Origin of the sequence: Burkholderia sp. Se-20373 (assembly GCF_017104705.1) — a bacterium.
In the GTDB taxonomy this organism is placed as follows: Bacteria; Pseudomonadota; Gammaproteobacteria; order Burkholderiales; family Burkholderiaceae; genus Burkholderia.
In genome coordinates this window covers 1-56,948 of sequence record NZ_JAAGPH010000021.1, presented here as the reverse complement: position 1 = coordinate 56,948, position 56,948 = coordinate 1, and the positions used below count along the sequence as shown (strand labels likewise).

Annotated in this window: 53 protein-coding genes, 1 other RNA gene and 1 pseudogene; 25 read left to right on the top strand and 30 right to left on the bottom strand. The window is 66.7% G+C overall.

Translation table 11 applies throughout. From position 1 onward, the window contains the following. Positions 1–55: 55 nt before the first annotated feature. Both rlmN and ndk read right to left on the bottom strand, forming a co-directional pair. Positions 56–1,195 carry a 23S rRNA (adenine(2503)-C(2))-methyltransferase RlmN gene (rlmN, locus tag G3N96_RS10420; RefSeq protein ID WP_011352264.1) on the bottom strand — a complete coding sequence of 380 codons (1,140 nt, stop codon included), beginning with the start codon at positions 1,193–1,195 and terminating at the stop codon, positions 56–58. A 55-nt stretch (positions 1,196–1,250) separates the two neighbouring features. Continuing rightward, positions 1,251–1,676: a nucleoside-diphosphate kinase gene (gene ndk, locus G3N96_RS10415; protein WP_011352265.1), complete on the bottom strand. Its 426-nt coding sequence runs from the start codon at positions 1,674–1,676 to the stop codon at positions 1,251–1,253. Positions 1,677–1,925: 249 nt separating this feature from the next. Here ndk and G3N96_RS10410 point away from each other — a divergent pair, with 249 nt between their 5' ends. Then, positions 1,926–2,624 (top strand): Bax inhibitor-1/YccA family protein, encoded by a 699-nt coding sequence (locus G3N96_RS10410; protein WP_006761414.1) that lies wholly within the window; start codon positions 1,926–1,928, stop codon positions 2,622–2,624. Positions 2,625–2,687: 63 nt separating this feature from the next. Here the strand turns inward: G3N96_RS10410 and rlmD are convergent, their stop codons facing one another. Then, positions 2,688–4,085, bottom strand: a complete 1,398-nt coding sequence (gene rlmD / locus G3N96_RS10405; protein ID WP_083265946.1) for a 23S rRNA (uracil(1939)-C(5))-methyltransferase RlmD — start codon at positions 4,083–4,085, stop codon at positions 2,688–2,690. 221 nt (positions 4,086–4,306) lie between these two features. Here rlmD and G3N96_RS10400 point away from each other — a divergent pair, with 221 nt between their 5' ends. Further along, positions 4,307–5,161: an endonuclease/exonuclease/phosphatase family protein gene (locus G3N96_RS10400; protein WP_206137141.1), complete on the top strand. Its 855-nt coding sequence runs from the start codon at positions 4,307–4,309 to the stop codon at positions 5,159–5,161. A 33-nt stretch (positions 5,162–5,194) separates the two neighbouring features. Here G3N96_RS10400 and G3N96_RS10395 read toward each other — a convergent pair whose 3' ends face one another. From G3N96_RS10395 to ffs, 10 genes are all read right to left on the bottom strand, one after another. Then, on the bottom strand, positions 5,195–5,971 hold the full coding sequence (locus G3N96_RS10395; protein ID WP_206137136.1) for a 3'-5' exonuclease: 777 nt from the start codon (positions 5,969–5,971) through the stop codon (positions 5,195–5,197). Between the two features lie 3 nt (positions 5,972–5,974). Continuing rightward, positions 5,975–7,063: an RNA polymerase sigma factor RpoS gene (gene rpoS, locus G3N96_RS10390; RefSeq protein ID WP_089494987.1), complete on the bottom strand. Its 1,089-nt coding sequence runs from the start codon at positions 7,061–7,063 to the stop codon at positions 5,975–5,977. Between the two features lie 11 nt (positions 7,064–7,074). Further along, positions 7,075–7,959, bottom strand: coding sequence for a peptidoglycan DD-metalloendopeptidase family protein (locus tag G3N96_RS10385; RefSeq protein ID WP_206137135.1), 885 nt, complete (start codon positions 7,957–7,959; stop codon positions 7,075–7,077). Positions 7,960–7,964: 5 nt separating this feature from the next. Next, positions 7,965–8,897, bottom strand: coding sequence for a protein-L-isoaspartate(D-aspartate) O-methyltransferase (locus G3N96_RS10380; RefSeq protein WP_206137134.1), 933 nt, complete (start codon positions 8,895–8,897; stop codon positions 7,965–7,967). Beyond that, positions 8,894–9,655, bottom strand: coding sequence for a 5'/3'-nucleotidase SurE (gene surE, locus G3N96_RS10375; protein WP_206137133.1), 762 nt, complete (start codon positions 9,653–9,655; stop codon positions 8,894–8,896). Before surE ends, G3N96_RS10380 begins: the two co-directional genes overlap by 4 nt. Before the next feature lie 222 nt (positions 9,656–9,877). After that, positions 9,878–11,083, bottom strand: a complete 1,206-nt coding sequence (locus tag G3N96_RS10370; RefSeq protein WP_206137132.1) for a CaiB/BaiF CoA-transferase family protein — start codon at positions 11,081–11,083, stop codon at positions 9,878–9,880. Between the two features lie 48 nt (positions 11,084–11,131). After that, the gene (gene recR / locus G3N96_RS10365) at positions 11,132–11,728 is read right to left on the bottom strand and encodes a recombination mediator RecR (RefSeq protein WP_006478665.1); all 597 of its coding nucleotides are present in this window, start codon (positions 11,726–11,728) and stop codon (positions 11,132–11,134) included. 31 nt (positions 11,729–11,759) lie between these two features. After that, a complete protein-coding gene (locus tag G3N96_RS10360) occupies positions 11,760–12,086 on the bottom strand; it encodes a YbaB/EbfC family nucleoid-associated protein (protein WP_006482124.1) in 327 nt (108 codons plus the stop codon). 91 nt (positions 12,087–12,177) lie between these two features. Beyond that, entirely contained in the window at positions 12,178–14,544 is a 2,367-nt protein-coding gene (locus G3N96_RS10355; protein ID WP_206137131.1) for a DNA polymerase III subunit gamma/tau, read from the bottom strand. Positions 14,545–14,672: 128 nt separating this feature from the next. Continuing rightward, an RNA gene (ffs, locus tag G3N96_RS10350) (signal recognition particle sRNA small type) lies at positions 14,673–14,771 on the bottom strand. A 402-nt stretch (positions 14,772–15,173) separates the two neighbouring features. On the opposite strand from ffs, the gene trxA reads away from it, so the two are divergent. The 8 genes from trxA to G3N96_RS10310 all read left to right on the top strand — a co-directional run bounded on the left by trxA (position 15,174) and on the right by G3N96_RS10310 (position 23,772). Beyond that, a complete protein-coding gene (gene trxA / locus G3N96_RS10345) occupies positions 15,174–15,500 on the top strand; it encodes a thioredoxin TrxA (RefSeq protein WP_006402348.1) in 327 nt (108 codons plus the stop codon). Positions 15,501–15,693: 193 nt separating this feature from the next. Beyond that, positions 15,694–16,956 (top strand): transcription termination factor Rho, encoded by a 1,263-nt coding sequence (gene rho, locus G3N96_RS10340; protein WP_006478662.1) that lies wholly within the window; start codon positions 15,694–15,696, stop codon positions 16,954–16,956. Positions 16,957–17,089: 133 nt separating this feature from the next. Then, positions 17,090–17,590: a MerR family transcriptional regulator gene (locus G3N96_RS10335; RefSeq protein ID WP_089425565.1), complete on the top strand. Its 501-nt coding sequence runs from the start codon at positions 17,090–17,092 to the stop codon at positions 17,588–17,590. Further along, complete coding sequence (locus tag G3N96_RS10330) at positions 17,587–19,143, top strand: MFS transporter (RefSeq protein ID WP_206137130.1); 1,557 nt, start codon at positions 17,587–17,589, stop codon at positions 19,141–19,143. The genes G3N96_RS10335 and G3N96_RS10330 overlap by 4 nt, the downstream gene beginning before the upstream one ends. Before the next feature lie 38 nt (positions 19,144–19,181). Continuing rightward, positions 19,182–20,015 carry a M90 family metallopeptidase gene (locus G3N96_RS10325; protein ID WP_206137129.1) on the top strand — a complete coding sequence of 278 codons (834 nt, stop codon included), beginning with the start codon at positions 19,182–19,184 and terminating at the stop codon, positions 20,013–20,015. A 157-nt stretch (positions 20,016–20,172) separates the two neighbouring features. Next, a complete protein-coding gene (locus G3N96_RS10320; RefSeq protein WP_006753671.1) occupies positions 20,173–20,433 on the top strand; it encodes a type B 50S ribosomal protein L31 in 261 nt (86 codons plus the stop codon). 142 nt (positions 20,434–20,575) lie between these two features. Beyond that, a complete protein-coding gene (locus G3N96_RS10315) occupies positions 20,576–22,408 on the top strand; it encodes a glycosyltransferase family 39 protein (protein ID WP_206137128.1) in 1,833 nt (610 codons plus the stop codon). 2 nt (positions 22,409–22,410) lie between these two features. After that, positions 22,411–23,772, top strand: a complete 1,362-nt coding sequence (locus G3N96_RS10310) for an MATE family efflux transporter (RefSeq protein ID WP_206137127.1) — start codon at positions 22,411–22,413, stop codon at positions 23,770–23,772. A gap of 11 nt (positions 23,773–23,783) precedes the next feature. On the opposite strand, the gene lipA is transcribed toward G3N96_RS10310, so the two are convergent. From lipA to G3N96_RS10280, 6 genes are all read right to left on the bottom strand, one after another. After that, positions 23,784–24,749: a lipoyl synthase gene (lipA, locus tag G3N96_RS10305; RefSeq protein WP_206137126.1), complete on the bottom strand. Its 966-nt coding sequence runs from the start codon at positions 24,747–24,749 to the stop codon at positions 23,784–23,786. A gap of 2 nt (positions 24,750–24,751) precedes the next feature. Further along, positions 24,752–25,867, bottom strand: coding sequence for an acetoin dehydrogenase dihydrolipoyllysine-residue acetyltransferase subunit (locus G3N96_RS10300; RefSeq protein ID WP_206137125.1), 1,116 nt, complete (start codon positions 25,865–25,867; stop codon positions 24,752–24,754). A gap of 4 nt (positions 25,868–25,871) precedes the next feature. Beyond that, positions 25,872–26,876: an alpha-ketoacid dehydrogenase subunit beta gene (locus G3N96_RS10295; RefSeq protein WP_089440244.1), complete on the bottom strand. Its 1,005-nt coding sequence runs from the start codon at positions 26,874–26,876 to the stop codon at positions 25,872–25,874. Between the two features lie 54 nt (positions 26,877–26,930). Further along, positions 26,931–27,914 (bottom strand): thiamine pyrophosphate-dependent dehydrogenase E1 component subunit alpha, encoded by a 984-nt coding sequence (locus G3N96_RS10290; RefSeq protein WP_089440245.1) that lies wholly within the window; start codon positions 27,912–27,914, stop codon positions 26,931–26,933. A gap of 77 nt (positions 27,915–27,991) precedes the next feature. After that, complete coding sequence (locus tag G3N96_RS10285; protein ID WP_206137124.1) at positions 27,992–28,768, bottom strand: SDR family NAD(P)-dependent oxidoreductase; 777 nt, start codon at positions 28,766–28,768, stop codon at positions 27,992–27,994. A 59-nt stretch (positions 28,769–28,827) separates the two neighbouring features. Further along, complete coding sequence (locus G3N96_RS10280; RefSeq protein ID WP_206137123.1) at positions 28,828–29,886, bottom strand: NAD(+)/NADH kinase; 1,059 nt, start codon at positions 29,884–29,886, stop codon at positions 28,828–28,830. A gap of 529 nt (positions 29,887–30,415) precedes the next feature. Between G3N96_RS10280 and G3N96_RS10275 the strand changes: the two genes are divergently transcribed. After that, positions 30,416–32,332: a sigma-54-dependent Fis family transcriptional regulator gene (locus G3N96_RS10275; RefSeq protein WP_206137122.1), complete on the top strand. Its 1,917-nt coding sequence runs from the start codon at positions 30,416–30,418 to the stop codon at positions 32,330–32,332. Positions 32,333–32,351: 19 nt separating this feature from the next. On the opposite strand, the gene G3N96_RS10270 is transcribed toward G3N96_RS10275, so the two are convergent. Then, positions 32,352–32,786 carry a carboxymuconolactone decarboxylase family protein gene (locus G3N96_RS10270; RefSeq protein WP_206137121.1) on the bottom strand — a complete coding sequence of 145 codons (435 nt, stop codon included), beginning with the start codon at positions 32,784–32,786 and terminating at the stop codon, positions 32,352–32,354. After that, positions 32,770–33,237: a MerR family transcriptional regulator gene (locus G3N96_RS10265; RefSeq protein ID WP_206137120.1), complete on the bottom strand. Its 468-nt coding sequence runs from the start codon at positions 33,235–33,237 to the stop codon at positions 32,770–32,772. Before G3N96_RS10265 ends, G3N96_RS10270 begins: the two co-directional genes overlap by 17 nt. 286 nt (positions 33,238–33,523) lie before the next feature. On the opposite strand from G3N96_RS10265, the gene G3N96_RS10260 reads away from it, so the two are divergent. Beyond that, positions 33,524–34,129: a helix-hairpin-helix domain-containing protein gene (locus tag G3N96_RS10260; RefSeq protein ID WP_206137119.1), complete on the top strand. Its 606-nt coding sequence runs from the start codon at positions 33,524–33,526 to the stop codon at positions 34,127–34,129. An 88-nt stretch (positions 34,130–34,217) separates the two neighbouring features. Continuing rightward, positions 34,218–34,655: a YidB family protein gene (locus tag G3N96_RS10255; RefSeq protein WP_206137118.1), complete on the top strand. Its 438-nt coding sequence runs from the start codon at positions 34,218–34,220 to the stop codon at positions 34,653–34,655. Positions 34,656–34,758: 103 nt separating this feature from the next. Here the strand turns inward: G3N96_RS10255 and clpB are convergent, their stop codons facing one another. Both clpB and G3N96_RS10245 read right to left on the bottom strand, forming a co-directional pair. Further along, complete coding sequence (clpB, locus tag G3N96_RS10250; RefSeq protein ID WP_124583646.1) at positions 34,759–37,356, bottom strand: ATP-dependent chaperone ClpB; 2,598 nt, start codon at positions 37,354–37,356, stop codon at positions 34,759–34,761. Positions 37,357–37,513: 157 nt separating this feature from the next. Beyond that, positions 37,514–38,029: an Rrf2 family transcriptional regulator gene (locus G3N96_RS10245; protein ID WP_206137117.1), complete on the bottom strand. Its 516-nt coding sequence runs from the start codon at positions 38,027–38,029 to the stop codon at positions 37,514–37,516. 248 nt (positions 38,030–38,277) lie between these two features. Between G3N96_RS10245 and G3N96_RS10240 the strand changes: the two genes are divergently transcribed. Then, positions 38,278–38,838 (top strand): group III truncated hemoglobin, encoded by a 561-nt coding sequence (locus G3N96_RS10240; RefSeq protein ID WP_206137116.1) that lies wholly within the window; start codon positions 38,278–38,280, stop codon positions 38,836–38,838. 77 nt (positions 38,839–38,915) lie between these two features. Here G3N96_RS10240 and G3N96_RS10235 read toward each other — a convergent pair whose 3' ends face one another. From G3N96_RS10235 to G3N96_RS10210, 6 genes are all read right to left on the bottom strand, one after another. Continuing rightward, entirely contained in the window at positions 38,916–39,392 is a 477-nt protein-coding gene (locus tag G3N96_RS10235) for a molybdenum cofactor biosynthesis protein MoaE (protein WP_206137115.1), read from the bottom strand. Positions 39,393–39,402: 10 nt separating this feature from the next. Next, positions 39,403–39,660, bottom strand: coding sequence for a molybdopterin converting factor subunit 1 (gene moaD, locus G3N96_RS10230; protein ID WP_206137114.1), 258 nt, complete (start codon positions 39,658–39,660; stop codon positions 39,403–39,405). A 19-nt stretch (positions 39,661–39,679) separates the two neighbouring features. Further along, complete coding sequence (gene glp / locus G3N96_RS10225; protein ID WP_206137113.1) at positions 39,680–40,927, bottom strand: gephyrin-like molybdotransferase Glp; 1,248 nt, start codon at positions 40,925–40,927, stop codon at positions 39,680–39,682. A gap of 242 nt (positions 40,928–41,169) precedes the next feature. Further along, the gene (gene thrC, locus G3N96_RS10220; protein ID WP_206137112.1) at positions 41,170–42,621 is read right to left on the bottom strand and encodes a threonine synthase; all 1,452 of its coding nucleotides are present in this window, start codon (positions 42,619–42,621) and stop codon (positions 41,170–41,172) included. Positions 42,622–42,633: 12 nt separating this feature from the next. Beyond that, entirely contained in the window at positions 42,634–43,962 is a 1,329-nt protein-coding gene (locus G3N96_RS10215; RefSeq protein ID WP_206137111.1) for a homoserine dehydrogenase, read from the bottom strand. 53 nt (positions 43,963–44,015) lie between these two features. Further along, on the bottom strand, positions 44,016–45,254 hold the full coding sequence (locus G3N96_RS10210; protein WP_089425584.1) for a pyridoxal phosphate-dependent aminotransferase: 1,239 nt from the start codon (positions 45,252–45,254) through the stop codon (positions 44,016–44,018). A 315-nt stretch (positions 45,255–45,569) separates the two neighbouring features. Between G3N96_RS10210 and G3N96_RS10205 the strand changes: the two genes are divergently transcribed. The 9 genes from G3N96_RS10205 to G3N96_RS10165 all read left to right on the top strand — a co-directional run bounded on the left by G3N96_RS10205 (position 45,570) and on the right by G3N96_RS10165 (position 53,937). Further along, complete coding sequence (locus G3N96_RS10205) at positions 45,570–45,944, top strand: Mth938-like domain-containing protein (protein ID WP_041492864.1); 375 nt, start codon at positions 45,570–45,572, stop codon at positions 45,942–45,944. Positions 45,945–46,068: 124 nt separating this feature from the next. Next, positions 46,069–47,745 (top strand): glycosyltransferase family 39 protein, encoded by a 1,677-nt coding sequence (locus tag G3N96_RS10200; RefSeq protein ID WP_206137110.1) that lies wholly within the window; start codon positions 46,069–46,071, stop codon positions 47,743–47,745. A gap of 13 nt (positions 47,746–47,758) precedes the next feature. After that, positions 47,759–48,130, top strand: a complete 372-nt coding sequence (locus G3N96_RS10195; RefSeq protein WP_011352303.1) for an EamA family transporter — start codon at positions 47,759–47,761, stop codon at positions 48,128–48,130. A 133-nt stretch (positions 48,131–48,263) separates the two neighbouring features. After that, complete coding sequence (locus G3N96_RS10190) at positions 48,264–49,415, top strand: DegT/DnrJ/EryC1/StrS aminotransferase family protein (RefSeq protein WP_206137109.1); 1,152 nt, start codon at positions 48,264–48,266, stop codon at positions 49,413–49,415. A gap of 6 nt (positions 49,416–49,421) precedes the next feature. Further along, positions 49,422–50,462 carry a glycosyltransferase gene (locus G3N96_RS10185; protein WP_206137108.1) on the top strand — a complete coding sequence of 347 codons (1,041 nt, stop codon included), beginning with the start codon at positions 49,422–49,424 and terminating at the stop codon, positions 50,460–50,462. Next, the gene (locus G3N96_RS10180; protein WP_206137107.1) at positions 50,459–51,406 is read left to right on the top strand and encodes a formyltransferase; all 948 of its coding nucleotides are present in this window, start codon (positions 50,459–50,461) and stop codon (positions 51,404–51,406) included. The genes G3N96_RS10185 and G3N96_RS10180 overlap by 4 nt, the downstream gene beginning before the upstream one ends. Then, on the top strand, positions 51,403–52,458 hold the full coding sequence (locus tag G3N96_RS10175; protein WP_006482864.1) for a bifunctional UDP-4-keto-pentose/UDP-xylose synthase: 1,056 nt from the start codon (positions 51,403–51,405) through the stop codon (positions 52,456–52,458). Before G3N96_RS10180 ends, G3N96_RS10175 begins: the two co-directional genes overlap by 4 nt. Before the next feature lie 13 nt (positions 52,459–52,471). After that, entirely contained in the window at positions 52,472–53,368 is an 897-nt protein-coding gene (locus tag G3N96_RS10170) for a polysaccharide deacetylase family protein (protein WP_124583668.1), read from the top strand. Between the two features lie 107 nt (positions 53,369–53,475). Beyond that, positions 53,476–53,937 carry a peroxiredoxin gene (locus G3N96_RS10165; protein WP_124583670.1) on the top strand — a complete coding sequence of 154 codons (462 nt, stop codon included), beginning with the start codon at positions 53,476–53,478 and terminating at the stop codon, positions 53,935–53,937. A 192-nt stretch (positions 53,938–54,129) separates the two neighbouring features. Here G3N96_RS10165 and G3N96_RS39850 read toward each other — a convergent pair. Then, positions 54,130–54,374: pseudogene (locus tag G3N96_RS39850) on the bottom strand (hypothetical protein); the annotation flags it as partial. Between G3N96_RS39850 and G3N96_RS10160 the strand changes: the two are divergent. Then, on the top strand, positions 54,270–56,072 hold the full coding sequence (locus G3N96_RS10160; protein WP_206137106.1) for a PhoH family protein: 1,803 nt from the start codon (positions 54,270–54,272) through the stop codon (positions 56,070–56,072). The pseudogene G3N96_RS39850 and the gene G3N96_RS10160 sit on opposite strands and share 105 nt — an antisense overlap. 236 nt (positions 56,073–56,308) lie before the next feature. Then, on the top strand, positions 56,309–56,948 hold a 640-nt coding region (locus tag G3N96_RS10155), incomplete at its 3' end, for a C40 family peptidase (RefSeq protein WP_206137105.1).

Sequence of the window (56,948 nt, the reverse complement as noted above, 5' to 3'; positions counted from 1 at the left end):
CTATTCGCGTGTTGTACCGCTCAAAGACCCTGGCATCCCCGGCCAGACATCCCTGTCAAATCGCCCGAACTTCGATGATTTTTCCTGCTGCGCCCGTCCGTTCCGCGAGCCGCGTGCGGTCCTTCACTGCGCCGGCCAGCTGACCGCACGCGGCATCGATGTCGTCGCCGCGCGTCTTGCGCACGGTCGTGACGACACCCGCGTCGATGAGGACCTGTGCAAAGCGCTTGATCTGCTCCGGCTTCGAGCGGATGAGGCCCGATTCCGGAAACGGATTGAACGGGATCAGATTGAACTTGCACGGCACGTCGCGTGTGACGGCCAGCAGTTCACGTGCATGCGCTTCGGTGTCGTTGACGCCGTCCAGCATGCAGTATTCGAAAGTAATGAAGTCGCGCGGTGCGACTTTCAGATAACGCTGGCAAGCCGCCATCAGCTCGCGCAGCGGATACTTCTTGTTGAGCGGCACCAGCTCGTCGCGCAGCGGATCGTTCGGCGCGTGCAGCGACACGGCCAGCGCGACCGGCAGTTCGGCGCCGAGGCGGTCCATCATCGGCACCACGCCGGACGTCGACAGCGTGACGCGGCGGCGCGACAGACCATACGCGTTGTCGTCGAGCATCAGCCGCATCGCCGGCACGACCGCGCTGTAATTCAGCAGCGGCTCGCCCATGCCCATCATCACCACGTTGGTGACGACCCGTTCGGCCTTGCCGTTCGGGCCGGGCGCGCGGCCCAAGGACGCTCGCAATGCAAATTCGGCCATCCGGAGCTGGCCGATGATTTCGGCTGTCGACAGATTGCGGGAAAAGCCCTGCTTGCCCGTCGAGCAGAAGCGGCAGTTGACCGCACACCCGGCCTGCGACGACACGCACAGCGTGCCACGCGTCTCTTCCGGGATGAACACGGTTTCGACCGCATTGCCGTTTCCGACATCGATCAGCCACTTGCGCGTGCCGTCGGTGGAAACGTGATCGCTGGCGATCTCGGGCATGCCGATCGACGCGCGGCCCTTGAGTTTTTCTCTCAAGGACTTCGCCAGATCGGTCATGCCGTCGAAGTCGCCAGCGTTGTACTGGTGGATCCAGCGCTGCAACTGCTTGGCGCGGAACGGCTTCTCGCCGAGGCTGCCGCAGTACGCGACAAGACCCTCGGCATCGAAGTCGAGAAGATTGACGGTAGTTTCGCTCGTCATGATGTGCCGCCTTGCCGCGTGCGCTGAATCCTGCCTACTTGCTGCCAGCCAGGGCTTAGCGCGAGTAAACGTTCATTTCCGGGAAGAAGAACGCGACTTCGACCGCTGCCGTTTCAGCAGCGTCCGAGCCGTGCACGGCGTTCGCGTCGATGCTGTCGGCGAAGTCGGCGCGGATCGTGCCCTTTTCTGCCTTCTTCGGATCCGTTGCGCCCATCAGGTCGCGGTTCTTCAGGATCGCGCCTTCACCTTCCAGAACCTGGATCATCACCGGGCCCGAGATCATGAAATCGACGAGGTCCTTGAAGAACGGACGCGCTGCGTGAACCGCGTAGAACTTCTCTGCGTCAGCACGCGACAGGTGCGCCATGCGCGATGCGACGATCTTCAGGCCGGCGCCTTCGAAACGGCTGTAGATCTGGCCGATCACGTTCTTTGCCACCGCATCCGGCTTGATGATCGACAGGGTGCGCTCGATTGCCATAAAAACTCCAAAAAATTAAGAAGTTACAGGTTCAAATGAATCCGCTATTGTAGCACGATCCCGTGTATCATTGCGATTGAACCCTTACACACGTGAAAGGTTCCGAATCCATATGTTTTGTGCTGCCTGGCCATTGAAACCTCCCGGCACGGAACGTATCTTAGCCATAGCTGCTCCGGTTTGCTGCGCCGCACACCGCGTGTGCCGAACCGGCCCCGGACGCCCACGCGTTCAATGTTAGGAGAAACCATGAACGACTATCCGTACAATTTCGGCCGCGGCGGTTCCGTCAGCACCGCCGAGGTTCGCAACCGCGTGCTGCGGAACACGTACTGGCTGCTCGCGCTGTCGATGGTGCCGACCGTGCTGGGCGCCTGGGTCGGCGTCGCGACGGGCTTCTCGCTGTTCGCGGCCACGAGCCCGATGATGAGCCTGCTCGCGTTCTTCGCGATCGCGTTCGGCTTCATGTTCGCGATCGAGCGGACCAAAAACAGCGCGGCCGGCGTATTCGTGCTGCTCGGCTTCACGTTCTTCATGGGCCTGATGCTGTCGCGGCTGCTGAGCTTCATCCTCGGCTTCTCGAACGGCCCGTCGTTGATCATGCTCGCGTTCGGCGGCACCGGCATCATCTTCGCCGCGATGGCGACGATCGCCACCGTCAGCAAGCGTGACTTCTCGGGGCTCGGCAAGTGGCTGTTCATGGGCGTGATCGTGATCCTGCTCGCCTCGGTCGCGAACATCTTCCTTCAACTCCCGGCGCTGATGCTCACCGTGTCGGTACTCGCGATCGCGATCTTCTCCGCCTACATGCTGTTCGACGTCCAGCGCGTCGTGAATGGCGGCGAGACGAACTACATCTCGGCAACGCTCGCGATCTACCTCGACCTGTACAACGTGTTCACGAACCTGCTCGCACTGCTCGGCATCTTCGGTGGCAACCGCAACTGACGTTCGCTACACCCCATGAAAAAACCGGCCCGCGGGCCGGTTTTTTTACGTCCGCCGCCTGACTCAGTCGCGCTCGAACAGCGCGATCGATTCGACGTGCGACGTATTCGGGAACATGTTCACGACACCGGCGCCCTTCAGGCGGTAGCCGGCCTCGTGCACGAGCAGGCCCGCGTCGCGCGCCAGCGTCGACGGGTTGCACGACACGTAGACGATGCGCTTCGGCAGCGGACCTTCGCCGCTCTGCGCGATCTCGGCCAGCGCCTTCGACACCGCGAGCGCGCCTTCGCGCGGCGGATCGATCAGGAACTTGTCGAATGCGCCGAGCGCACGCATGTCGTCGCCCGTTACTTCGAACAGGTTCCGGCATGCGAACGTCGTGTGGCCGTCGACACCGTTCTCGCGCGCATTCGCCAGCGCGCGCGTCGTCAGCGTATCGCTGCCTTCGATGCCCATCACCTCGCGCGACAGGCGCGCGAGCGGCAGCGTGAAGTTGCCGATCCCGCAGAACAGGTCGAGCACACGGTCGTCGCGCGACGGCGCGAGCAGACGCAGCGCACGGCCCACCAGCACGCGGTTGATCTGATGGTTGACCTGCGTGAAGTCGGTCGGCTTGAACGGCATGCGGATGCCGAATTCCGGCAGCGTGTAGTCGAGCGACACGTCGAGCGGATAGAACGGCGTCACCGTGTCCGGCCCTTTCGGCTGCAGCCAGAACTGCACCTTGTGCTCGTCCGCGAACGCGCGCAGCAGCGCTTCGTCGTCCGCGTTGATCGGCTCCAGCACGCGCAGCACGAGCGCCGTGACTTCCGAACCGACCGCGAGTTCGATCTGCGGCATCCGATCGCGGATCGACAGCCCCTCGACCAGCCGGCGCAGCGGCACGAGCATCGCCGACACGTGCGGCGGCAGCACCTCGCAGCTCGTCATGTCGGCGACGTAGCTGCTCTTCTTCTCGTGGAACCCGACCAGCACGCCGCCCTTCTTCGCGACGTTGCGCACGGTCAGGCGCGCGCGGTAGCGATAACCCCACGACGGGCCGTGAATCGGCGCGAACATCGTTTCCGCGCGCAGCTTCGCCAGATGCCACAGGTTGTCTTCGAGCACGCGCTGCTTGACCGCCACCTGCGCACGCATGTCGAGATGCTGCATCGAGCAGCCGCCGCAGGTGCCGAAGAACGCGCATTTCGGCTTCGTGCGCATCACGCTCGGGCGCAGAATGTCGACGACCGTCGCCTGCTCGTAGCTCGGCTTGCGGCGGAAGCTCGAGTAGGTCACACGCTCGCCCGGCAGCGCGCCCTCGACGAAGATGACCTTGCCCGGCTCGCCGTCCTCGGTGATCGTGCGGCCGACACCGCGCGCTTCCATGTCGAGCGATTCGATCTCGAGGACCGGGGCGATTCCAGGCGCGACGGGCGCGTTTCTTGATTTGCGCGCAGAAGTGGGGACGGCTTCGGACACCAGCTTTTCCTGACAAACGTTGAAGAAGGCGAGATTGTAGACGACGCAGGCCCGCATCGCCCGCTTTGCATGCGGCAAGGGTCGATACTTAAGCATAGATGGCCCGGCATTGCGCCGGAACGGCCAGACAGGCGCGCCCGAGAGCACCAGCAGGCGCGTGGCCCGTGGCGCCGACTCAGGAACCGCCCTGGCCCGAGATCCGCCCCGCAGGAGATTCGACCATGCAACTGATCGACTGGAACATCCAATGGGGTCGGGACGCGGACGGCGACGTCGATCTTTCGCGCACCGTCGCAGCGATCCGCGTGCTCGGCGACTTCGACGTGCTGTGCCTGCAGGAAGTCACGCGCGGCTTTGGCGCACTGCCTGGCCGGCCCGGCGCCGACCAGTTCGCCGAACTCGCGGCGCTGCTGCCCGGATATACGATCGTCGACGCGATCGGTGCCGACTTGCCGCCCATTGAAACCGGCGCACCACGCCGCCAGTTCGGCAACGCAATCGCGACCCGGCTGCCGGTCGGACGCGTGCTCCGCCAGTTGCTGCCGTGGCCGGCCGACGCCGGCGCGCCGTCGATGCCGCGCGTCGCGCTCGACGTCGAGTTGCGGACGCCCTTCGGGCCACTGCGGGTGGTCACCACGCATCTGGAATATTATTCGGCGCGCCAGCGGCGCGCCCAGGTCGACGCATTGCGCGACCGGCACCGCGAGGCCTGCGCGCACGCGGCACGACCGGCGCCCGCCGAAACAGCCGAGGGGCCGTTCAGCGCAACCGGCCAGCCATGCGATGCGATCGTCTGCGGCGACTTCAACAGCGCGTTCGGCAGCGACGCCTATTGCCGACTCATGGAGCCGATCTCGGACGCGCCGTGCTTCATCGACGCATGGGTCGCTCGGCACCCAGGCCGCAGGCCACCGCCGACGGCGGGTGTCTACGATACGGTGCAATGGCCGGAAGGGCCGCTCGCGTGCGACTTCGTGTTCGTGACCGATACGCTGCTGCCGCGCATCACGCGCTGCGAGATCGACGGCGACGTGCGCGCGTCCGATCACCAGCCGGTGCTGCTCGAACTGGCATGATCGCGCCGCCGACCACAGCGCACCTCGCCCGCGCTATGCGCCGAAACCGGCCAGGTATTCGGCCCAGTGCGACGCAGGCTCCTGTGCAAGCGAGTTCTTCACGAGCAGGATCTCGTCCGCATACTCGCTCGGCGTGAGGCCGCCGCGCATCAACTGGAACCGGCAGTACAGCAGGTAGGTATTGACGACGTCGGTTTCGCAATAATTGCGGATTTCCTCGATTCGCCCGGCCTGGAACGCCGGCCACACCTGGCTGCCGTCCATGCCGAGCTTGCCCGGAAAGCCGCACATCTTCGCGAGCGCGTCGAGCGGCGCATTCGCGCGCGCCTGATACATCGCGAGCACATCCATCAGGTCGGTATGCCGCGAGTGGTAGCGCGAGATGTAGTTGTTCCACTTGAAATCGCGGTCGTCCTCGCCGAGATCCCAGTAGCGGCTCGCGGGGATGCCGTGCACGAGCGCGCGGTAATGGAGCACCGGCAAATCGAAGCCGCCGCCGTTCCACGACACGAGCTGCGGCGTGTATTTCTCGATCACGCGGTAGAACGACTGGATCAGCGTCGCTTCGTTGTCCTGCGGCGTGCCGAGCGAGCGCACACGAAAGCCGTTGTTGTCGCGGAACACGCAGGAAATCGCCGCGATGCGCTGCAGGTGATGCGGCAGGAAATCGCCGCCGGTCTTCTCGCGGCGGGCGGCGAATGCATGTTCGGCCACCGCGGCATCGTCGAGCGTCGCGGGCAGGTCTTCCAGACGGCGAATGCCGTCGACATCGGGAATCGTCTCGATGTCAAAAACAAGAATCGGAGTCATCAGTTACAGAACGGCGTCCTTGCGCACACCGTTGGAGGCGAAAAACCGCTTGAGGCGCACCAGCGCTTCCTGCTGGATCTGGCGCACGCGCTCGCGCGTGAGCCCCATCTCGTCGGCCAGCTCCTCGAGCGTTGCCGGTTCGATGTGGTTCAGGCCGAAGCGGCGCTCGATCACATGCCGATGCTTGTCGGACAGCCGCGACAGCCACGCGCGCGTCAGCGTCTCGAGCTCGCGGTGCTGAACCTCCGCGTCGGGCGACTGGCTCTGGTCGTCGGGCAGCAGGTCGAGCAGGCTGCTCGCGGGATCGAGGTCGAGCGGCGCGTCGAGCGACGCCGTGTGCTCGTTGAGCGCAAGGATGTCGGTGACTTCCTCGGCGGTCTTGCCGGTGAGATAGGCGATGTCGTCGATGCTGGCTTCGCGGCGCTCGGCCGCCTCGCCCGTCGACATCGAGTTCTTTTCGAGGTGGCGCTTCGCGCGCAGCACCTGGTTCAGTTCGCGGATCACGTGCACCGGCAGGCGCACCGTGCGGGCCTGGTTCATGATCGCGCGCTCAATGCTCTGCCGGATCCACCACGTCGCGTAGGTCGAGAAACGGAAACCGCGCGTCGGGTCGAATTTCTCGATGGCGTGCATCAGGCCGAGGTTGCCTTCCTCGATCAGGTCGAGCAACGGCACGCCACGGTTCAGATATCCCTTCGCGATGCTGACGACGAGACGCAGGTTGCGCTCGATCATCACCTGCCGCGCCTCGAATTCGCCGGCCTTGGCCAGACGCGAATAGCGCTGCTCCTCCTCGACGGTGAGCAGCGGCTTCACGCTGATGCGGTTCAGGTAATGCTGGATCGTGTCGGCCGTGAGCTCGGCCTGCAGCATCGTGCGGAAATCGTCGACATCGGGCGCCGCCTCGACACGGCCTTCGCGCTCGTCGTCGCCACCGTCCGCGTCGGCGTCGCGTGCCTCGAGGTCACGCTCGTTGTCCGCGACGTCGTCTTCGTCGTCCGTCGAAGCACCAGCTCGCCCCACCGATGCTTGCGTGGCTCGACTGATTTTCTCAGACTCGGCTTGCGGCTCGTGGCGCTTCGATTTCGGCATGGTCGTCTCGGTTATTGAGGCGGCAAATACTTCAGCGGATCGACAGGTTTACCCTGCCGGCGAACCTCGAAATGCAGCATCACGCGGTCGGAATCGCTGTTCCCCATCTCGGCGATCTTCTGCCCCTTCGTTACCGCGTCCCCCTCTTTTACCATCAAAGCGCGATTGTGTGCATACGCCGTGAGGTAAGTTGCATCGTGCTTGATGATAATGAGGTTGCCGTAGCCGCGCAGGCCATTGCCGGAGTAGACGACGCGACCGTCGGCCGCCGCCTTCACGGTCTCGCCGGCCGACCCGCCGATATTGACGCCCTTGTTCTTCGCGTCGTCGAAACCGTTCAGCACGGGACCGCGCGCGGGCCATGCGAACGTCACGGGGCCGCTCGGCGCGGCTGCCGTATCGCTCGATGCGGCTGCCGCGGCAGGCGGCGTCACGACCGACGACGTGCTGGCGGCCGGCGTTGCCGGGCCGCTGCTGAGCGGCGCGGTCGCAACGGCGGCGCCCGCAATCGGTGCGGCGACCTGCGTGCCCGCAACGGCGGCACCAGCCTGCGGCGAAACGCGCAGCAGCTGGTCGACTTCAATCTGATTCGGGTTCGCCAGGTTGTTCCACGCGGCGATGTCGCGATAGTTCTGCCCGTTTTCGAGTGCGATCCGGTACAGCGTGTCGCCCGGCTTCACCCGGTAGTAACCCGGCGGCGCCGGAGGAAGCGGCGCCGTGGGCTGCGCGGTGCCGGTCGTGCCGAGCGAACCGGAGCGATCGACGACGGGCGCGTTGTCGAGCCGCGTCGCACAGGCGGCCAGAAGCGTGGAGAACGCAGCTACGCAGATCGCCCGCTGGGCGAGCGTGAGCGGTTCCCTGGAACGGTTGTTTTGCATCGCGCGCAACATACTCATCGGTTTCAAATTACTCCGGATTTTAAAGGGACAAAGAAAACGCGATCAAGCCGTGACTCTCGCCATTGCGCGTGCGCAACGCGCTCGACGAGCGTGAGCACCTGGTACTGCCCACTCTGCGCGCCGACCGGCGCGACGAGCCGCCCGCCGATCGCGAGCTGCTCGAGCAGCGCCTGCGGCACGTCGAGCCCCGCCGCCGCGATCACGATCGCGTCGAACGGGGCTGCAGACGGCAAGCCGACACGCCCGTCGCCGTAGTGCAGACGGATGTTCGGCACGCGCAGCGGCCGCAGGTTCAGCTTCGCGCGCTCGTAGAGCGGCTTGATGCGTTCAATCGAATACACGTCGCGTGCCACGTGGCTCAGCACGGCGGCCTGATAGCCGCAGCCCGTGCCGATCTCGAGGACGCGCTCGAGCGTGCGGCCGGCCATCGCGAGCTCGATCATGCGCGCGACGACCGACGGCTTTGAAATGGTCTGCTGGTGGCCGATCGGCAATGCCGAATCCTCGTAGGCCTGCGTGGCGAGCCCCGGATCCACGAACATGTGTCGCGGCACCGCGGCCATCGCTTCCAGCACACGCGCGTCGGTCACACCGTTCGCGCGCAGCCGTTCGACCATCCGTTCGCGCACGCGTTCCGACGTCAGCGCGAACGCGCCGGCCGGCGCGACGCTCGGTGCAGCCGGCTTCGGCATCGCGGGCTTCAGTGCGGTCGGCTTCGGCGCGGTCGCGGGCTTCGCGGCGGTGGAGCCGGGCAAGGCAGATCGCGTCGCAGCAGGCTTCACCGCAACCGGTTTCAGCACGGCCGCAGGCTTGTCGGCGGCCTTTGATGCCGAGACCGCCGCATGGCGTTCGCCGGCCCGACCTTCCGACTTGCGTGGCGCTCGCTTGAGATCTTCGAGCGCGAGCGGGAACCGCTTCGCGCGCTCGCCGCTCATGAAGCCCGCCCTCCGGCGCGCGCCCATTCGCGCGTCGCGGGCAGCATCTGCGTGTGCGTGAGGTCCAGCTGCAGCGGCGTGATCGACACGAAACCGTTTGCCACTGCGTGAAAATCGGTGCCGTCGCTGGCGTCCAGCGCTTCGCCCGCCGCGCCGATCCAGTAGATCGGTTCGCCGCGCGGGTCGGTCTGGCGGATCACCGGCTGCGACGGATGACGCTTGCCGAGGCGCGTGACCTGCCAGCCTTTCAGTTCGTCGTACGGCAGGTTCGGAATATTGACGTTGAGCAGCGGCTGGCCCGGCAGCGGATGCGCGAGATAGTGCTCGACGATTTCCGCGGCGACGCGCGCGGCGTCCGCCAGATGGGCCCAGCCCTTGTCGACCAGCGAGAATGCGATGGCCGGCACGCCGAACATGATGCCTTCGGTGGCGGCCGCAACTGTCCCCGAATAGAGCGTGTCTTCGCCCATGTTCTGGCCGTTGTTGATCCCGGAAACGACGAGGTCCGGCCTGGCGTCGGCCATCCCCGTCAACGCGACGTGTACCGAATCGGTCGGCGTGCCGTTCACGTAGAAGAAACCCGTACTCGGCGCGCGCTGCACCGACAGCGGCCGCGACAGCGTGAGGGAATTCGACGCGCCGCTGCAGTTCTGCTCGGGCGCGATCACCGTGAGCTCGGCCAGCGGCTTCAGCGCGTCGCTGAGCGCGGCGAGACCGGGGGCGAGATAGCCGTCGTCGTTGCTGAGTAGGATTCGCATCCGGCGATTGTAACCGAGGAAAGATGGCGCGAGAGCGACAGTCCGGCGACTGCGGATCGACGGCTGCGGGCACCCGGACACGCTGCGCCGCCGCGTTGCGGCGCGGCGTTCCGCGTGCTCAGGAAAACGCCGCGCCGCCCCGGGTTCCCCCCCGCCAACGGGGCGCCCTGGCGGAATGCGCCATTCCGGGAGCCCGGCGCGAAGCGACAGGCCCGCAGGTGCTCAAATCGCGCCCGCTTCGCGCAGTGCGGCAATCGCCGGCGCGTCGTAGCCGAGGCCGCGCAGCACCTCGTCCGTATGCTCGCCGAGCTCGGGCCCGAGCCAGCGCGTTTCGCCCGGCGTGTCGGACAGCTTCGGCGTGATGTTCGGCAGCGGAATGTCGGTGCCGTCGGCCAGCTTGAAGCGCTGGATCATCTGCCGCGCGACGAACTGCGGATCGGTAAACATGTCGGCGGCGCTGTAGATGCGCCCGGCCGGCACGTCGGCCGCGTTGAGCACGACGAGTGCTTCTTCGATCGTGCGCGGCGCGAGCCACGCGGCAATCGCGTCGTCGATCTCCTGCGTGCGCGGCACGCGCCCGTCGTTTTGCGCGAGCGCGGGATCGTCCGCGAGGTCGTCGCGCTCGATCGCCTTCATCAGCCGCTTGAAGATCGGGTCGCTGTTGCCGCCGATCACGATGCTGCCGTCGCGGCACGCATACGTATTCGACGGCACGATGCCCGGCAGCGACGCGCCGGTGCGCTCGCGCACCATCCCGTACACGCCGTATTCGGGCACCACGCTTTCCATCATGTTGAAGACAGCTTCATACAGTGCAACGTCGACCACCTGCCCCGCACCGCCGTTGACCTTGCGGTGATGCAGCGCCATCAGCGCGCCGATCACGCCGTGCAGCGCGGCGATCGAATCGCCGATCGAGATGCCGATGCGCGGCGGCGGCAGGTCGGGATAGCCGGTGATGTGACGCAGCCCGCCCATCGATTCGGCGATCGCGCCGAAGCCGGGCCGGTCGCGGTACGGGCCGGTCTGCCCGTAACCGGACAGGCGCACCATCACGAGGCCCGGGTTCTCGGCCGACAGCACGTCGTAGCCGAGGCCGAGCTTTTCGAGCAGGCCCGGGCGGAAATTCTCGATCACGATGTCGGCCTCGCGCGCGAGCTGCCGCGCGATCGCCTTGCCGGCGTCAGCCTTCAGGTTGAGCGTGACCGATTTCTTGTTACGCGCCTGGACGGACCACCACAGCGACGTGCCGCCCTGCTCCGGATGGAGCTTGCGCCACTTGCGCAGCGGGTCGCCACCGTTCGGATCCTCGATCTTGATCACTTCCGCGCCGAATTCGGCGAACAGCCGTGACGCGAACGGCCCCGCGATCAGCGTTCCGAATTCGAGCACTTTGACGCCCGCGAGCGGGCCCTGGCTGGTGCTCATGTGTCTCCCTGGCATGAGGAACGGCGCCGCCGGCCGGCGGCGCCCGGATTACATCGTGCGGCGGTCGAGCATCGCGCGGGCGATGGTGCCCGCGTCGACGTATTCGAGCTCCCCGCCCACCGGCACGCCGCGCGCGAGGCGCGTGACCGCGAGCCCGCGCGCCTTCAGCGTCTGGCCGAGGTAGTGCGCGGTGGCTTCGCCTTCGTTCGTGAAATTGGTCGCGAGCACGACTTCCTTGACGACACCGTCGGACGCGCGCCGCACAAGACGGTCGAAATGGATTTCCTTCGGGCCGATCCCGTCGAGCGGGCTCAGCCGGCCCATCAGCACGAAATACAGCCCGCGGTAAGTCATCGTCTGCTCGAGCATGATCTGGTCGGCAGGCGTCTCGACGACGCACAGCAGCGTCGGATCACGCTCTTCGTCGCTGCAGACCTCGCAGATCTGCGCTTCGGTGAACGTGTTGCACTTCTCGCAGTGCTGCAAGTGCTCGGTCGCGAACAGCAGCGACCGGCCGAGCCGCTCCGCGCCCTCCCGATCGTGCTGCATCAGGTGGACCGCCATGCGCTGAGCGGATTTCGGCCCGACGCCGGGCAGCACGCGCAACGCTTCGACGAGCGCGGACAGGGCGGACGGCTGTTTCATACGGCAGCAAAAAGTGACACGGACGCTACGCTCAGAACGGCAGCTTGAAGCCCGGGGGCAACGGCAGGCCCGACGTCATGCCGCTCATCTTTTCCTGCGACGTCGCTTCGGCCTTGCGCACGGCGTCGTTGAACGCAGCCGCGACGAGATCCTCGAGCATGTCCTTGTCGTCCGCGAGCAGGCTCGGGTCGATCGACACGCGACGCACTTCGTTGCGGCACGTCATCGTCACCTTGACGAGGCCTGCGCCCGACTGCCCTTCGACTTCGATCAGCGCAAGCTGCTCCTGCATCTTCTTCATGTTTTCCTGCATTTGCTGCGCTTGCTTCATCAGTCCGGCGAGGTTGCCTTTCAACATGGGAAACTCCTTCTTGATCGTGTGAAAACCGGCACGCGGCGCGTGCCGGCCAATGTGTGGGCGTGATTGTGCCTGTCGCGGGGCGCTCAGTTCAATGCAGCGTCGGCGGCTGGCCGTCCGGCGCCGCGTCGGCGAGCGGGCGCACCGAACCCTCGACGATACGCGCACCGAAATCGCGCACGAGCTGCTGAACGAACGGATCGCCGTGAATCTCCTGCTCGGCCTCGCGCTGGCGTGCCGCGCGCGCGGCCGCATCGAGCGCCGCCGCCGTACGCCGTGCGGGCCCGACTTCGACGGCGACCTCGACCGGCTTGCCGAGCGCATCGGCCAGCGCGGCCTTCAGCTTCGCCACCTGCGCGGCGTCCGCATATTGCGGCACCGGCACGGAAAGTTTCAACGTCGTCGCATCGACCGCCGTCAGTTCACTGTTGAACGCGAGCTGGTACGCGACGCCCTTGAGCGGCAGCTGTGCGGCCAGCGCCGGCCATTCGCCGTCGAAACCGACCGGATCGAGTGCGATCGCGGGCGGCAACGGCCGAGTGTCGACCGGTGCGGACGGACGGGTTTCCGCCGGCTTCGGCGTGACGCGCACGTCGTCGGGGCCGCTATCGAACACCGGCACGAAGCCATCGTCGGGCGGGCCGCCGAACATTTCGTCGGCGCTGAGCGGCACGTAGTCGTCGGGCGGGATGTCCTCCCACGGCGGCGACGCCTGGCGCGAATCGGCCGCCTGCGGCGCACGGGCCGCAGCGCGCGGCGTCGGCACCTGGACGGCGGCGGGACGCGGCGCGGCCGGCTTCTCGGCGGCCGGCTGGGCTGCCGGTTTCACGGCGGCGGCGCCTGCGCGCCCGCGAGCGGACGACACGCGCATCCCCGCATTGCGCAGCACGTCGAGCGCGGCGGCGGCGCCTCCGGAACGTGCCGCCGGACGCTCGGCAGGCTCAGGCGGCGCAGCGCGCGGCATCGGTTCGGCCGACGCAGCCGGCTCGTCACTTCGCTGCGCAACGGCGGCAGGCGGCTCGGGTTCCTTGCGGACAGGCGTCGGGTGATCGCCGGCCGGTTCCGCCTGCGGTGCTGCAGCCGTCTGCGGCTGCGGCGTTTCGATGACTGGCGCGTCGACCGGGGCCGGCGCGGCTGCTTCGACGGCAGCCGGTTTCACGGCCGGCTGACCTGTTTCGTCGCCGGACTGCACCGGCGCCGCACGCACAACCGGTGCCGCGGGGGCTGCCGGGGCAATAGCCTGCGGCGGCCGCACTGCTTCGGCAGGTGCGGCCGATACCGGCTTCGCCGCAGCGGCCGATGCCGCCGCCACGCGCGGGCCCGGTACCGTACGCGGCGCGGACGGCTGGCCGACCGGCGCACTACCGGCGGCAACCGCCGGCTCGAACGCAAGCATCCGCAGCAGCGTCATCGTGAAACCGGCGTACTCATCCGGCGCCAGGCCGAGCTCGGCGCGACCGACCGTCGCGATCTGATAGAACAACTGGACCTGCTCGGGGCTCAGCGTCTCGGCGAAGCGGCGCAGGTCGCCCGCTTCGGGCCATTCGTCGAGCACCGAGCCCGGTGCGAACTGCGCCCACGCGATGCGATGCAGCAGGCTCGCAAGATCTTGCAGCGCGGTCGAGAACGACAGGCTGCGCAGCGACATCTCGTCGGCGATCGCGAGGATTTCCGGGCCGCCGCCCGCGGCGAGCGCGTCGAGCAGACGCACCATGTAAGTCTGGTCGAGCGCGCCGAGCATGCCCGACACGGCCGACTCGGTCACCTCGTTCGCCGAATAGGCGATCGCCTGGTCGGTGAGGGACAGCGCGTCGCGCATGCTGCCCTGCGCGGCGCGCGCGAGCAGGCGCAGCGCTTGCGGCTCGAACGTGATCTGCTCTTCGCCGAGGATCCGTTCCAGATGCGACACGATGTGCCCGGCCGGCATCTGCTTCAGGTTGAACTGCAGGCAGCGCGACAGCACGGTGACGGGGATTTTCTGCGGATCGGTGGTCGCGAGGATGAACTTGACGTGCGGCGGCGGCTCTTCGAGCGTCTTCAGCATCGCGTTGAACGCGTGATTCGTCAGCATGTGCACTTCGTCGATCATGTAGACCTTGAAGCGCGCATCGACGGGCGCGTACACCGCGCGCTCGAGCAGCGCGGCCATTTCGTCGACGCCGCGGTTGCTCGCGGCATCCATCTCGACGTAATCGACGAAACGCCCTTCGTCGATCTCGCGACAGGCGCGACACACGCCGCACGGCTGCGACGTGACGCCGGTTTCACAATTGAGTGCCTTGGCGAAGATCCGCGACAGCGTCGTCTTGCCGACACCGCGGGTTCCGGTAAACAGATAGGCGTGATGGAGACGCCCGCCGTCGAGCGCGTGCGTAAGCGCCCTGACGACGTGCTCCTGGCCGACGAGCGAAGCGAAATCCTTCGGACGCCACTTGCGTGCGAGAACTTGATAGGTCATCGGGAAATTGTATCAGTAACGCTGCGTCGCGCCGACACGCGAAACGGTGCGGAAGACAGGCAAACGCGCAGGGAAAACGGAGTGTGGTGCAGAAATAAAAAACGCCCGGCGAACGGGGCGAGAGGGAAGGTGACGAGCCCAACCCTCGGCACTGGCGGAAAACGATTGTGGCTGCTTCGTTCCCGACCTGACCAGGTTCACCGCCCCACCATGCGAGGAGGCCCGTCACGGCATATTCTATCACCGCTTCCGGACGAATGCGAACGTTTGTTCGCACCAATGCGATATGACCGGACAAACCGACGCGCACCGGGCCACGAAGCTCACCCGACGCGAATGGCCTGCGCGCCCACCCCTTGTAATTGGCGGGCCAGCCTCCACCTGCTGGACACAACGGTCGAACGTCGCGTCGTACCCCTACTCGCGTAGCGGCTACTATCGCCGCCCGCAGCAGATAGCAATTTAGGCTAATATGACGCCCGAACGACCCGCGAGCCGCGGCATGCAGCGCTTACACCCCTCCTTTCCGGAGAGCGGAGTGACCTGCCGCAGCGGCCGGCCGCCCACGGCAGCCGGTACGCCGCAACGCGCAAGCAGGCAGTCCCCGAACCGTAAGAGGTATTGACCCAATGAGCGAACAGATCAAACACATCAGCGACGCATCGTTCGAACAGGACGTCGTCAAATCCGACAAGCCCGTGCTCGTCGATTTCTGGGCCGAATGGTGCGGCCCGTGCAAAATGATCGCCCCGATCCTGGACGAAGTCGCGAAGGACTACGGCGACAAGCTGCAGATCGCAAAGATCAACGTCGACGACAACCAGGCAACGCCTGCGAAGTTCGGCGTGCGCGGCATCCCGACGCTGATCCTGTTCAAGAACGGCGCAGCCGCCGCGCAGAAGGTCGGCGCGCTGTCGAAGTCGCAGCTCACCGCATTCCTGGACAGCCACCTGTAATACAGGCAGTTCCGCGGACGTGTTGTCAACCGGCAACACGTCCGTCGACAAGCCGCCGATCGCTCGCTCAAGCGCGAATCGGCCTATGCTAGAATTAAAAAACGTCTACAAGACGCATTTAAGTCTCTGAGCGCTTCCGCTCGCCCTCCTCCCTTTATTTCTTTCGTCGTCTCCTCCCTGGCGGGTTCTCCGTATGCATTTATCCGAGCTCAAGTCTCTGCACGTCTCCGAACTGATCGAAATGGCCAATGGCCTGGAGATCGAAAACGCGAACCGCCTGCGCAAGCAGGAGTTGATGTTCGCCATTCTCAAAAAGCGCGCCAAGACGGGTGAGACGATCTTCGGCGACGGTACGCTCGAAGTGCTGCCGGACGGTTTCGGCTTCCTGCGCTCGCCGGAAATGTCGTACCTCGCGAGCACCGACGACATCTACATCAGCCCGTCGCAGATCCGCCGCTTCAACCTGCACACCGGCGACACCATCGAAGGTGAAGTCCGCACGCCGAAGGACGGCGAGCGCTACTTCGCGCTGGTGAAGGTCGACAAAGTCAACGGGCAGCCGCCCGAGGCCTCGAAACACAAGATCATGTTCGAGAACCTCACGCCGCTGCACCCGAACAAGCCGCTGTCGCTCGAACGCGAAATGCGCGGCGAGGAAAACGTCACGGGCCGCATCATCGACATGATCGCGCCGATCGGCAAGGGCCAGCGCGGCCTGCTCGTCGCGTCGCCGAAGTCGGGCAAGACCGTGATGCTCCAGCACATCGCACACGCGATCAAGCAGAACCACCCGGACGTGATCCTGTTCGTGCTGCTGATCGACGAGCGCCCTGAAGAAGTGACCGAAATGCAGCGCTCGGTCGCCGGCGAAGTGATCGCATCGACGTTCGACGAACCGGCCACGCGCCACGTCCAGGTCGCCGAAATGGTGATCGAGAAGGCCAAGCGCCTCGTCGAAATGAAGCACGACGTCGTGATTCTGCTCGACTCGATCACGCGTCTCGCACGCGCATACAACACCGTGATCCCGGCATCGGGCAAGGTGCTGACGGGTGGTGTCGACGCGAACGCACTGCAACGTCCGAAGCGCTTCTTCGGCGCGGCGCGCAACATCGAGGAAGGCGGTTCGCTGACGATCATCGGCACCGCGCTGATCGAAACCGGCAGCCGCATGGACGACGTGATCTACGAAGAGTTCAAGGGCACCGGCAACATGGAAGTGCACCTCGAGCGCCGTCTCGCGGAAAAGCGCGTGTATCCGTCGATCAACCTGAACAAGTCGGGCACGCGTCGCGAAGAAATGCTGATCAAGCCCGAGATCCTTCAGAAGATCTGGGTGCTGCGCAAGTTCATCCACGACATGGACGAAGTCGAAGCGATGGAATTCCTGCTCGACAAGATCCGCCAGACGAAGAGCAACTCCGAGTTCTTCGACCTGATGCGCCGCGGCGGCTGATCACCGTCGCCCCGCGCCCCAAAAACGGCCGCCCGCGCATCCTGCCCGGCGGCCGTTTTTCGGCGCCAACCTGAACGTGAACGTACAGGTTGACCTATAATCGCGCCATCGCCCGAACCCCATCCGCCTCCCGATGCCGAACGACACCTCCACCCCGCTGCTGACCGTGAGCGATGCGGCGTCACGGCTCGGCGTCACGCCGCGCACGCTGAAGTATTACGAAGAGCGCGGGCTCGTCACGCCGTCGCGCAGCGAAGGCCGCTACCGCCTGTACGACGAGGCCGACCTCGAGCGCTTCGCACGCATCCTGCGGCTGCGCGCGCTCGGCTTCTCGCTGCACGGCATCACCGAGATGCTGAAGCGCCCGCTGGAAGAAACGGGCGATGGCCGGCGCCGCTATTCGGACGCGTCGCTGCGCGACATCCGGACCGGCCTTGCCGAGCAGGTCGACACACTCGACCGGCGGATCGCGGCCGTCCAGCGCGAACTGAAGGAAGCCGTCGCGCTGCGCAAGGAACTGCAGCACGACATCGACTACGTCGAACGGCGTCTTGCCGGCGAAAACGCCGATGCGCTGATCGCGCAGCGGCAGGCCGAAGCCGGCACGCGGCGTACGCGCAAGGCTCGCGAGTGAGCGCGATGCCCGGTCGCTCGCCACTGTGGAGCCGCGCGAACCTGCGCGCAGACCTGTTCCCATGGGCGCTCGCGCTCGTTACCGGCATCGACTACTTCGACAACGCGATCTTCTCGTTCTTCGCGAGCTACATCGCGGGTGGCATCAACGCATCGCCCGATGAACTCGTGTGGTCGTCGAGCGCCTACGCGGTCACCGCCGTGCTCGGCATCCTGCAGCAGCAAGGGTGGGTCGACCGGCTCGGCCATCGCCGCTACGTCGCCGGCTGCATGCTGATGTTCTCGTTCGGCGCGATCGCGGCCGCGCTCGCCGACACGTCGCTCGAACTCGCGTTCGCGCGCGGCTTTCAGGGCTATTTCATCGGCCCGATGATGGGCGCGTGCCGGATCCTGATCCAGATCAGCTTCAAGCCGCAGGAACGGCCGCCCGCGACACGCGCGTTCCTGATCATGATCCTGCTCGGCAGCGCGCTCGCGCCAATCGTGGGTGGCCTGCTCGTCGCGCATTCGACGTGGCGCGCGCTGTTCGCGTGCTCGGCGCCGGCCGGCATCGCGTTCGCGATCCTCGCGCTGCTCACGCTGCCCGATTCGGGCCGGACACCCGACGACGAACGCGGCTCCGGACACTTCTGGCCGTATGTCGTGTTCGCGCTCGCGCAAGGCGCACTGCAGATCGTGCTGCAGCAGGTGCATTACCAGCTCTATAGCGGCTCGCCGATGCTGATCCTGCTGACGGTCGCAGGGATCGGCGCGCTTGCGTGGTTCGCGTATCACCAGTGGCATCATCCGACGCCGCTCGTGCGCCTGCACGCGTTCCGCGAACGGACGTTCCAGGTCGGGCTGCTGCTCTACATGTTCTATTACTACGAGTCGACGGGCTTCAGTTACCTGACGTCGCGTTTTCTCGAAAGCGGGCTCGGCTATCCGGTCGAGAACGCCGGGCGGCTGGTGGGCACGATGTCGCTGATTTCGGCCACCGCGCTGTTCGCGTACCTGCGTTACGCGAAATTCGTCACTCACAAGAAGTGGTTCGTCGCACCGGGGTTCGCGATCGCCATCACGGCCGCGCTGTGGATGACGCGGATGACGCCGCAGGTCGGCGAAGCCGCGCTGATCGTCCCGCTGCTGCTGCGCGGGTTGCTGCTGCTCTTCATCGTGCTGCCGGTGGCCAACCTGACGTTCCGGATCTTCGCGATCGACGAATATACGCACGGCTACCGGTTGAAGAACATCGTGCGGCAACTGACGATCTCGTTCGCGACGTCGTCGGTGATCATCGTCGAACAGCACCGCGTGGCCGTGCACCAGACGCGGCTCGTCGAGCGCGCAAACGTGTTCGACCCGCTGTTCCAGCAGACCGTCGATGCGTTGACGCGCAGCCATGCCGCCGCCGGCCACGCGCTGAGCGAGGCGCACGGCCTCGCGATCGCGTCGATCGCGCGCATGGTCGCGCAACAGGCGTCGTTCCTCGCGTCGCTCGACGGCTTTTACTTCCTGGCGGGCGTGGCATTCGTCGGCGGCCTTTTTGCGGCATGGCAAAAAGAGATCGATTGAGTTAAAAGACAGGCTTTGGATTTCCGCGAGCCGCCTTCATGCTTTCGAAACTGACCCGCTGGTTCGACGACCGCCGCCGCGACCGCGCGCTGCGCAGCCACCCGATCTCCGATGCGCTGTGGCAGGACACCGTCGAGCGCCTGCCGTTCCTCGCGACGCTGCCGCCCGACGCGCTCGGCCGGCTGCGCGAACTGACGAGCCTGTTCGTCGCGAAGAAATCGTTCTCGACCGCGCACGGGCTCGAGTTGACCGACGCGATGATCGTCTCGATCGCCGCGCAGGCCTGCCTGCCCGTGCTGAATCTCGATCTGTCGCTGTATGACGGCTGGGTCGGCGTCGTCGTGTATCCGGGCGAATTCGTGATCCGCAAGACGGTGCAGGACGAGGACGGGGTCGTGCACGAAGTCGAGCAGGATGCAAGCGGCGAGGCCTGGGAAGGCGGCCCCGTGATCCTGTCCTGGGAAGACGCGCAGATGACGGACGGCCACGACGCGTACAACGTCGTGATCCACGAGTTCGCGCACAAGATCGACATGGTCAACGGCGCGGCCGACGGTTATCCGCCCCTATTTCGCCGCTGGCACGCGCCGTACCTCGATGCGCAGGCCTGGGCCGATGTGTTCGAGCACGCGTACGACCAGTTCTGCGCGCGCGTCGACGCGGTGCCCGACCGTGCGTGGGCGCGCTTCGAGCGGGACTCGCTGATCGATCCCTATGCCGCCGACCACCCGTCGGAATTCTTCGCGGTATGCAGTGAAGCGCTGTTCGTCCGGCCGAAAGCGTTCGAGTCCGAATTTCCGGAGCTGTACCGGCTGCTCGCGCGCTACTACCGGCAGGATCCGGCCGGCACCGGCGTGCTCGACGCACCGTGAAAATTATTCGTCAACCATCTGATTTTCTGGCATAATCGCCGTTTTTCGACCTTAGGCAAGTGGCTCGCGCCGGGCTTGGCGTCCTCCGGTTTGCGCAATGTGCGCGTTCCGGCACGGCAAGCGGCGGGTTGGCTACCGCTCTCACCAAGGAAAGACCATGAAAGAAGGCATCCACCCGAACTACCGCGAAGTCGTCTTCCAAGACATGTCGAACGGCTTCAAGTTCATCACGCGCTCGACGATCCAGACGCGCGAAAACATCGAACTCGACGGCAAGACCTACCCGCTCGCCAAGATCGAAGTGTCGTCGGAATCGCACTCGTTCTACACGGGTCAGCAAAAGATCATGGACACGGCAGGCCGTGTCGAGAAGTTCAAGAACAAGTTCGGCGTTCGCGCCAGCGGCAAGGCGAAGTAAGCTTCGCACTGCATCCGGTGGTTGCATTGCACCGGTACCGCACAAAAGGGCAGCCCAGGCTGCCCTTTTTTGTCTCTGCTCGCCCGGCAGGCGCCAGCCGGCCCGGGCATCGACCTGACGCGCAACAGCGGGCGCGTCTACAATGCCGGATGCTCGAAACCGGCTCGACCGCGCGCATCCGCGCCGGCCACCCGCCCATAACAAATCGCTCATCTGCATGAAGCCTGTCGTCCGTCTCACCGCCTCCGCTACGCGCGCGTTACCGCGCTGGCTGCTGCTCACGCTCTGCTTCGTCTACGCCGCGTTCGGCCTGTTCGGCCGCGACCCGTGGAAGAACGAGGACGCGGCGGGCTTTGGCGTGATGTGGACGATGGCCAAGGGCGGCTGGCACGACTGGCTGCTGCCGAACCTGGTCGGCAAGTTCATCACGACCGACGGGCCGCTCGGCTACTGGCTCGGCGCGCTGTCGATCCGCGGCTTGGGCCCGTGGGTCGACGCAAGCAACGCGTCGCGCGTCGATACCGGCCTGCTGTTCTGCGTCGCGTGCGCATTCGTCTGGTACGCGGCCTACCTGCTCGGTCGGCGCGCCGAAGTCCAGCCGTTCAAATACGCATTCGGCGGCGAGCCCGAGCCGCGCGACTACGGCCGCACGCTCGCCGACGGCGCGCTGCTGGTGCTCGTCGCCTGCTTCGGTCTCGCGGAGCGCGGGCACGAAACGACGCCGCAGCTCGCGCAGTTCGCGTGGATCGCGATGCTCGTCTACGGGATCGTGCGCGGCATCGACAAGCCGATGCAGGGCGCGCTGTGGTGGGGCCTCGCGATGGGCCTCGTCGCGCTGTCCGGCAATCCGGTGCTGGTCGTCGCGCTGCTCGCCGGCACGGCCGTGCTGTGGCTCGTCACGCCCGAGATGCGCAACCTGCGCCTGCCGCTGGTCGGCGTGCCGCTCGCGGCCGCGATCTTCGCGCTGTGGCCGCTGGCCGCGTTCGTCGCGGCGCCCGACGATGCCGCATGGTTCTTCAACCAGTGGATCCACGGCAGCCTGATGCGTTTCTCGGGCCCGCCGACCGCGGTGCTCGGCTATGCGGCGAAGAACCTGCCGCTGTTCACGTGGCCCGCGTGGCCGCTCGCGATCTGGGCATGGTGGAGCTGGGCCGGCATGCGCCGCCGTGCGCACGTCGCGATTCCGCTGTCGGTCGCCGTGCCGCTCGTCGCGCTCGTGATCCTGCAAAGCCAGCAGTCGAACCGCATGTACATGCTGCTGCTGCCGCCGCTCGCGGTGCTCGCGACGTTCGCGCTGCCGACCCTCAAGCGCGGCGCGATCAACGCGATCGACTGGTTCGCGGTGCTGAGCTTCACGATCCTCGGCACCTTCGTGTGGCTCGTGTGGCTCGCCTCGATCACGGGCTTTCCGCATCCGCTCGCGCGCAACCTCGCCCGTCTCGTGCCCGGCTACGAGCCGCACTTCAAGATCCTGTCGTTCATCTGCGCGGTGATCGCCACCGTGTGCTGGTGCTTCCTGGTGCGCTGGCGCATCTCGCGGCAGCCGAAAGTGCTGTGGCGCAGCGTCGTGCTGTCGGGTGCGGGCACCACGCTGATGTGGGTGCTGCTGATGACGCTGTGGCTGCCGATCGTCAACTACGGCCGGACCTATCGCGACGTCGCCCAGCAGATCGCGGTGCACCTGCCGTCCGACTACGAGTGCATCTCGCCGGTGCGGCTCGGTGACGCGCAGATCGCGACCTTCGCGTATTTCGGCAACATGCGCTTCGATTTCTCCGGCGACTGCGACGTGATCCTGCGCCAGGACCGCTCGGACTTCGGCGAGCCGAGTTCGATGTCGCAATACGTGTGGCGTCTCGTGTGGGAAGGCCGCCGCGCCGCCGACCGTGACGAGCGCTTCCGCCTGTACGAGCGCATCGAACGGCCGAAGACGCCCGTCAAGCGGCGTCCGCCGCGCCGCCAGCCGGCCGATTGACGATGTTCGGCGACATCCGCCGGATCGTCGGTCTCGCATGGCCGGTGCTCGTCGGCCAGCTTGCGATCATCGCGTTCGGCGTGATCGACACCGCGATGGTCGGGCGCTACTCGGCCGTCGATCTGGCCGCGCTCGGGCTCGGTTCGTCGATCTACATTTCGATCTATATCGGCCTGACGGGCATCCTGTCGGCGCTGCAGCCGATCACCGGGCAGTTGTACGGCGCGCGCCGCTACGCCGAGATCGGCGAGGAAGTGCGCCAGGCGCTGTGGCTCGCGCTGCTGCTCGCGGTGCCCGGCTTTCTCCTGCTGCATTTTCCCGAACCGCTGCTGCGTGTCGCGCACACGCCCGCCGCGCTGCACGACCGCACCGTCGACTACCTGCGCATCCTGTCGTACGGGCTGCCCGCCAGCCTCGTCTTCCGCATCTACAACGCGCTGACCAACGCGGCCGGCAAGCCGCGCCTCGCGATGATCCTGCAGATCGGCGCGCTGCTGCTCAAGTTTCCGCTCAACGTGTGGTTCATCTTCGGCGGGTTCGGCGTGCCGGCCCTCGGCGGCCCCGGCTGCGGGCTCGCCAGCACGCTGATCAACTGGGCGCTCGCGCTGATCGGCTACACGCTGCTCGCGAAGCTCGACGTGTTCGCGCCGCTCGCGATCTTCTCGCGCTTCTGCTGGCCGGTCTGGGAACGCCAGAAGGCGATCCTGAAACTCGGCGTGCCGATGGGCCTGTCGTACCTGATCGAGGTCACGTCGTACACGTGCATGGCGCTGTTCATCGCGCAGTTCGGCACGACGACGCTCGCCGGCCATCAGATCGCCGGCAACATCGGCGCGGTGCTGTACATGACGCCGCTGTCGATCGGCGTGGCGGCGTCGACGCTGGTCGCGCGCGCGCTCGGCGCCGGACGGCCCGAGGAAGCCCGGCTGCTCGGCCGGCACAGCGTGATCTTCGCGTGCGGCATTGCCGCGACCTACGGCCTGCTCGTGTTCGTGCTGCGCCCGCTGATCATCGGCGGCTATACGCCGAACCCGGCCGTCGCCGCGGCCGCGATGCCGCTCGTCGCGATCGTCGCGTGCTACCACGTCTTCGACGCGCTGCAGGTCACGTCGGCGTTCGTGCTGCGCGCGTACAAGGTCGCGGTCGTGCCGACCGTGATCTATGCGGTCGCGCTGTGGGGCGTCGGGCTCAGCGGCGGCTACGCGCTCGGTTTCGACGTGGGTGGGATCGCGCCCGCGTGGCTGACCGGCGCGCGCGGCTTCTGGTTCGCGAACACGATCAGCCTGATGCTCGCGGGCGCCGGGCTCGTGCTGTACCTGCGCCGCGTCAGTCATGCGCATGCCGCCGCTTCCACGTCCGCCTGACGCACTGCCCGCTACGTCTCCTCCAGCACGTCGGCCGCGTGATACGACGACCGCACGAGCGGGCCGGCGACGACTTCCCTGAAACCGAGCAACAGCGCCTCGTCGCGCCACGCGGCGAACGCGTCCGGGCTCACGTAGCGCCGCACCGGCAGATGGTGCGCGGACGGCGCGAGGTACTGGCCGAGCGTCAGCACGTCGACGTCATGCGCACGCAGGTCGCGCAGCGTGTCGCGCACTTCGTCGTCGCACTCGCCGAGCCCGAGCATCAACCCCGATTTCGTCACCAGCTCAGGCCGTGCCCGCTTCGCCTGCGCGAGCAGTTCGAGCGAGCCGCGATAGTCGGCGCCCGGCCGCGCCGCGCGATACCGCGACGGCACCGTCTCGATGTTGTGGTTGAACACGTCGGGCCAGGCCGTCGACAGCGCATCGAGCGCGCGGGCCACGCGGCCGCGGAAGTCCGGGGTCAGCACTTCGACGCCGATACCCGGCACGCTCGCGCGCACCGCCGCGATGCAGGCGGCGAAATGCGCGGCGCCGCCGTCGCGCAGGTCGTCGCGATCGACCGACGTGATCACGACGTAGCGCAGCCCGAGCGCCGCGGCCGCTGCGGCAAGCCGCGCGGGCTCGTCGGCGTCGAGCGGCTCGGGACGGCCGTGCGCGACGTCGCAGAACGGGCAGCGCCGCGTGCACAGGCCGCCCATGATCATGAAGGTCGCCGTGCGCTGCGCGAAGCATTCGCCGATGTTCGGGCACATCGCCTCCTCGCAGACGGAGTGCAGCCGATGATCGCGCAGCACGGCCGCCATGTCGGCGACCGCCGCGCTCATCATCGGCCGCGCGCGCAGCCACGGCGGCTTCGGCAACGCCGCACCGGCCGCGGGCTCGACACGCACCGGAATGCGCGCGAGCTTGTCACGGCTTCTCGCGCCCGGCTGGCCGAGCGCCGTGAGGCTGGGTCGTTCGAGCGCGGCGGCCATCGTCAGTCTCCGAGAAACGCGACGATCAGGCGGTTCACGTCGGCAGCCGCCTCCATCTGCACCATGTGCCCGCTGCCGGCGATCACCTCGGCACGCACGCCGTCAGGCAAGCCCTGCGCGTGCTGCGCCGGGATCACCTGGTCGCGCTCGCCCCAGATCACGAGCGTGCGCGGCGCAAGCGTCGCGAGCCGGTCGCGGAACACGCGCCGCTGCGCGGCGCCGTCGAACGCGGCATGCGCGATCTTCTCCAGCGCGGCCTGCACGCCTTCGAGCCGCTTGTACTTGACGAGATCCTCGACGAGCTGCCGCGTGACCAGCGCGTTGTCCGCGAACAGCGCGCCAAGGTGCGGCTTCAGCGTGTTGCGGCTGTTGCCGGCGACGAAGCCGTCGATGTAAGAACGGTTGATGTCGGTGCCGAGCCCCGCGCTCGCGATCAGCGTCAGCGACGCGACCCGTTGCGGCGCGCGCTCGGCCGCCGTCATCGCCACCGCACCGCCCATCGAATGGCCGATCAGGTGGGCTTGCTCGATGCCCTTCGCATCGAGCAGCGCGAGCACCGCGTCGGCCAGCTCATCGAGGCTGCCCGTCTCGACCGCCTTGCCCGACTCGCCGTGACCAGGCAGGTCGAGCGCCCACACCGGCCGGTGCGCGGCGAGATCCGCGTGATTGAACAGCCAGTTGTTGAGATCGCCGCCGAAGCCGTGGATCAGCACGGCGGGCATGCCGCTGCCTTCGCCGAGCTTCAGGAAGCGCACCGTCCGGCCGCCGATCTGCGCCTTCTCGGGCTGCGGGCCCGCGGCTTCGTCGGACGCCTCGCTCGGCACGAAATCGCGCTGGAAATCCGCGATTGCCGCATCGATGTCCGCCTCGCTCGCGTCGGCGGCCGCGACGACGCCGAGCAGCGCGCCGACCGGCAGCGTCTCGCCTTCCTGCGCGACCTGCCGGCGCAGCGTACCGTCGAACGCGCATTCGACGCCCGACGAGATCTTGTCGGTCTCGACATCGAGCACTTCGTCGCCCTTCGTCACGCGCTCGCCGATCGCCTTCAGCCAGCCGTTGACCTGCCCCTGCTCCATCGACAGCCCCCACTTGGGCATCGTGATCATGTGAATCGACATCGTGTCAGCTCCTCGTCTTCAGGACCGCCTGCGCAATCGCATCGGCGGACGGGATATACAGGTCTTCCAGCACGCTCGCGAACGGCGCGGGCGTATGCGGCGCGGTCACGAGCTCGATCGGCGCCTTCAGCGCATGGAATGCGCGCTGCGCGACGAGCGCGGCGATATCGGTCGCGATCGAGCAGCGCGGGTTCGCTTCGTCGACGACCACCACGCGCCCGGTGCGCTCCGCGCTTTCGAGGATCGTGTCCTCGTCGAGCGGCGACGTCGTGCGCAGGTCGATCACGTCGACCTGGATCCCGTCCTTCGCGAGTTTCGCGGCTGCGTCCATCGCGAGATGCACCATCCGGCCGTACGTGACGATCGTCGCGTCGTCGCCGTCGCGCATCACGTTCGCTTCTCCGAACGGAATCGCATAGGACTCCTCCGGCACGTCGCCTTCACGGGTATAGAGCAGCTTGTGTTCGAGGAAGATCACGGGATCGTTGTCGCGGATCGCCTGGATCAGCAGCCCCTTCGCGTCGTACGGCGTCGACGGGCACACGACCTTCAGCCCGGGAATGTGCGTGAACAGCGACGTCAGCATCTGCGAGTGCTGCGCGGCTGCGCGAAGGCCTGCGCCGTACATCGCGCGAATCACGACCGGCGTCACGGCCTTGCCGCCGAACATGTAGCGGAACTTGGCGGCCTGGTTGAAGATCTGGTCGAAGCACACGCCCATGAAATCGATGAACATCAGCTCCGCGACGGGCCGCATCCCGCACGCGGCGGCGCCGACCGCCGCGCCGATGTAGCCGCCCTCCGACAGCGGCGTATCGAGCACGCGGCCCGGAAATTTGTGGAACAGCCCCTTCGTCACGCCGAGCACGCCGCCCCACGCGTCGTCCTCGCCCGGCGCACCCGCGCCGCCCGCATTGTCCTCGCCCATCACGATCACGCTGTCGTCGCGCGCCATTTCCTGCGCGAGCGCTTCGTTGATCGCCTGCGAATAAGTGATCTTCCTTGCCATGTCTGTCTCCTGGAATGTTCGGTTCGCCGTGCCGGCTGCGGTATCAGGCCGCGCTCACGGGTATGACACGTAGACGTCGGTCAGCAGGTCGGCTGCATCGGGTACCGGCGCGGCCTTGGCCTGCGCGACCGCATCGTCGATCAGCGCCTTCACCTGGGCATCGACCGCGCGCAGGTCGGCGGTCGTCAGCGCTTCGGCCCGCACGACGCGCGTTTCGAAATGCTTCAGGCAGTCCTTCTCGTCGCGCAGCTTCTGCACTTCGCCGGGTGCGCGGTAGGTTTGCGCGTCGCCTTCGAAGTGGCCGAAATAGCGCGTGAACTTGACCTCGACGAGCGTCGGCCCGCCACCGTTGCGCGCGCGCTCGACGGCCTCGCCGAGCGCTTCGTGCACCGCGAAGAAGTCGAACCCGTCGACGATCACGCCCGGCATCCCGAACCCGTTCGCGCGATCGGCGATGTTGTCGGTCGCGACCGACCAGCTCGACGACGTCGCTTCCGCATAGCCGTTGTTCTCGGCCACGAAGATCGCGGGCAGCCGCCACACCGACGCGAGGTTCATCGATTCGAAGATCACGCCCTGGTTCGATGCGCCGTCGCCGAAGAAGCACACGCCGACGCCGCCGGTCTTCCTGTGCTTGGCCGCGAGCGCGGCGCCGCAGACGAGCGGGCCGCCCGCGCCGACGATCCCGTTCGCGCCGAGCATCCCCATCGACAGGTCGGCGATGTGCATCGACCCGCCCTTGCCGTGGCAGACGCCCGTCTTCTTGCCGTAGATCTCGGCCATCATCCCGTGCACATCGACGCCCTTCGCGATGCAATGCCCGTGGCCGCGATGCGTGGTCGCAACGTAGTCGTCGAGCCCGAGGTGCAGTATCGTGCCGACCGCGGACGCCTCCTCGCCCGCATACAGGTGAACGAAGCCGGGGATCTCGCCGGTCGCGAATTCGACGTGCAGGCGCTCCTCGAATTCGCGGATCGTGCGCATCAGCCGGTAGGCGTCCAGCAGTTTGTCCCTGCTGAGCTGTGTCGAAGCGGTCATGTGTGTCTCCTGAGTAGATCTGACTGCGAATGCCGCCGCGGCCGGGCCGTGGCGACGGTTTGCACGGCCGGCGGCCGTCAGTGGAACGTGAAGCCGCCGTCGACGTTCACGGCCTGGCCCGTCACGTTGTCCATCGTCGCGAAGAACAGCGCGAGCCGGCCCATGTCCTCCGGCGTCTGCGCACGGCCCTGCGGAATCAGCGTCAACTGGTGCCGCTGCCACGATTCCTCGACCGATTCGCCGTCGGTCTTCCATTCGTCGGACAGCCGGTCCCACATGTACGTCCGCACGATGCCGGGGCAGATCGCGTTGACGGTCACGCCGTCGCGCGCGACCTCCTTCGCAAGCGCGTTCGTGAAGCCGACGACCGCGAATTTCGATGCGCTGTAATGCGCGAGATTCGGAAAGCCCTCCTTGCCGGCGATCGACGCGACGTTGATGATCCTGCCGCGGCCCTGCGCCTTCAGCGGTGCGAGCGCCGCGCGGCAGCCGAGGAACGTGCCCTTCGCGTTCACGTCCATCACGAAATCCCAGTCGCGCTCGGTCAGTTCGCCGACCGGATGAATGCTGATCACGCCCGCGCAGTTCACGAGGATGTCGAGCCGGCCGAAGTCGGCGAGCGCCTGCGCAACCATCTTGTCGACCTGCGCGGCCTGCGTGACGTCGACCTTCGCAACCGCCGCCCGGCGGCCGAGCGCGCGAACCTCGCGCGCAGTGGCGTCGAGTGCGTCGTCGAGCAGGTCGGCCAGCAGGATGTCGGCACCCGCGCCGGCAAGTGTCAGGGCAATGCCGCGGCCGATGCCGCGCGCGCCGCCCGTGACGATGGCGACCTGTCCTTCGAGTGAGGCTGTCATGGCAATTTCTCCTTGATGATCGTTATGGATAACGAAATTTCACTCGGTAAAACGGTGTCTCAATAGCGCCACTCGCCGGCATCGCGCAGCAGTTGCCGTGACGACGCGTAGCGCAGCGTGCGGCCGACGTCGACCGTCAACGGCCCGCGCCAGTCGAGCGAGATCTCGTAGCGATCGCCGCGCGCGACCTCGATCTCGCGCTCGCCGTCGAACGCGAGCGTGCCGTGCTCGAACGGAATCGTCTGCCACGCACCCGGCTCGAGCCGCTCGCAACTGCGCATCACGACGCGGTCCACGCGGCCCGGTGCAATCGGCGCGACGAGCGGCGTGCCGGCGGTCGTGCCTTCGGCCGCGAAGCGCATCGCGAGCCCGTGCGGCGCGCTGCGTTCGAGCGGCGCCCACGCGCCGCCGAGCGCGGACAGGCCAATTCCGTCCGGTTCCGCAAACGTCAGGTACAGCGAATCGATGTCGTCGGACCCCGAGATCGCGCGGGCGCCGATGAAGCGCTGCCGCGCGGCGCACACGTCGACGAGCGCGATCTCCTCGCGCCCCGGCTGCGTGCCCGCCATGCAGCGCACGACGAGCCGCTTGTTGCGCGTGAACGCGACTTCGGCCGGCACCGCGCCGGTCGCGGCGAGTCCTGCCGCGACGCTGGCGACCGTGGCTTCACGATGTTCGGGAAAGGCGTTGTTGGTGCCGGTGGACAGCGCGACGAGCGGCGTCGTGCCGCAGTGCGCGGCCACCGCGCGATGGGTGCCGTCGCCGCCGAGCACGACGATCAGCGCGACTTCCATCCGGTGCAGGTACGCGGCGCCGGCCTGGGTATCGGCGACGGTATCGGTGATCGGCAGGTCGACGAATTCGACCTCGGGCCAGCGCTCGTGCGGCGCGACCGCACGGTGCGTGTCGATCGCACGCAGCAGCAGCGTCGCGATGCCCGTCCGGTCGCGCAGCGTCAGCACGCGCTCGACACCCATCGCGCCGAGGCCGGCCAGCAGGCGCACGATCATGTTCGCCTTCTCCGCCGTCGGAAACACGGAGGCATGCGTCGTGAGGCGGCGGATGTCGCGCCCCGATGCGGGGTTCGCGATCACGCCGACGGTTACGGGCATCGTCACGGGTTCGTCTCCATCCAGTTGGCCGGCCGCGGCGCGTGGGCGTGCCGCGGCTCTGCCTGTCTCGTCCACTGCCATCGCCGGGCGGCGGATCGTCGTCGACGCAACCGCGCCGACTTGCCCGTGATCTCTGCAAGCGGCGTGCCACCCTACGTGCGATGAACGTGAAACCCTTGTGAATGCTGACGCGGCTGGGATGCCCGTGATCCGGAATCGCTGCTGGAACGACGGAGCGCACGGCCATTCGGCCCGCTCGTCTCACGGCGCCGATACGACGAAACGGTCACCGCGACGCCGGTGCAAGCGCACCGCCCTGCCCGCCAACCCCGCCATGTCGCGGCGCCGCGCGGGCCGCGTCATGCCGGACGATCTCCGCCCGTCGCACACCAACGCGTCTCAACGACGCGAGACGGCACGCGATACCGTGAGACGAACGTCTCAGGCTCGCCGCGTGCTGCGATGCAATGTGATCCGTCGAACGGGATGTGCTACAAGAACATCGCATCCCCGCCGTACGGAACCGGAGCCGACCATGCCCTACGCCGTCCCCCAGGCCCAGCACGCCGACCGCGTGCTCGGCGCGCTCGCCGGACGCCTGCCCGCGCCGGCCGACTCCACGCGCCTCGTGTCGTCGTGGCAGCGGTCGCTGGAGCGTTACAGTCTCGACCCCGCTTCGTCGATCGGCCCGCGCGTGCTGACCGCGGCCGAGCTCCGCGAAGTACGCGACAAGGAGGAGGCCTTCCTGCGCGCGTCGGGCCAGTGCCTGACGCGGCTGCACGACATGATTCGCGTCGCCGACTACTGCGTGATGCTGACCGACGCGCATGGCGTGACGATCGACTACCGGATCGACCGCGAGCGCCGCAACGACTTCCGCCACGCGGGGCTGCACATCGGCTCGTGCTGGTCGGAAAGCGAGGAAGGCACCTGTGGCGTCGCGAACGTGCTGACCGATCTCGCGCCGATTACCGTGCACAAGACCGATCACTTTCGTGCGGCGTTCACGACGCTCACCTGCAGCGCGGCACCGATCTTCTCGCCGGGCGGCGAGCTGATCGGCGTGCTCGACGCGTCGGCCGTTCATTCGCCCGACGGCCGCGACAGCCAGCGTCTCGTCTATCAGCTCGTGCGGCAGAGCGCGGCGCTGATCGAGGACGGCTACTTCGTGCACAGCACCACGCAGCACTGGATCCTGTTCGGGCATCCGAATCGTCACTACGTCGAAGCGCAACCCGAGTGGCTGATCGCGTTCGACGAATGCGGCAACATCGTCGCCGCGAACCGGCAGGCGCGCGACGCGCTGCCGGCGCTGCGCGAACCGCGCCATATCGACGAGATCTTCGATGCGACCGAAATGCCGCTGCGCGATGCCGCGCGGCTCGATGCGATCGTCGCGCTGCGGCTGCGCGCGACCGGCGCGCCGCTCTATGCGCGGCTGCGTGCGCCGCTACGACGCAGCGGCCGCGAGCCCGGCACGGCCTCGCGCCGCCCGGGAAGCGCGCAACGCCACGTCGGCGCACTGACGCCGTTTCTGCACAGCAGCGACGCGCATATCGCGCAGCAGGCCGAACTGGCACTGCGTGTCGCAAGCAAGCGGCTGCCGATTCTGGTGCTCGGCGAAACCGGTGCGGGGAAGGAAGTATTCGCGCGCGCGATCCACGATGCCGGCGCGCGGCGTACGCGGCCGTTCGTCGCGGTCAACTGCGGCGCGCTGCCGGAAGCGCTGATCGAGAGCGAACTGTTCGGCTATGCGGCCGGCGCGTTCACCGGCGCACGCAAGCATGGCGCACGCGGCAAGATCGCGCTCGCCGATGGCGGCACGTTGTTCCTCGACGAAATCGGCGACATGCCGCTCGCGCTGCAGACGCGCCTGTTGCGCGTGCTCGCCGATGGCGAAGTCGTGCCGCTCGGCAGCGATACGCCCGTACGCGTCGATCTCGACGTGATCTGCGCGACGCACCGCGATCTCGCACGCATGGTGGCCGACGGCACGTTCCGCGAGGACCTGTACTACCGGCTGAGCGGCGCGACGTTCGAACTGCCGCCGCTGCGCGAGCGTGCCGACGTGCGCGACGTGATCGCCGCCGTATTCGCCGAGGAAGCGCAGGCCACCGGCCACGTGCTGACGCTCGATGCGACGCTCGCCGAACAACTCGCCGCGTATCCGTGGCCCGGCAACGTGCGGCAATTGCGCAACGTGTTGCGCTATGCGTGCGCGGTGTGCGACGCCGCGCGCGTGACACGACATGACCTGCCGGCCGAGATCGCCACGCAACTCGGCGGCGTCGTGTCCGGCGCGCTGCCCGACGACGAACGCGGCCGCATCGTCGCGGCGCTCACCGCGCATCGCTGGCGGCCCGACGCGGCCGCGCAGGCGCTCGGCATCTCGCGCGCGACGCTGTACCGGCGCATCGCGAAACACCGGATCGTCGCGCCGCACCGCGCGTGACGCGCCGGCGCGCGCTGCGTCATGCGGGCTGCCCGGCCGCTTCGTTCGTGTCCGCCACGTTGCCGGCCGCTTCATCGCGCCGCGTGAACACTTCGTGCGCGGCGAACAGCGCGTTGAGCGCGGCCGGCATCCCCGCGTACACCGCCATCTGCATGAACACCTCGACGATCTCGTCGCGCGTGCAGCCGACGTTCAGCGCGGCCTCGATATGCACCTTCAGCTGCGGTTGCGCATTGCCGAGCGCGGCCAGCGCGGCGATCGTCGCGATCTCGCGCGCTTTCAGGTCGAGCTGCGGCCGGCTGTAGATGTCGCCGAAGCTGAATTCGACCAGGAGCCGCCCGAAGTCCGGCGCGATCGGCGCGAGCGCCGCGATCACGCGCTCGCCCACTTCGCCGTCGATTTCCTTCAGTTTGTTCCAGCCGCGCGTGTAGCGGTCTTCAACGAGTCGTTCCATTGTGTCCGTCCTGTTCCGAGAAAGAGTGAGAAGGTCTTGCCCGTCGCGCCATATCCCGCTCCTGTGCCTCATAGTTCACGATCTTGTCGCTGATCACATCGAGGCTCGCCTGCAGCTCCGCGATATGCGCGCGCACTGCCTCGTGATGTGCGACGAGCAGGCTGCGCCGCGCCCCGAAGGTCGACTCGCCTTGCGCGCGCAGCGCCGCAAACGCCTGCATCTGCGCGATCGGCATGCCGGTCGCCTTCAGGCGCATCACGAAGGCCAGCCAGTCAAGGTCGGCCGGCGCATAGAGCCGGTGCCCGGCCGCCGTGCGCGAAATCGCGCGCAGCAGGCCGGCCTGCTCGTAGTACCGCAGCGTATGCGTCGACAGGCCGGTCATTTCAGCGACCTGGCCGATCGTCAGCGGACCGGTAGAGGCAGAGGAAGGTTGGGATACGGTTTTCGACATGGCAGGAACAAGGTTAGGACTTAGAGTTCACTCTAAGTCAAGCCCTGTCGAACAGCCAGTGCAACGACTATCGGCGACACCCCGACGACACCGTAAAGAATCGTCAAAACCGCCGCCCGGCGCAGGTTTCGGTCTTTACAGCGTCGCAAGCCTTCAGCAAGATTCGGTCAGCCTGTCTTAAAAAGGGCACGCATTTGTCCTATGCTTAACGGCGACGCCCGGCCGGGCGTCACGCCGCCGTCCGTTGCAACAGCCATTCATCCGTCAGAACCAGGGAGCCTTTGCCATGCTGAAAAAGCTGCTGATGCTGTTCGTCGCGCTATCGCTGTCGCTCGCCGCAGGCCTTGCCGCGGCCGTCGAAGTCAACACGGCTGACCAGGCCGCGCTCGAGTCCGTGAAGGGTCTCGGACCCGTGAAGTCGAAGGCGATCATCGACGAACGCACCAAGAACGGCCCGTTCAAGGACGCGGACGATCTCGCGAATCGCGTCAAGGGCCTCGGCACGAAGTCGGTCGGGCATCTCGAGGAAAACGGCCTGACGATCGGCGGCGCATCGACGCCGCCGAAGGGCGTGAAACTGTCGAAGCCGGCCGCGACGACATCGGCCACCACGTCGGCCACGACGTCGGCAGGCACGGCGTCGCCGTCCACGACGTCGGCCGGCACGACGGCCACCGCGCCGGCACCGGCGGCAAGCGCGCCGGATACGGCGAAGCCGGCCAAGGCCAAGCGCATGACGAAGAAGGAAAAGGCGGCCGCCGCAGCGGCGGCATCCGCCGATGCGGGTGCGAGCGCACCGGCCGCAGCGTCGTCGGCAAAAGCGACGAAGGGTTCGAAGAAGAAAGGCAAGAAGGACAAGGCAGCCTCCGCCGCCGCGGCGTCGGGCGCCTGATGTGCGCCGCGCGCGCGACGGCGTGCGCGCGGCATTCGTTCAACGGGCGCCCACGGCGTGGCGCCCTTATCGGTAAAGGTGAAGAACCATGGGTCTCCTCGACATCGTTGGCGGTCTGCTCGGCGGCCAGGCCGGCGGCAACTCGCAAAGCGCGCTGATCACGACCGCGCTCGAATTCATCAACAACCAGCCGGGCGGCCTGAACGGCCTGATCGAGAAGTTCAAGGCCGGCGGCGCCGGCGACATCATCGGTTCGTGGGTCGGCACCGGCCAGAACCAGCCGATCTCGCCGGACACGCTGCAGAACGTGCTCGGCTCGGACGCGATCGGTGCGCTCGCGAGCAAGTTCGGTGTCGATCCGTCGATGGCGTCGACGGTGCTCGCGCAGGTGCTGCCGCACGTCGTCAACCACGCGACGCCGGACGGTGCGGTGCCGGCCGACGGCCAGGCACAGGTCGACCCGTCGAACGTGCTCGGCTCGCTGTCGCAGATCGCCGGCTTGTTCGGCGGCAACAAGCAGGGCTGACGCGCTGCGTCGTGGCGACGCGCCATAAGCAAACACCCCGCCGAGGCGGGGTGTTTGTTTTTGTGCGCCCGGCGCGAACCGGGCGGCGGCCGGAGGCCTGCGATCAGTGAACGACGCGGTCGAACATGAACTTGCCGTCCTGGACGTCGACCGGAATCACGTCCTTCGGACCGAAGCGGCCCGCGAGGATCAGCTTCGCGACCGGGTTCTCGATCTCCTGCTGGATCGCGCGCTTCAGCGGACGCGCACCGAACAGCGGATCGTAGCCGACCTTGCCGATCTGTTCGAGCGCCGCTTCCGACACGTCGAGCGCCATGTCGAGCTTCGCGAGCCGGTCGTGCAGGCGGGCGAGCTGGATCTTCGCGATCGACTCGATGTTGCTGCGGTCGAGCGCATGGAACACGACGACGTCGTCGATCCGGTTCAGGAATTCGGGGCGGAAATGCTGCTTCACCTCGAGCCACACGGCGTCCTTGATCTCTTCCTGCGGCGCACCCGTCATCGCCTGGATCACCTGCGAGCCGAGGTTCGACGTCATCACGATCACGGTGTTCTTGAAGTCGACCGTGCGCCCCTGCCCGTCCGTCATGCGGCCGTCGTCGAGCACCTGCAGCAGCACGTTGAACACGTCCGGATGCGCCTTCTCGATCTCGTCGAGCAGGATCACGCTGTACGGCTTGCGGCGCACGGCTTCCGTCAGGTAGCCGCCTTCCTCGTAGCCGACATAGCCCGGCGGCGCGCCGATCAGCCGCGCGACGCTGTGCTTCTCCATGAACTCGCTCATGTCGATGCGGATCAGATGCTCTTCCGAATCGAACAGGAACGACGCCAGCGCCTTGCACAGCTCGGTCTTGCCGACACCCGTCGGGCCGAGGAACAGGAACGAGCCGTACGGACGGTTCGGATCGGCGAGACCGGCGCGCGAACGGCGGATCGCGTCGGCCACCGCGCTGATCGCCTCGTGCTGGCCGACCACGCGCTCGTGCAGCTTTTCCTCGATGTGCAGCAGCTTCTCGCGTTCGCCCTGCATCATCCGCGACACCGGAATCCCGGTTGAACGCGACACGACTTCCGCGATTTCCTCGGCACCGACCTGCGTGCGCAACAGGCGCGGCCGCGTCGGGTTGTGCTGCTCCTGCTCTTCGGCCTGCGTGACCTGCTTCAGCTGCGCCTCGAGCTGCGGCAGCTTGCCGTACTGCAGCTCGGCAACCTTCTCCAGCTTGCCGTCGCGCTGCAGCCGCGCGATGTCCGCCCGCACCTTCTCGATCTCTTCCTTCAGCTGCGCGCTGCCCTGCACCGCGGCCTTCTCGGCGGTCCAGATTTCCTCGAGGTCCGCATATTCGCGGCCGAGACGCTCGATCTCTTCCTCGATCAGCTGCAGGCGCTTCTGCGACGCTTCGTCCTGCTCCTTCTTCACGGCTTCGCGCTCGATCTTCAGCTGGATCAGGCGACGATCGAGCTTGTCCATCTCTTCGGGCTTCGAATCGATTTCCATCTTGATCTTCGAAGCGGCTTCGTCGATCAGGTCGATGGCCTTGTCCGGCAGGAAGCGGTCGGTGATGTAGCGATGCGACAGCTCGGCCGCGGCGACGATCGCCGGGTCGGTGATGTCCACACCGTGGTGCAATTCGTACTTCTCCTGCAACCCGCGCAGGATCGCGATCGTCGCCTCGACGCTCGGCTCGTCGACGAGCACCTTCTGGAAGCGGCGCTCGAGCGCGGCATCCTTCTCGATGTACTTGCGGTATTCGTCGAGCGTGGTCGCGCCGATGCAGTGCAGCTCGCCGCGCGACAGCGCCGGCTTCAGCATGTTGCCCGCATCCATCGCGCCTTCGGCCTTGCCCGCGCCGACCATCGTGTGGATTTCGTCGATGAAGACGATCGTCTGGCCTTCGTCCTTCGCGATGTCGTTGAGCACCGCCTTCAGGCGCTCCTCGAATTCGCCGCGATACTTCGCGCCGGCGAGCAGTGCGGCCATGTCGAGCGACAGCACGCGCTTGCCCTTCAGCGTCTCGGGCACTTCGCCGTTGACGATCCGCTGCGCGAGCCCTTCGACGATCGCCGTCTTGCCGACGCCCGGCTCGCCGATCAGCACCGGGTTGTTCTTGGTGCGGCGCTGCAGGATCTGGATCGAACGGCGGATTTCGTCGTCGCGGCCGATCACCGGATCGAGCTTGCCCGCACGGGCGCGCTCGGTCAGGTCGACCGTGTACTTCTTCAGCGCCTCGCGCTGGCTTTCCGCGTCCTGGCTGTGCACCTGCGAGCCGCCGCGCACGGCGGCGATCGCGGCTTCGAGCGCCTTGCGCGTGAGGCCGTGCTGGCGGGCGAGCTTGCCGGCGTCGCCCTTGTCGTCGGACACGGCGAGCAGGAACATCTCGCTCGCGATGAACGTGTCGTTGAGCTTCTGCGCTTCCTTGTCGGCCTGGTTCAGCAGCCCGGCCAGTTCACGGCCGATCTGGATGTCGCCGCCCGTGCCCGTCACTTGCGGCAGGCGCGAAATGGCCTCGTTCAGCGCGCCCTGCAGCGCCTGAATGTGAACGCCCGCGCGCGACATCAGCGAGCGGGCGGAACCGTCCTGCTGCGCGACCAGCGCCGCGAGAACGTGAACGGGTTCGATGTATTGATTGTCGCGGCCTGCCGCGAGGCTTTGCGCGTCCGCGAGTGCTTCCTGGAACTTGGTGGTGAGCTTGTCGATTCTCATTTAGTCGAGACCTCCAATTTTCGATTACCACCAAGATGAGGATGGTTATGCGGCTTTCAAGCGAAATTCGGGTTGATTCAGCGCAAAAATCGATGAATATCCTTGAAGCGGCCCCGGGACGGGCCGCGGCCGGATCGAGACGCGCGGCGAGCGCGTATCAGCGCGCCGTCGACGGCGGCTCGACGGACGCCGGTGCGTCTTCCGGCACAGGCTCGGCGTGCAGGCGCACGACCGGGCGGATGCCGAGCAACGCGGCGAGCGGCGAAGCGGGCTCGATCAGTTCGCCGAGTGTGTGACGGTCGAGTTCGGCGAAAAACGCATCGCGCGCGGCCGCCAGCACGCCCTTCAACCGGCAATGCGGCTCGATCACGCAGCCGCGCGATTCGCCCTCGGCCGAGAAGCAGCCGACCAGCGCGAAATCGCTCTCGGTCGCACGCACGACCTGACCAACGGTCAGTTGCAACGATTTGGGGAACAGCCGCAGCCCGCCATTGCGACCGCGGACGGTGTCGACCCACCCCAGCTCGCCGAGCTGCTGCACGACTTTCATCAGATGGTTCTTCGAGATGCCGTAGGCGTCCGAGATCTCCTGGATCGTAGCGAGCCCCTCGCCGCGCACGGCAAGGTACAGCATCACGCGCAGCGAATAGTCGGTGTAGTCGGTGAGTCTCATGGGCGAATACGGAAAAAATCGATCGTTCCCCGATGACGTGAGCCGAGTCGACCGGGATGCGCACGAGGCCGGTTGGCGGCCCTGCTCTGCGGCCCCGGGTTGCCGGGATGGCGCGCGCGCAATAAGATGCGTGACACTTACACGTTTTTCAGGGGTGTTGGACGCTATTTTGCGTCAAAATTCGGCCGGCGTCCTACTCGATGCCCGCGCCGCCCCTGTCGTTGCCTATTTCTGCCGGCTCTTTTGCCATGACCGCCCTGCCCGCCTCGCCCGATACCGCCCCGGCCCGCCCTCGCGACACCGAGCCGACCGAAGGGAACATCCGCGATCTCGTCTACGCGTTCTACGACCGCGTACGCGCCGATCCACTGCTCGGGCCCGTGTTCGACGCAAAGCTGGCCGGCCGCTGGGACGACCACCTGCCGAAGATGGTCACGTTCTGGTCGAGCCTCGTGCTCGGCACCAAGGGCTATCGTGGCAACGTGCAGCAGGCGCACCAGCCGCTCGACGGGATCGAGCCCGCGCATTTCAGCCGCTGGCTGTCGCTGTTCCTGAAGACCGTCGAGGCGCGCTACGCGCCGCCCGCGGCGATCCGCTTCATGGAGCCTGCGCTGCGGATCGCGCAGAGCCTTCAGTTGAGCCGGTTCGGCTGGGACTATCCGATTCCGCCCGAGCAGCAGGCGCTGCTCGACGCGATCGCGCCGCGCCGTCGCGATGCAGGTGACGATCCGCACGCGTTGCCGTCGCGTGCCCGCGGCGAGCCGTTTCCGACGAAGATCATCGGGCGCAGCAGCAATCCGGACGCGTAACGGGCCACCGACGGGCCGCCGGCGCGCGCGACGCTTCCGCGCATGCGGCATCGCACCGCATTACCCCGGCGCCGTGCTCAGCGCCGCGTATTCCCCGATTCGATGCCCCAGCGCGCGAGCGCGGCATCGTCGGTGCTGCGCGCATCGACCCAGCGCTCGCCCTCCGGCGTGGTTTCCTTCTTCCAGAACGGCGCTTCGGTCTTCAGGTAGTCCATCACGAACTCGCACGACGCGAACGCATCGCCGCGGTGCGACGCGACCGTTGCGACCATCACGATCTGGTCGAGCGGCAGGAGCCTGCCGACGCGGTGCACGATCGCGACGTCGATGCCCGGCCAGCGCCGGCAGGCCTCGGCGGCAATCTTCTCGAGCGCCTTCTCGGTCATCCCCGGATAGTGCTCGAGCGCCATCGCGGCCACCGAATCGCCTTCGTTCAGGTCGCGCACCGTGCCGACGAAGCACGCGACCGCGCCGATCTTCGGGTTGCGCGCACGCAATGCCGCGACCTCGGCACTCAGGTCGAAGTCGTCGGTCTGGATTCGTACCGTTGCCATCGCCCTCGCCTCAACCGCCCGTCACCGGCGGAAAGAACGCGACTTCGCAGCCTTCGGTGAGCCGCGTGTCGGGATCGGTCATCTCGTGGTTGCACGCCATGCGCAGCGCGCGCCCTTCGGCGAGCGTCTCGGCCCATGCCCCGCCGCGCACGCGCAGCCACGTGCGCACGTCGCCCACGGTCGTGACGCTGTCCGGCACGTCGGCCTGCTCGTCGGCCACGCCCAGTGCCTCGCGCACGCTTGCAAAAAATTTCAGTTGAATCTTCATGGTTCGGGAAGCCGTCGCGTTACGACAGCAGTTCGGAAAACGGAATGAAACGCACGGTCTCGCCGGCGCTGATCGCGTGCTGCGGCGGATTGTCGATCAGGCCATCGCCCCACACCGTCGATGTCAGCACCGCCGAGCTCTGGTTCGGGAACAGGTCGAGGCCGCCGGCCGCATTGACGCGCGCACGCAGGAATTCGTTGCGCCGGTCGCCCTTGTTTTGCGAAAAGTCGGCACGCAGCGACAGCGCGCGCGGCGCGACGTCGCGCACGCCGGACAGGCGCAGCAGGAACGGCCGCACGAACAGCAGGAAAGTGACGAAGCTCGACACCGGGTTGCCGGGCAGTCCGATGAAGTGCGCGTCGGGGCGATCGTCGCCGCGGCGCACCGCGCCGTACGCAAGCGGCTTGCCGGGCTTCATCGCGATCTGCCACAGCGCGAGCCGCCCTTCGGCCTCGACGGCCGGCTTCACATGATCCTCGTCGCCGACCGACACGCCACCGCTCGTCAGGATCACGTCGTGATCGCGTGCAGCCTCGCGCAGCGTGTCGCGCGTCGCGGCGAGCGAATCGGGCACGATCCCGTAGTCGGTCACGTGGCAGCCGAGCCGCTCCAGCAGCCCGCGCAGCGTGAACCGGTTCGAGTTGTAGATCGCGCCCGGCTTCAGCGGCTCGCCCGGCATCGTCAGTTCGTCGCCGGTGAAGAACACCGCGACGCGAATCCGGCGCACAACCGGCAACTGCGCGCAGCCGACCGACGCGGCCAGGCCGAGCGCCTGCGGCGTGAGCCGCGTGCCGGCGGGCAGGATCACCGAACCCTGCCGGATATCCGCGCCCTGCGCGGTGATCCATTCGCCGGCCTTCGGCGTGTGCAGGATCTCGACCGCATCGCCGTCGGCCGACGTCTGCTCCTGCATCACGACGGCGTCGGCGCCGGGCGGCACCGTCGCGCCGGTGAAGATCCGCGCGGCCGTGCCGGCAGCGAGCGGCGCGGCCGGATGACCGGCCGGAATGCGCTGCGACACCGGCAGGCGCCGCTCGCCATGCAGCAGGTCGGCGACGCGCACCGCATAGCCGTCCATCGCGCTCGTATGCATCGGCGGCACGTCGAGCGGCGAGCTCACGTCGGCCGTCAGCACGCGGCCGAGCGCGTCGAGCGTGGCGACGGTTTCGGCACCGGGCAACGGCTTCGCGGCATCGAGCAGCGCGGCGAGCGCCTCGGCGGTCGACAGCATCGGCGCACGCGGCGCAGTGGGATTCGGGTTCGACATCGATGGAATCGGGGGTCGTTGGATTCAATACGTCATTGTAGCGACGCCGTCGCGCGGGCGCGCGATATGGCCGACATGCGGAAACTGTGATTCGCACGAACGCGCCAGTCTGACACTTGTTTCGGCGTGGCGCGTCGGTCGCCGCGCGGCACCGCCAAACGAAACGGCCGGAACCCCGATCCGTTCGACGAATCGGCGTTCCGGCCGTCCTGCGCAGCCGGGCCCGCAGGCCCGGCCGTGCGTCATGCGCCCGTATGGGCGGCGATGAAGTCCTTCACTTGCTGCGCGTCGGCCTTCACGACCTCGAAACGCTGCGGCAGCGCCTCGAGCCCGTCGAATGCGGCCGGCCGCTCGGCTTCGCGATCGAGTGCCTCGCGAATCGTCTCGCCGAACTTGATCGGCTGCGCCGTCTCGAGCACGACCATCGGCACGCCCGCGTCGAGATGCTCGCGCGCGACTTTCACGCCGTCGGCGGTGTGCGTATCGATCATCGTGTCGTAGCGCGAGAACACGTCGCGGATCGTCGCGATGCGGTCCGTGTGGCTGCTGCGGCCCGACACGAAACCGAACTCGGCGACGCGCGAGAAATCGCCGCTCGCCGCGAGATCGAAGCCGCCCTTCTCCTCGACGTCGCGGAACAGCTGCATCACGCGCGCCGGATCGCGGCCGAGCAGGTCGAACACGAAGCGCTCGAAGTTCGACGCCTTCGAGATGTCCATGCTCGGGCTGCTCGTGTGATAGGTGTTCTCGGCGCTGCGCACGCGATAGGCGCCCGTGCGGAAGAACTCGTCGAGCACGTCGTTCTCGTTGGTCGCGACCACGAGCTTCGCGATCGGCAACCCCATCATCCGCGCGATGTGGCCGGCGCAGACATTGCCGAAGTTGCCCGACGGCACCGTGAACGACACGCGTTCGTCATTCGACCGGGTGGCCGCGAAGTAACCCTTGAAGTAGTACACGACCTGCGCGACGACACGTGCCCAGTTGATCGAGTTGACCGTGCCGATCTTCTGCCGCGCCTTGAACGCGTGATCGTTCGACACGGCCTTCACGATGTCCTGGCAATCGTCGAACACGCCTTCGACCGCGAGGTTGAAGATGTTCGGATCCTGCAGGCTGAACATCTGGGCCGTCTGGAACGCGCTCATCTTCTTGTGCGGCGACAGCATGAACACGCGCACGCCGGCCTTGCCGCGCATCGCGTATTCGGCTGCGCTGCCCGTGTCGCCGGACGTCGCGCCGAGAATGTTCAGCGACTGCCCGTGCTTCGCGAGCGTGTACTCGAACAGGTTGCCGAGCAACTGCATCGCCATGTCCTTGAACGCGAGCGTCGGGCCGTTCGACAGTTCGAGCAGCGAGATCGGCGCGCCGTTCTCGGTGCCGAGCGTCTTCAGCGGCGTGATGTCGGACGCGTTCTCGCCATGGCGCGTGTTGCGGTACACGTCGGCCGTGTACGTGCGGCGCGTGATCGCGCGCAGGTCGTCGGCCGGCACGTCGTCGCAGAACTTCGACAGGATCTCGAACGCGAGATCCGCATACGACAGCGTGCGCCAGCGCGCGAGCTCGTCGGCGGACACCGTCGGATACTCGGCCGGCAGGTAGAGCCCGCCGTCCTTCGCGAGACCGCCGAGCAGGATGTCGGAGAACGTGTGGCGCTCGCCGATGCCGGCGCCGCGCGTGGAGATGTAGTTCATGTCGTCCTCAGCTCAGTTCAGCGCTTCCATGCGCAGCTTCGTCACCTTCGAGACCACCGTCGCCAGGCTCTCGATCTGCGCGATCGCCGCATTCACGTTCTTCTCGAGCGTGACGTGCGTGATCAGGATGATGTCGGTTTCGCCGTTCGCGCCGTCGATCTGCTCGGACTCCTTCTGCAGCAATGCATCGATCGAGATCCCCGATTCGGCGAGGATGCGCGTGATCGCGGCCAGCACGCCGGTCTGGTCGGCGACGCGCAGGCGCAGGTAGTAGCCGCTCGTCACTTCCTCGATCGGCAAGATCGGCGTGTTCGACAGGCTGTCGGGCTGGAACGCGAGGTGCGGCACGCGATGCTCGGGGTCCGCCGTGTGCAGGCGCGTGACGTCGACGAGATCCGCGACCACGGCCGATGCGGTCGGCTCCGCGCCCGCGCCCTTGCCGTAGTACAGCGTCGTACCGACCGCATCGCCGTGCACGACGACCGCGTTCATCGCGCCTTCGACGTTCGCGAGCAGGCGCTTCTCCGGGATCAGCGTCGGGTGCACGCGCAGCTCGATGCCGTTTTCGGCGCGGCGCGTGATGCCGAGCAGCTTGATCCGGTAGCCGAGTTCTTCCGCGTAGCGGATGTCGGTCGCGTCGAGCTTGCTGATGCCCTCGACGTACGCGCGCTCGAACTGCACCGGCACGCCGAACGCGATCGCGCTCATGATCGTCGCCTTGTGCGCGGCGTCGACGCCTTCGATGTCGAAGGTCGGATCGGCTTCCGCATAGCCGAGCTCCTGCGCCGCCTTCAGCGCGGTCGCGAAGTCGAGCCCGCGATCGCGCATTTCCGACAGGATGTAGTTGGTCGTGCCGTTGATGATGCCCGCGATGTACTGGATGCGGTTCGCGGTCAGGCCTTCGCGCAGCGCCTTGATGATCGGGATGCCGCCGGCGACGGCCGCCTCGAACGCGACCATCACGCCCTTCGCGCGCGCGGCCTCGAAGATCTCGGTGCCGTGCACCGCGAGCAGCGCCTTGTTGGCCGTCACGACGTGCTTGCCGTTCGCGATCGCGCGCAGCACGAGCTCGCGCGCGATGCCCGTGCCGCCGATCATCTCGGCGATGATCGCGATCGACGGATCATCGACGACCGAATTGAAATCGTCGGTGATCTGCGCGGCGCCGGCGTCACCGCCGAGCGCAGCCAGCGCCTTGGCCGGGTTGCGCACGGCAATGCGCGTCACCTCGATGCCGCGCCCCGCGCGTCGCTTGATTTCTTCCTGGTTGCGGCCCAGCACCGTGAAGGTGCCGCTGCCCACCGTGCCGAAGCCCAACAGGCCAACTTTGATCGGTTCCATGCTGCGTGTGATCGAATGAGTAAGTAGTAGTGAGTTCCGTGTGGCCGTGCCGCTCAGGCCGAATGGCGCTTGCGGTAGCCGTCGAGGAAGCGTGCGATCCGGTTGATCGAATCGGTCAGGTCGTCGAGATTCGGCAGGAAGACCACGCGGAAGTGATCCGGCGTCGTCCAGTTGAAGCCCGTGCCCTGTACCAGCAATACGCGCTCCTCGAGCAGCAGGTCGAGAATGAACTGCTGGTCGTTCTGGATCGGATAAAGCTTCGGGTCGAGGCGCGGGAACATGTACAGCGCGGCCTGCGGCTTCACGCAGGTCACGCCCGGGATCGACGTGAGCATGTCGTACGCGAGTTCGCGCTGCTTGTACAGGCGCCCGCTCGGCACGATCAGTTCGTTGATGCTCTGGTAGCCGCCGAGCGCCGTCTGGATCGCGAACTGCCCGGGCACGTTCGCGCACAGGCGCATCGACGACAGGATGCCGAGCCCCTCGAGATAATCCTTCGCGTGCCGGCGGTTGTCGCCGCCGAGGCCCGACACGGCCATCCAGCCCGCGCGGTAGCCGCACGAGCGATAGCTCTTCGACAGGCTGTTGAACGTGACGGTGATCACGTCCTCCGACAGCGAACCCAGCGCCGTGTGCTCGAGGCCGTCGTAGACGATCTTGTCGTACACCTCGTCGGCGAACACGATCAGCCCGTGCTGGCGCGCGATCTCGAGCAGTTCGAGCAGCAATTCGTCCGAATAAAGCGCGCCCGTCGGGTTGTTCGGGTTGATCACGACGAGCGCCTTCGTGTTCGGCGTGATCTTGCGGCGGATGTCGTCGAGATCGGGCATCCACGCGTTCTGCTCGTCGCAGACGTAATGCACCGGCGTGCCGCCCGACAGGCTGACCGCCGCCGTCCACAGCGGGTAGTCGGGCGCAGGCAGCAGCACTTCGTCGCCGTCGTTCAGCAGCGCCTGGGTCGCCATCACGATCAGCTCGGACGCGCCGTTGCCGATGTAGATGTCGTCGAGGCCGACGCCCACGACGCCCTTTTCCTGCGTGTAGTGCATCACGGCCTTGCGCGCCGAGAACACGCCCTTCGAATCCGAATAGCCGGACGACGTCGGCAGGTTGCGGATCATGTCCTGGATGATCTCGTCCGGCGCGTCGAAACCGAACGGCGCGAGGTTGCCGATGTTCAGCTTGATGATGCGGTGGCCTTCTTCCTCGAGGCGCTTCGCGTGCTCGAGCACCGGGCCACGGATGTCGTAGCAGACGTTGAGCAGCTTGTTCGACTTCTGAATCGGTTTCACGACGACACGGTTCCTGGGTTGGCCTTGCGGCCGGGGGGACGGGATCAAAACTGGAAAGCGGCCGGTCTGTGCGCGCTGTCTAGACTGGGAAAAAGCGGGCGGTCGGGCGCGGCTTGTGGCGACGCGCGACGCAAGTGGCGCCCGGGGGCGACCAAAAAGTTATAATTTAGCGGATTTTGGCTGACTTTCGCAATGCACCATAGCTGCGCCGGGCCCGCGCCGTCAGGCGTCCCGCGTGCTCGGGCAAGCGAAACCGGCCGTCCGGGCCCGTGTGGCCCTGCGATACATTCCCCTACGGAACCGCGGAATACCGATTTGAAACTGCACCAGGACGCGAGCGGCGCGCTCAACACCGTCACCGGCTACGGCCCCGATTATGTCGACGTCAATCTCGAACGCCATGAAACGAGCGTCATCGTGCTGCCCGGCGCGCCGGTCCAGGCATGGCCCGTGTCGTCGTTCGACGCGCTCGCGCCCGAGCATTTCGCGATGCTGCTCGACCCGACACCCGAACTCGTGATCTTCGGCAGCGGCGCGCGGCTGCGCTTCCCGCACCCGCGGCTCGTCGCGGCGCTCACGGCGAAGCGGATCGGCGTCGAGACGATGGATTTCCAGGCTGCCTGCCGCACCTACAACATCCTGATGGCCGAGGGCCGCAAAGTCGCCGCCGCGCTCTTAATTGAACGTTAATCCCGGATGCGGTAAAACTCGGGCCGGCGCAGCGGGTCGATCCCCCGGATCGGCCCGGCCAGCCGCCCGCCCCCGGCGCAAACCCGCCGGCGGCCCGTCACAACAACCAACAGGCTGAAAATCCATGAACGATACGCCGTCGAGGCTACCGCTCAATCGCATCACGCTCGTCCTCCTCGTCATCGCGCTCGCGATCGTCTGGTTCGCGCCGCTCGGGCTGCGCCACCTGATCCCGAGCGACGAAGGCCGCTATGCGGAAATGGCGCGCGAGATGTTCGTCACCGGCGACTGGATCACGCCGCGCTACAACGGCTACAAGTATTTCGAGAAGCCGCCGCTGCAGACCTGGCTGAATGCGCTCACGTTCGCGTGGTTCGGCATCGGCGAATGGCAGGCACGCCTCTATACGGCCGTCGCGAGCTTCGCCGGCATCGTGCTGGTCGGCTACACCGGCGCGCGCCTGTTCAACCCGCTGTCGGGCTTCCTCGCCGCCGTCGTGCTCGCGTCGTCGCCGTACTGGAACCTGATGGGTCACTTCAACGCGCTCGACATGGGGCTCGCGTTCTGGATGGCGCTGTCGCTTTGCTCGCTGCTGCTCGCGCAGCGGCCCGGGCTGCGCCCGGCCGCGGCACGCGGCTGGATGTGGGCGTGCTGGGCCGCGATGGCGTTCGCGGTGCTGTCGAAGGGCCTCGTCGGCCTGATCCTGCCCGGCGCCGTGCTCGTGCTCTATACGCTGATCGCGCGCGACTGGGCGATGTGGAAGCGCTTGTACCTGGTGAGCGGTCTCGTGATCTTCTTCGCGATCGTCACGCCGTGGTTCGTGCTCGTCCAGCAGCGCAACCCCGAGTTCTTCAACTTCTTCTTCATCGTCCAGCAGTTCCGCCGGTACCTGACCCCGGAACAGAACCGCCCGGGCCCGCTCTACTACTTCGTGCCCGTGCTGCTGGTCGGCTTCCTGCCGTGGCTGTCGGTCGCGTGGCAGAGCATCCGCCATGCGCTGCGGATGCCGCGCCAGCCGAACGGCTTCTCGCCGATGCTCGTGCTGCTGATCTGGAGCGCATTCATCTTCCTGTTCTTCAGCGCGTCGCATTCGAAGCTGATCTCGTACGTGCTGCCGGTCGCGCCGGCGCTCGCGCTGATCATCGGCGCGTACCTGCCGCTGATCAGCGCCGACCGGTTCCGCCGCCACCTGCTCGGCTACCTCGTGTTCCTCGTCGTCGCGGCGTTCGGAATCATCTTCCTTGCCTACCAGGGCGATGCCCGCACGCCGAACGCGCTGTACCGCGCGTTCCAGATGTGGCTGTACGCGGGCCTCGCGGTCGCAGCCGTGCTGACCCTCGCGGCCGCATGGCTGAACCGCCGCACGGGCGTGGCCGCCGCGATCGCCGCATTCGGCGCCGCCTGGCTCGCGTTCGGCACGATCGGCGGCACCGGTCACGACGAATTCGGCCGCTACAGCTCCGGCGCGCTGCTCGCGCCCACCGTGCGCGCCGAACTGGCGAAACTGCCGGCCGACACGCCGTTCTACTCGATCGAGATGCTCGATCACACGTTCCCGTTCTACATGGGCCACACGACGATCATGGTCCAGCGCCAGGACGAGCTCGCGTTCGGGATCTCGATGGAGCCGAACAAGTGGATTCCGACCGTCGACGAGTGGATCACGCGCTGGAAGCAGGAAACCCATGCGCTCGCGATCATGCCGCCCGGCGAGTACGACATCCTGGTCAAGCAAGGCGTGCCGATGCGCGTGATTGCACGCGACAACCGCCGCGTGATCGTCGAGAAACCGCAATCGTAAGGACGCCCGCTGCATGAATCCCGTTTCGTTCGTCTGCATCATCACCGGCGTGATGCTCAACGCCTGTGCGCAACTTCTGCTGAAAGCCGGCGTCAACGCCGTTGGACACTTCGAATTCAGCCGTGCGAACATCATCCCGGTCGGCCTGAAGATCGCAACCCAATTGCCGATCATCGGCGGCCTCGGCTGCTACGTGCTGAGCGTCGTGGTCTGGATCGTCGGGCTGTCGCGGGTCGACGTGTCGATCGCGTACCCGATGCTGTCGCTCGGCTACGTCGTCAACGCATTCGCGGCCTGGTACCTGTTCGGCGAAGTGCTGTCGGTCCAGCGGCTCGTCGGCATCGGCATCATCCTGATCGGCGTGCTGGTGCTCGCGCGAAGCTGAGCACGGCCGCCGCGCGCATTAAGCGTCTGCCTACAAAAAATCACGGTGCGATTCCGCCAACCGGTGTTTAATGCCGGTTTCGGCCGGGATCGCCCGACCCTTTTATTACACGCCATTACAGGCCAAAACGTACATGAGCCAGACTACCGCTCCGTTTCTGCCGTTCACCCGCCCCGAGATCGATGAGGAAACCATCCAGGGCGTCGTCGACGTGCTGCGCTCGGGCTGGATCACCACCGGCCCGCAGAACCAGAAATTCGAAGCGGCGCTGTCCGAGTACTGCGGCGGCCGCCCGGTCCGCGCGTTCAATTCGGGTACCTGCACGCTGGAGATCGGCCTGCGCATCGCGGGCGTCGGCCCCGGCGACGAAGTCATCACGACGCCGGCATCGTGGGTCTCGACCAGCAACGTGATCCTCGAGACGGGCGCGACGCCCGTGTTCGCCGACATCGATCCCGTCACGCGCAACATCGATCTCGACAAGCTCGAGCAGGCGATCACGCCGCGCACGAAGGCCATCATCCCCGTGTTCCTGTCCGGCCTGCCGGTCGACATGGACCGCCTGTACGCCATTGCGCGCGCGCACAAGCTGCGCGTGATCGAGGATGCGGCGCAGGCGTTCGGCTCGACGTGGAACGGCAAGCGCATCGGCGCGATCGGCGACATCGTGTCGTTCAGCTTCCACGCGAACAAGAACCTGACGACGATCGAAGGCGGCGCACTCGTGCTGAACAACGAGGAAGAAGCGACGCTCGCGCAGAAGTACCGGCTGCAGGGCATCACGCGCACGGGCTTCGACGGGATGGACTGCGACGTGCTCGGCGGCAAGTACAACCTGACCGACGTCGCCGCGCGCGTCGGCCTCGGCCAGTTGCCGCACATCGAACGCTTCACCGCGCAGCGCCGCGCGCTTGCGCGTGCCTACTTCGCCGAATTCGACGGCAGTGCGGCCGTGAAGCTCGGCGTCGGCCTGCCGATCGCCGAATTCGAGAACGGCAACTGGCACATGTTCCTGATCACGCTGCCGCTCGAGCGCCTGACGATCACCCGCGCCGAGTTCATGGCGCAGATGAAGGAACGCGGCATCGGCACGGGCATCCACTACCCGGCGATCCATCTTTTCACGCTGTACCGTGCACGCGGTTTCAAGGAGGGCATGTTCCCCCACGCCGAACGGTACGGCGCGTCGACCGTCACGCTGCCGCTCTTCACGCAGATGACGGACGGCGACGTGCGTCGCGTGGTCGACGCCATCAACCAGATTTGCGAACAATACGGAAAATAAGCGTACATGAGTCACCTTGAAGCACGCGCCGGGCATCCGGCCGCCGGGCACCTGGACGCCGGCCGGCCCGAAGTATCGGTCATCATCCCCGTGTACAACGAGGAAGACGGCCTCGCTGCGCTGTTCGCGCGGCTGTATCCGGCGCTCGACGCACTCGACACGTCATACGAAGTGATCCTGATCAACGACGGCAGCCGCGACCGCTCGGCCGCGATGCTCGCCGATCAGTTCCACGTCCGTCCCGACACGACGCGCATCGTGCTGCTCAACGGCAACTACGGCCAGCACATGGCGATCCTCGCCGGCTTCGCGCAATCGCGCGGCGAGATCGTCATCACGCTCGACGCCGACCTGCAGAACCCGCCCGAGGAAATCGGCAAGCTGATCGCGAAGATGCGCGAGGGCTACGACTACGTCGGCTCGATCCGCAAGCAGCGCCAGGACAGCCTGTGGCGGCGCAAGGCGTCGCAGATGATGAACCGCCTGCGCGAGCGCATCACACGCATCAAGATGACCGACCAGGGCTGCATGCTGCGCGCATACAGCCGCCGCATCATCGACACGATCAACGTGTGCGGCGAAGTCAACACGTTCATCCCCGCCCTCGCGTACACGTTCGCGCAGAAACCGACCGAGATCGAGGTCGCGCACGAGGAGCGCTTCGCCGGCGAGTCGAAGTACTCGCTGTACAGCCTGATCCGGCTGAACTTCGACCTCGTGACGGGCTTCTCGGTCGTGCCGCTGCAGTGGCTGTCGTTCATCGGCGTGATCCTGTCGCTCGGCTCCGCCGCGCTGTTCGTGCTGCTGCTCGTGCGACGCTTCATCGTCGGCGCGGAAGTGCAAGGCGTGTTCACGCTGTTCGCCATCACGTTCTTCCTGCTCGGCGTGATCATCTTCGCGCTCGGCCTGCTCGGCGAGTACGTCGGCCGCATCTACCAGCAGGTGCGTGCACGCCCGCGCTACCTGATCCAGGCCGTGCTCGAGCAGCACGACGGCGTGCCGCCGGTGCCAGCGGCCGGCGCGAACCGCACGGGTGCCGCGCAATGAAGCCGCGCGCAGTCGTCTTCGCCTATCACAACGTCGGCGTGCGCTGCCTGCAGGTGCTGCTCGCGCGCGGCGTCGACGTCGCGCTCGTCGTCACGCACGAGGACAACCCGAACGAGAACATCTGGTTCGGCAGCGTCGCATCCGTCGCGGCTGAGCACGGCATTCCGGTCGTCACGCCGGCCGATCCCGCCGATCCGGCGCTGCGCCGCGCGGTATCCGACGCGCAGCCGGACTTCATCTTCTCGTTCTACTACCGGCACATGCTGCCGGTGGACCTGCTCGCGATCGCGCCGAAGGGCGCGTACAACATGCACGGGTCGCTGCTGCCGAAATACCGGGGTCGGGTACCGACCAACTGGGCGGTGCTGAACGGCGAAACCGAAACCGGTGCGACGCTGCACGAGATGGCGGCGAAACCCGACGCCGGCGCGATCGTCGGCCAGACCGCGGTGCCGATCCTGCCGGACGACACGGCCACGCAGGTGTTCGACAAGGTCACGGTAGCCGCCGAGCAGACGCTCTGGCGCGTGCTGCCCGCGCTGCTCGCGGGCGAGGCGCCGCACCTGCCGAACGATCTCTCGACCGGCAGCTACTACGGCGGGCGCAAGCCCGAGGACGGCCGCGTCGACTGGTCGAAGCCGGCCGCGCAGGTCTACAACCTGGTGCGCGCGGTCGCGCCTCCGTATCCGGGCGCGTTCACGGACGTCCACGGCACGCGTTTCGTGATCGCGCGCGCGCGCCTGGCGGCGCCCGGCAGCGCGGCGACAGCCGCCGCGGCAGATTTGCCGCCCGGCCTGCACGTAAGCGATAATGCGCTATTCGGCGTCTGCGGCGACAGCCGCGCCCTATCCATTCTCGAGCTGTGGCAGCAGCGCGACGGCAGCGAAACCGTCGTGACGCCCGCGGAATTCGCGCAGTTCATTCATTCTTCCCGTCATTCATGAAAGCAAAAAAAGTCCTGATCCTGGGTGTGAACGGCTTCATCGGCCATCACCTGTCGAAGCGCATTCTTGAAACCACCGATTGGGAAGTGTTCGGCATGGACATGCAGACCGATCGGCTGGGCGACCTCGTCAACCACGAGCGGATGCATTTCTTCGAAGGCGACATCACGATCAACAAGGAGTGGGTCGAGTATCACGTGAAGAAGTGCGACGTGATCCTGCCGCTCGTCGCGATCGCAACGCCCGCCACCTACGTCCAGCAGCCGCTGCGCGTGTTCGAACTCGACTTCGAGGCGAACCTGCCGATCGTGCGTTCGGCCGTCAAGTACGGCAAGCACCTCGTGTTCCCGTCGACCTCCGAGGTCTACGGCATGTGCTCGGACGAGCAGTTCGACCCGGATGCATCGGCCCTCACCTACGGCCCGATCAACAAGCCGCGCTGGATCTACGCGTGCTCGAAGCAGCTGATGGACCGCGTGATCTGGGGCTACGGGATGGAAGGCCTGAACTTCACGCTGTTCCGCCCGTTCAACTGGATTGGCCCGGGCCTCGACTCGATCTACACGCCGAAGGAAGGCAGCTCGCGCGTGGTCACGCAGTTCCTCGGCCACATCGTGCGCGGCGAGAACATCAGCCTCGTCGACGGCGGCTCGCAGAAGCGCGCGTTCACCGACATCGGCGACGGCATCAGCGCGCTGATGAAGATCATCGAGAACAAGGACGGCGTCGCGTCGGGCAAGATCTACAACATCGGGAATCCGAAGAACAACTTCTCGGTTCGCGAACTCGCGCACAAGATGCTCGAACTGGCGGCGGAATTCCCCGAGTACGCCGATTCGGCCAAGCAGGTGAAGCTCGTCGAGACGACGTCCGGCGCCTACTACGGCAACGGCTACCAGGACGTGCAGAACCGCGTGCCGAAGATCGACAACACGATGCAGGAACTCGGCTGGGCGCCGCAAGCGACGTTCGACGACGCGCTGCGCAACATCTTCGAAGCGTATCGCGGCCACGTCGCCGACGCACGCGCGCTCGTCGAACAGCAAGGCTGATCGGGACGTTCGCTTGGCTCGCATCGTCCTCAAGATCGACGTCGACACGCTGCGCGGCACGCGCGAAGGCGTGCCGAACCTCGCGCGCATCTTCGACCGCTTCAATGCGCGCGCGACCTTCCTCTTCAGCCTCGGGCCCGATCACACGGGCTGGGCACTGCGGCGCGTGTTCCGCCCCGGCTTCCTGAAGAAAGTGTCGCGCACGTCGGTGGTCGAGCACTACGGCGTGAAGCAGCTGATGTACGGCGTGCTGCTGCCGGGCCCCGACATCGGCCGCCGCGCGATCGCCGACATGCGCGCGATCCATGAGGCCGGCTTCGAATGCGGGATCCACACGTGGGATCACGTGTACTGGCAGGACAACGTCCGCGCGCGCGATCGCGACTGGACCGCGCGTGAAATGCAGAAGAGTCACGCGCGCTTCATCGACGTCTTCGGCGCGCCGCCCGTCACGCACGGCGCGGCCGGCTGGCAGATGAACGATTCCGCGTTCGAGCAGATCGACGCATGGGGAATGCGCTACGCTTCCGACGGCCGCGGCCATTCGCCGTACCTGCCCGTCGTCAACGGCCGCACGCTGTCGCACGTGCAGATGCCCACCACGTTGCCGACGCTCGACGAAGTGCTCGGCATCGACGGCATCGACACGCACAACGTCGCCGCGCACATCCTCAAGTTCACCGAAACCAATCCGCACGACCAAGTGTTCACGCTGCATGCGGAGCTGGAAGGCCAGAAGCTTGCGCCCGTGTTCGAGCAACTGCTCGCCGGCTGGCGCGCGCAAGGCCACACGTTCGCGACGATGGGCGACTACCACGCGACGCTGGACCGCGACTCGCTGCCATCGTACCCTGTCACGTGGGGCGAAATCCCCGGCCGCTCCGGCGAACTGATCGTCCAGCCCGACTGAGTTCGCACGAGCCGGCGTCGCCGCTCCGCCCGTGCGGCGTGCTGCCGCGACGCCCCGCCGAACCGCGCCGCCGCAGCGGCGCCTTTCCATAACAACAGGAGAAACACGTGTCCGTCGAAGTTGACCGTCAAGTTCCCGATTTCACCGCACCGGCCACGGGCGGCGACATTTCGCTGTCCGACCTGAAGGGCAAGAAACTCGTGCTGTACTTCTATCCGAAGGACAACACGCCGGGCTGCACGACCGAAGGGCTGCAGTTCCGCGATCTCTATCCGAAATTCAAGAAAGCCGGTGCGGAAGTCATCGGCGTGTCGCGCGACAGCCTGCGCTCGCATGACAATTTCAAGGCAAAGCTCGAACTGCCGTTCCCGCTGATTTCCGATGCCGACGAAGCGCTGTGCGCGCTGTTCGATGTCATCAAGATGAAGAAAATGTATGGCAAGGAAGTGCGCGGAATCGAGCGCTCCACGTTCCTGATCGACACCGACGGCGTGCTTCGCCAGGCATGGCGCGGCATCAAGGTACCGGGTCACGTGGACGACGTGCTAAGTGCTGTACAAGCGCTTTGAGGCGCGTTATATTGGGCCGCAATGAATGCCAGTTCGCCCCATATTTCTCGTAGCTGCGCCGGTGCTCGTTGCGATGCTTGCCGGCACCTGACGCGCATTACGACCGTATCAGCTGAGCCGCATGCCTCTATCGACGAGGCAGCGGCTTTTTTTATGGATTGCGCGCCGGGCCTCGGTCCGGCCCTCACCGCGTCAAGGAGCTGATCGACACTTAGGCGAACCGGCTAGACGAACTTCCTGTGCGCCACCGCGCGCAAACTGCATGCGTCTACGTCACGCAGGATGCGATCAGCGGCGCACGCCATGCGACACGATTCCTCCCGAGGGACACCATGCCTTTGCCTACCCCCCCCAGCAAGCTCGGCAGCCTGCTGCCGCCCGACGAATACAAGGCGAAAGCGCGGCCCGCGAAAGCCGCGAAGAAATCCGCCGAAGGGGACGCATCCACAGCCGGTGACTTTGGTCCGGCGAGCGTGGCCCAACCGATGACCGAAGCCGCGAACACGGCCGCGCCTTTGCGCGCCGTCGCGTCTTCGGCGCAAGATGCCGCGAGCGCCCCCGCACGCGGCCGCAAGACCAAACAGACGGCTGCCCTGCTGCAGCCGATGCCGGCGCCCGCCGAACCCGCGGCACCCGTCATTGCACGCAACGACAAACCGGCTGCCGACAAACCGGCCGCCGCACCGGCGCGCGATACCGGCGCCGCGACGAAGTCGCGCAGCCGCAAGCCCGCCGAAGCCGAACTGCAGAAACTGTTCGTGCTCGACACCAACGTGCTGATGCACGACCCGAGCAGCCTCTTCCGCTTCGAGGAACACGACGTCTATCTGCCGATGATGACGCTCGAGGAGCTCGACAACCACAAGAAGGGGATGTCCGAAGTCGCGCGCAACGCACGCCAGGTCAGCCGCACGCTCGACGCGCTCGTCGCCGATGCCGGCCCGATCACGGCCGGCATCCCGCTGTCGCGCCTCGGCAGCCGCGAGGCGCTCGGCCGCCTGTACTTCCAGACGAAGCTGGCGGACATCGCGCCCGTCGAAGGCTTGCCCGAAGGCAAGGCCGACAACCAGATCCTCGGCGTCGTGCGCGCGCTGCAGCGCGACCGCCCCGATCGCCAGGTCGTGCTGGTGTCGAAAGACATCAACATGCGGATCAAGGCGCACGCGCTCAGCCTGCCCGCGGAAGACTACTTCAACGACCAGGTGCTCGAGGATAAAGACCTCCTGTACAACGGCGTGCGCGAACTGCCGCAGGACTTCTGGACCAAGCATGCGAAGGGCATGGAGAGCTGGCAGGACACCAAGACGGGCACCACGTACTACCGCGTGACCGGCCCGCTCGTCGCGTCGATGCTCGTCAACGAGTTCGTCTATCTCGAGCCGCAAAACGGCGAGCCGACGTTCCATGCGATCGTCCGCGAGCTGAACGGCAAGACGGCGCTGCTGCAGACGCTGCGCGACTACAGCCACCACAAGAACAACGTGTGGGGCATCACCGCGCGCAACCGCGAGCAGAATTTCGCGCTGAACCTGCTGATGAACCCCGAGATCGACTTCGTCACGCTGCTCGGCCAGGCCGGCACCGGCAAGACGCTCGTCGCGCTCGCGGCCGGCCTCGCGCAGGTGCTCGACGACAAGCGCTACAACGAGATCATCGTGACGCGCGCGACCGTGCCCGTCGGCGAGGACATCGGTTTCCTGCCTGGCACCGAGGAAGAGAAGATGCAGCCGTGGATGGGCGCATTCGACGACAACCTCGAAGTGCTGCAGAAGACCGACGACGCCGCCGGCGAATGGGGCCGTGCCGCGACGCAGGAACTGATCCGTTCGCGCCTGAAGGTGAAGAGCATGAACTTCATGCGCGGCCGTACGTTCGTCGACAAGTACCTGATCATCGACGAGGCGCAGAACCTGACGCCGAAGCAGATGAAGACGCTCGTCACGCGCGCCGGCCCGGGCACGAAGATCGTGTGCCTCGGCAACATCGCGCAGATCGACACGCCTTACCTGACCGAAGGCAGCTCGGGCCTCACGTACGTCGTCGACCGCTTCAAGGGCTGGGGCCACAGCGGCCACGTGACGCTCGCGCGTGGCGAACGCTCGCGGCTCGCCGACTACGCGTCGGACATCCTGTAACGCGGCAGGCCGGCCCGTCGGCCGGCTGTCGACGCATCGCGGCGCTCCTGTCAGGAGCGCCGTTTTTATTTGGGGTCGAAGACATAAGTAACGCTTCGTCACGCAACAATGCAGTTTACGCGCGAAACTTCAAGTAAATTCTCAAGAATGGTTGCTTAAGCCCCGCCGGAGCGTCTACCATCGGGTCTGTCTGTTGTCATACGATTCGCAAGCGCGCCGCGCTTGCCCGCCTTGCCATGCTTCGAATTTGGGTCCCCGTCGCCATCGTTTCCCTGCTTGCGGCCTGCTCCAGCGTGCCGCCGCAGTCGACATCGCGCTCCGATTCGGGCATGAGGATCACGACGCCGCGCGCGTTCCCCGCCCCCGCCAATTTCCCGAAATTCGTCGATCACAGCGTCGGCCAGGAAGAAATCTCGATCCAGGCGATGAGCCTCGTCGGCGTCCCGTATCGCTGGGGCGGCAACACGCCGACGAGCGGCTTCGACTGCAGCGGGCTCGTACGCTACGTGATCGGCCGGGCGGCCGACGTGAACCTGCCCCGCACGACGGCCGACATGAGCGGCCGCGGCGTGGCGATCGAGCCCGACCAGATCGCGCCGGGCGACCTGATCTTCTTCAATACGACCGGACGGCCGCATTCGCACGTCGGCATCTATGTCGGCAAGCTGCGCTTCGTCAACGCACCGTCGACGGGCGGCACCGTGCGGCTCGACTACCTGACGAACCCGTACTGGGCCAAGCGTTTCGACGGCATTCGCCGCGTCGCGCCGCCGCGCGGGGCGCCAACGCCGTTCGATGCACCGACCTACGAGGCGAAGCGCGACGAGCCGCGCAGCGCGCCGGCGGCCGCACCGGCCCCGGTGGTCGTGACTGCCG

Bases quoted from the DNA above. Each gene is read 5' to 3' on its own strand.
- G3N96_RS10410 (WP_006761414.1), top strand. From the start codon at position 1,926: ATGAACGACTATCCGTACAATTTCGGCCGCGGCGGTTCCGTCAGCACC.
- G3N96_RS10290 (WP_089440245.1), bottom strand. From the start codon at position 27,914: ATGACCGCTTCGACACAGCTCAGCAGGGACAAACTGCTGGACGCCTAC.
- thrC (WP_206137112.1), bottom strand. From the start codon at position 42,621: ATGAACTACATCTCCACGCGCGGCGCCGGCATCGGCGAGCGCCACACG.
- clpB (WP_124583646.1), bottom strand. From the start codon at position 37,356: ATGAGAATCGACAAGCTCACCACCAAGTTCCAGGAAGCACTCGCGGAC.
- G3N96_RS10200 (WP_206137110.1), top strand. From the start codon at position 46,069: ATGAACGATACGCCGTCGAGGCTACCGCTCAATCGCATCACGCTCGTC.
- G3N96_RS10275 (WP_206137122.1), top strand. From the start codon at position 30,416: ATGCCCTACGCCGTCCCCCAGGCCCAGCACGCCGACCGCGTGCTCGGC.
- moaD (WP_206137114.1), bottom strand. From the start codon at position 39,660: ATGAAGATTCAACTGAAATTTTTTGCAAGCGTGCGCGAGGCACTGGGC.
- G3N96_RS10325 (WP_206137129.1), top strand. From the start codon at position 19,182: ATGCTTTCGAAACTGACCCGCTGGTTCGACGACCGCCGCCGCGACCGC.
- G3N96_RS10235 (WP_206137115.1), bottom strand. From the start codon at position 39,392: ATGGCAACGGTACGAATCCAGACCGACGACTTCGACCTGAGTGCCGAG.
- G3N96_RS10255 (WP_206137118.1), top strand. From the start codon at position 34,218: ATGGGTCTCCTCGACATCGTTGGCGGTCTGCTCGGCGGCCAGGCCGGC.
- G3N96_RS10355 (WP_206137131.1), bottom strand. From the start codon at position 14,544: ATGACCTATCAAGTTCTCGCACGCAAGTGGCGTCCGAAGGATTTCGCT.
- rpoS (WP_089494987.1), bottom strand. From the start codon at position 7,063: ATGCCGAAATCGAAGCGCCACGAGCCGCAAGCCGAGTCTGAGAAAATC.
- G3N96_RS10385 (WP_206137135.1), bottom strand. From the start codon at position 7,959: ATGAGTATGTTGCGCGCGATGCAAAACAACCGTTCCAGGGAACCGCTC.
- surE (WP_206137133.1), bottom strand. From the start codon at position 9,655: ATGCGAATCCTACTCAGCAACGACGACGGCTATCTCGCCCCCGGTCTC.
- G3N96_RS10300 (WP_206137125.1), bottom strand. From the start codon at position 25,867: ATGTCGATTCACATGATCACGATGCCCAAGTGGGGGCTGTCGATGGAG.
- G3N96_RS10175 (WP_006482864.1), top strand. From the start codon at position 51,403: ATGAAAGCAAAAAAAGTCCTGATCCTGGGTGTGAACGGCTTCATCGGC.
- G3N96_RS10265 (WP_206137120.1), bottom strand. From the start codon at position 33,237: ATGTCGAAAACCGTATCCCAACCTTCCTCTGCCTCTACCGGTCCGCTG.
- G3N96_RS10320 (WP_006753671.1), top strand. From the start codon at position 20,173: ATGAAAGAAGGCATCCACCCGAACTACCGCGAAGTCGTCTTCCAAGAC.
- G3N96_RS10380 (WP_206137134.1), bottom strand. From the start codon at position 8,897: ATGAGCGGCGAGCGCGCGAAGCGGTTCCCGCTCGCGCTCGAAGATCTC.
- G3N96_RS10270 (WP_206137121.1), bottom strand. From the start codon at position 32,786: ATGGAACGACTCGTTGAAGACCGCTACACGCGCGGCTGGAACAAACTG.
- trxA (WP_006402348.1), top strand. From the start codon at position 15,174: ATGAGCGAACAGATCAAACACATCAGCGACGCATCGTTCGAACAGGAC.
- G3N96_RS10310 (WP_206137127.1), top strand. From the start codon at position 22,411: ATGTTCGGCGACATCCGCCGGATCGTCGGTCTCGCATGGCCGGTGCTC.
- G3N96_RS10215 (WP_206137111.1), bottom strand. From the start codon at position 43,962: ATGGAACCGATCAAAGTTGGCCTGTTGGGCTTCGGCACGGTGGGCAGC.
- lipA (WP_206137126.1), bottom strand. From the start codon at position 24,749: ATGGCCGCCGCGCTCGAACGACCCAGCCTCACGGCGCTCGGCCAGCCG.
- G3N96_RS10245 (WP_206137117.1), bottom strand. From the start codon at position 38,029: ATGAGACTCACCGACTACACCGACTATTCGCTGCGCGTGATGCTGTAC.
- G3N96_RS10360 (WP_006482124.1), bottom strand. From the start codon at position 12,086: ATGTTGAAAGGCAACCTCGCCGGACTGATGAAGCAAGCGCAGCAAATG.
- G3N96_RS10185 (WP_206137108.1), top strand. From the start codon at position 49,422: ATGAGTCACCTTGAAGCACGCGCCGGGCATCCGGCCGCCGGGCACCTG.
- rho (WP_006478662.1), top strand. From the start codon at position 15,694: ATGCATTTATCCGAGCTCAAGTCTCTGCACGTCTCCGAACTGATCGAA.
- G3N96_RS10160 (WP_206137106.1), top strand. From the start codon at position 54,270: ATGCCTTTGCCTACCCCCCCCAGCAAGCTCGGCAGCCTGCTGCCGCCC.
- G3N96_RS10190 (WP_206137109.1), top strand. From the start codon at position 48,264: ATGAGCCAGACTACCGCTCCGTTTCTGCCGTTCACCCGCCCCGAGATC.
- rlmN (WP_011352264.1), bottom strand. From the start codon at position 1,195: ATGACGAGCGAAACTACCGTCAATCTTCTCGACTTCGATGCCGAGGGT.
- G3N96_RS10335 (WP_089425565.1), top strand. From the start codon at position 17,090: ATGCCGAACGACACCTCCACCCCGCTGCTGACCGTGAGCGATGCGGCG.
- G3N96_RS10295 (WP_089440244.1), bottom strand. From the start codon at position 26,876: ATGGCAAGGAAGATCACTTATTCGCAGGCGATCAACGAAGCGCTCGCG.
- G3N96_RS10285 (WP_206137124.1), bottom strand. From the start codon at position 28,768: ATGACAGCCTCACTCGAAGGACAGGTCGCCATCGTCACGGGCGGCGCG.
- G3N96_RS10240 (WP_206137116.1), top strand. From the start codon at position 38,278: ATGACCGCCCTGCCCGCCTCGCCCGATACCGCCCCGGCCCGCCCTCGC.
- recR (WP_006478665.1), bottom strand. From the start codon at position 11,728: ATGAAACAGCCGTCCGCCCTGTCCGCGCTCGTCGAAGCGTTGCGCGTG.
- glp (WP_206137113.1), bottom strand. From the start codon at position 40,927: ATGTCGAACCCGAATCCCACTGCGCCGCGTGCGCCGATGCTGTCGACC.
- G3N96_RS10180 (WP_206137107.1), top strand. From the start codon at position 50,459: ATGAAGCCGCGCGCAGTCGTCTTCGCCTATCACAACGTCGGCGTGCGC.
- ndk (WP_011352265.1), bottom strand. From the start codon at position 1,676: ATGGCAATCGAGCGCACCCTGTCGATCATCAAGCCGGATGCGGTGGCA.
- G3N96_RS10370 (WP_206137132.1), bottom strand. From the start codon at position 11,083: ATGAGCACCAGCCAGGGCCCGCTCGCGGGCGTCAAAGTGCTCGAATTC.
- G3N96_RS10260 (WP_206137119.1), top strand. From the start codon at position 33,524: ATGCTGAAAAAGCTGCTGATGCTGTTCGTCGCGCTATCGCTGTCGCTC.
- G3N96_RS10400 (WP_206137141.1), top strand. From the start codon at position 4,307: ATGCAACTGATCGACTGGAACATCCAATGGGGTCGGGACGCGGACGGC.
- G3N96_RS10395 (WP_206137136.1), bottom strand. From the start codon at position 5,971: ATGACTCCGATTCTTGTTTTTGACATCGAGACGATTCCCGATGTCGAC.
- G3N96_RS10195 (WP_011352303.1), top strand. From the start codon at position 47,759: ATGAATCCCGTTTCGTTCGTCTGCATCATCACCGGCGTGATGCTCAAC.
- G3N96_RS10315 (WP_206137128.1), top strand. From the start codon at position 20,576: ATGCCGGATGCTCGAAACCGGCTCGACCGCGCGCATCCGCGCCGGCCA.